The sequence below is a fragment of the Rouxiella sp. S1S-2 genome, from assembly GCF_009208105.1.
Taxonomy (GTDB): Bacteria; Pseudomonadota; Gammaproteobacteria; order Enterobacterales; family Enterobacteriaceae; genus Rouxiella.
This window is the reverse complement of record NZ_WFKL01000001.1, coordinates 1,612,927-1,670,390: the sequence shown is the minus strand read 5'-3', so window position 1 is coordinate 1,670,390 and position 57,464 is coordinate 1,612,927. Positions and strand designations below refer to the sequence as shown.

The window sequence follows — 57,464 nt, the reverse complement described above, 5'->3', positions numbered from 1 at the left end:
ATAACAATCCGATCCAATCCACCCCGGTAGTTATTGGCGTTGACGTCGGCTCGGGGAGCGTTAGGGCCGGTGTGTTTGACCCCTCAGGGACAATGCTGGCTCGCGCTATGCAGCCAATTACTCTTTATAAAGGCCCTGAACACTACGTTGAGCAATCAAGTAGCGAGATATGGGACGCCGTTTGTCAAACTGTCAGGCAGGCCGTAACCGCGTCAAAGGTCTCCCCAGACCGCGTTGCCGGTATCGGTTTCGATGCCACCTGCTCTCTTGTCGTGGTCGGCGACGGCGGTGTACCCCTTGCTGTGGGGCCGTCAGAAGATCCGCAGAGAAACGTTATCGTCTGGATGGATCATCGCGCCACCGCACAGGCCGAAATGATCAATGCTACCGGACATTCCGTTCTTCAGTATGTCGGCGGGAAAATATCGCCGGAAATGGAGACGCCCAAGCTGCTCTGGCTTAAGGAGAACCGGCCGGACGTATACCATAACGCCTGGCAGTTCTTTGACCTGGCCGATTTCCTGACCTGGAAGGCAACCGGAGACCTGTCCCGGTCGGTGTGCACCGTTACCTGTAAGTGGACCTATTTGGCCCACGAGAAACGCTGGGATCCCGACTACTTTCACCAAATTGGGCTGGAAGAGTTGGCGGATGAGGACTTTCGTCGTATCGGCGTCAACATCGTTGAACCCGGCATGCCCTGCGGGCAAGGGCTAACGGCAGAGGCGGCCGATCGGATGGGGTTGCCGCAGGGTACGCCGGTGGCCGCGGGTATGATTGATGCACACGCCGGTGGCATCGGTACCGTGGGTGCCGGTAGCGGTGGCGCAGCTCGTAATCTGGCCTACGTTTTTGGCACCTCATCCTGCACCATGACCACCACGCAGGAGCCAGCATTTATTCCGGGTGTCTGGGGGCCTTATTATTCAGCAATGGTTCCTGGTTTCTGGCTGAACGAAGGGGGACAGAGCGCCGCCGGCGCTGCTATTGCTCAGCTTGTGTCCTTACATCCGGCCGCGCCAGAGGCCACTATCAAGGCTAAAGATGCAGGTGTTTCTCTTCCCACCTATCTCGCCAGTCTGGCCCAGAAAAAGGGGTTCTCTGCCACTGATGCGGTTCAGTTAGCCCGTGATATTCATGTAGTGCCTGAATTTTTGGGAAACCGCTCACCGCATGCAGATCCCCACGCCCGGGCGGTGATCGTGGGACTGGGTATGGAAAGCGATATCAACAGCCTGCTCTGCCTGTACATCGCTGGCCTCTGCGGCATTGGCTACGGGCTGCGGCAGATTATTGACGCGCAGGCCCGTAGGGGGGTTACCGTTGATAATGTGGTGATCAGCGGGGGGGCAGGACGGCACCCGTTGGTACGCCAACTGATAGCCGACGCCTGCGGGTATCCAGTCATGACGACAAAAGCTGACGAGCCGGTACTGCTGGGAGCAGCCATCCTCGGCGCCGTAGCTGGCGGGCTCTCACCGTCGGTTAGTTATGCAATGGATCAATTTTGTGTTCCAGACGATCAGTATTTACCGGAGGCTAGCGTGAGCGAGCTGCATACCCTTCGTTATCAGGCCTATGCGCGCCTCCAGAATGAAGCAAGGCTTATCCGCGAAACACTGCAGTAACATAGGAATAGGCCCTGGGAAGGGCCTTACAGCGCAGTTGTGGTGCTAATGACGACGGGTTATTTTAAGGCACCTGAGAGGAATTGCTGCAAACGCGTACTCTTCGGGCTACCAAATACGTCAACTGGATTACCCTGCTCTTCAATCACGCCCTGATGCAGAAAAATCACGTGATTAGAAACGTGACGAGCGAATTCCATCTCGTGGGTCACGACGACCATGGTTTTTCCCTCCTCGGCCAGCTTTTGCATGATGCGCAATACTTCGCCGACCAGCTCAGGGTCCAAGGCTGAGGTCGGTTCATCAAACAGCAGCACCTCGGGCTCCATTGCCAGTGCGCGCGCAATTGACACACGCTGCTGCTGACCACCGGAAAGGTTTACCGGATATTTACTGCGTGCACGCTCGTCAATACCCACCTTCTCGAGATAGCGAACGGCGCGCTCTTTGGCTTCCGCTTTGCTAAGGCCTAACACCTGAATCGGCGCCTCCATAACGTTCTCCAGAACGGTCATGTGGCTCCACAGGTTGAAGTGCTGAAAAACCATAGTTAGCTTAGTACGCAGCAGCTGAAGCTGTTTTTTATCAAACACTTTCAGCTGCCCATCGGTGTCACGCACCATGCGAATATCTTGATTGTTTACGCTAATAGAACCCTCACTCGGCTTTTCGAGGAAGTTGATGCAGCGCAAAAAGGTACTTTTCCCCGATCCGGAAGATCCAATAATACTGATAACGTCACCTGCATTCGCCGACATCGACACGCCTTTCAACACCTCGTGTTCGCCATAACGTTTATGCAAGTCTATTACGGCTAATTTATTTTCTGGCATGATTTTTCCCGCACAGGTTTAACGTTTTCACTGTTAATACATTTGTTATTAGTGAGAAGACTGGGGCTTAACGTGCGCCAGCCAGCGTTTTTCCGCCTTGCGGAACAAACTAATCAACACAAATGAGACGCAAAGATAAATAACCGCTGCAATACCAAAGGCATAGAATGGTTGATAGGTCGCGGAGTTGATATCTCGGGCAACTTTCAACACGTCTGGCACCGTGGCGGTAAACGCCAGCGCGGTGGAGTGCAGCATTAAAATTACTTCGTTACTGTAAGCGGGCAAGGCCGTACGCAGCGCGGAAGGTAAAATGATGCAGGTATAAAGTTTAAAGCGAGAGAAGCCGTAGGCATTGGCCGCCTCGATTTCTCCGTGCGGAACCGCGCGAATAGCACCGGCAAAAATCTCGGTGGTATAAGCACAGGTGTTTAGCGTCAGCGCAAGAATAGTACAGTTCAGCCCGCTGCGGAAAAACGCATTTAAGAAGTCAGTACCGCGCACGATCTCCAGGCTGTACATCCCTGAATAAAATACCAGCAGCTGCACATACAGCGGAGTACCGCGGAAGATGTATGTATAAACCCAGATAGGCGTACTTACCCAGCGGTTTGGTGAGACGCGTCCTACGGCCATCAACACGGCCAGCAGGCCGCCCATCACCACAGAGCTAATTAACAGCCACAACGTAACCGCAAGGCCTGTAAAACGGTAGCCGTCGCTGTACAGCAGGGACAGACCATATTGATGTAAAATATCTATCATAGCTCAGCCCTCTTCACACCCAGTGAATAGCGGCGGTCGAGCCACACCAGAACACCATTGGATAAAGTGGTAAATACCAGGTAAATAATACCGGCAACGATGGCGAAGTAGAACGGTTGATAAGTTCCCTTGCCTGCCAGTTGGGTCGCTTTAACCACGTCGTTAAGGCCGAGCAGAGAAACCAGCGCCGTCGCCTTGAGAATAACCTGCCAGTTGTTGGCAATTCCCGGCAGCGCAAAGCGCATCATGGCTGGAAACAGAATACGACGGAAAATTTGTGACCCGCTGAAGCCATAAGCCACCGCGGCTTCGATTTGTCCGCGAGGGACGGCCATAAAAGCGCCGCGAAACGTCTCGGTAAAATAGGCACCGTAGATGAATCCCAGGGTGATGATGCCGGCGCTTAGGGGATCAATATCAATCTGGTCCATGCCAACAGCTTCAGTCAGATTGTTTAGCGCAATCTGCAAACCATAAAAAATTAACAACATTAATACCAGGTCGGGAACACCGCGAATCAACGTGGTGTAAGCGCCAAAAATACCAGAAATAACCCGGCTTTTTGACAGTTTACCGCCTGCACCAATCAAACCAATAACCACCGCCAGCAGCACCGAGGAAAGTGCCAATTCCAGCGTAACCAGCGTGCCCTGGATTATTACGTGGGAATACCCATATAGCATGAACATATCCTGTCTTTGACGAGAATCAGACTGCGTTTCGCAGGTTTATTAGGGCTTTTTAAAACGGCTTACCCCTAAGGGCAAGCCGCCACTACGGAAACGACAACTATTTTCCTGACGTCGTCAGTTAATGCTTAACCACCGTACACATCGAACGTGAAGTATTTTTTCGCCAATTTGTCGTAAGTGCCGTCTTTACGCATAGAGTCGAATGCCTTGTTCAAGGCTGCTTTCAAGTCGTCTTCATTTTTACGCAGACCCATACCGGTGCCCACGCCAAAGAATTTATCATCTTTAACCGAAGGACCCGCGAACGCATAGCCTTTACCCGCAGCCTGTTTCAGGAAGCCTTCGCTACCTGCAACTTCGTCCTGGAATGCCGCGTCCAGACGACCTGACGCCAAGTCGGCATAAATCAGGTCTTGGTTTTGGTAAGCAACGACGTTGATGCCTTTAGGCTGCCACGTGCCGTTGGCATAGGCTTCCTGAGTGGAACCCTGCAAAACGCCCACATTTTTGCCTTTCAGTGCGTCAATCGTTGGCAGAATTTTGGAGCCTACCGGCGCAATCAGGCGCGCATTCGCGGCATAAAGTTTTTCGGTAAAATCAATTTCCTGCTGACGTTTTTCAGTGATCGACAGAGAAGAAATAATGGCGTCAATTTTTCTCGCTTTCAGTGATGGGATCAGGGCATCAAAGTCACTTTCAACGTAGGTACATTTAATCTGCGCACGCTTACACATCTCGTTAGCCAAGTCGATATCGAAACCTACCAGCTTACCGCTAGAATCCTTGGACTCGAATGGCGCATAAGTGGGATCCGTACCGATTTTAATTGCTTTTGGCACGGCAGCAAAAGCGCTGCTTGCGCTGGCCAGTACTAACACCAGAGGAAGAACCTTGAACAACTTTTTCATACATTACCCTCAGCCATTAATCGTGCGTTGTTGTTTGTTGTACCCGGTTGCCTAAACAACCCTTTTATTGTTTTGTTACCGGTCTGTGTCGGTAACATTTTCACCACTTTTATTGCTATGCAGTAATTATGCATAAGTTATGCAGTAATCGTGCCGACTTTTCTTTTCTGCTGTTTTAATGAACGACAGGCCCGTAATTACATTCAGATTAGTCTGTAAAACAACCCACTGACCTCGCCGCATCGGATGATTGAAACAGAAATGCACCAAAATAAAACATAAAGAGTTCAATTTTGGTGCATCGTTATCATTCTGTGCAAAATTAGGGCATAAAGGGTTGCAAAAACTCAGTGGCTGCCCTGCCAACGAACAAACAGGTCTTCCGGTAGCTCGATATCAAACTGATCAATGACGCGATTAACGGTCTGATCAACAATATCTTCAACGCTGGTCGGACGATGATAAAACGCAGGCACCGGCGGCATGATAATCGCGCCCAGCTCGGCGGCCTGCGTCATTAAGCGCAGATGACCAAGGTGCAGCGGGGTTTCACGCACGCACAGTACCAGCCGACGGCTCTCTTTTAAAACCACGTCTGCCGCACGGGTCAGTAAACCGTCGGTATAGCTGTTGACGATGCCGGAGAGCGTTTTGATTGAGCACGGCAGAATCGCCATGCCCGCGGTTTTGAAAGAACCGGAAGAAATGCTGGCGGCAATATCACGAGAATCATGAACCACGTCGGCCAAAGCCTGCACGTCGCGTAAATTCAAATCGGTTTCCAGTGCGAGGGTTTGTCGCGCGGCATTACTCATCACCAGATGGGTTTCAACGTCAGCGACTTCGCGTAAAACCTGTAAAAGGCGTACGCCATAAATTGCGCCGCTGGCGCCAGAGATGCCGACAATGAGTCGTTTCATGAAAACTGCCTCAGAAATGACGAACTAAAACGTCAGAAGGTATGAATAATCAGAAGACTTTGCCGGATTGAAAAGCGATTGGCAAGTAACAGAGGAGGGAGTCGCGATATAACGCGAATACCGCCCATTATCCTCCACAACACGAGGAATAATGGGCGGCTTAAAAGGCTGGATTAGCCTTCGTTATGCATTTCGAGATTTTCGGCTTCCTGCTGGCCGCGCAATGCCTGAGCATCGTCGTTACGCAGGGCGTCAAGGTACTCAAGATAGTTTTGATCAACATCTTTAGTGACGTAGATACCGTCAAATACCGAGCATTCAAACTGCTCGATATCCGGGTTTTCTTCTCTTACCGCATCAATAAGGTCGCTCAAGTCCTGGAAGATAAGCGCATCTGCACCAATCATCTGGTTAATTTCGCTGACTTCACGACCGTGAGCGATCAGCTCATTAGCGGTCGGCATATCAATACCGTAAACGTTCGGGAACCGCACTTCCGGCGCGGCCGAAGCGAGGTAGACATTTCTGGCGCCTGCGTCACGGGCCATCTCGACTATCTGCTGCGAGGTCGTACCGCGAACGATAGAGTCATCGATCAGCAGAACGTTTTTATCACGGAACTCGGCGCGGTTGGCGTTAAGTTTACGGCGAACCGACTTAACGCGCTCCTGCTGACCCGGCATGATAAAGGTACGGCCGACGTAGCGGTTTTTAACAAATCCCTGACGATAAGGCTTGTTAAGGATACGAGCGATTTCCAGAGCAATATCGTTAGACGTTTCTGGGATCGGGATAACCGCATCAATTTCCAGGTCTTCCCACTCGCGGGCAATTTTGGCACCCAGCTTCTGGCCCATACGGCGGCGTGCGCTGTAGACCGAAATCTTGTCGATAAACGAGTCCGGGCGAGCAAAATAGACATACTCGAACAGGCATGGATTGTACTGAGGATTCTCGGCACACATGCGCGTAAAGAGTTGGCCTTTCTCGGTGACATAAACGGCTTCACCTGGCGCAACGTCACGCAGGAACTCAAAGCCCAGCGTATCGAGAGCCACGCTCTCAGACGCAACCATGTATTCACAGCGGCCGTCTTCAAGCTCGCGCTTGCCGATAACCAGTGGACGAATACCGTGCGGGTCACGGAACGCCAGCATGCCGTGGCCGATAATCATCGCCACACAGGCATAAGCGCCGCGGATTTTGAGATTCATTGCGGAGACAGCAGCAAAAATGTTATCTGCTTCAAGCGGGTAGTGTTGGAATCTATCCAGCTCGCTCGCAAGGATGTTCAGCAAAATTTCGGAGTCAGACGTGGTGTTTACGTGGCGACGTGCGCCCTCAAACAGTGTACTTCTCAGTTCGTGTGCATTGGTCAGGTTACCGTTGTGGGCAAGCGTAATGCCGAACGGAGAGTTGACGTAAAAAGGTTGAGCCTCTGAAGCGCTGGAACTGCCAGCCGTAGGGTAACGAACGTGACCAAGGCCCATGTTGCCTTGCAGACGTTGCATATGCCGTGCTTCGAATACATCCTTCACCAGGCCATTAGCCTTCCGCAGACGGAAGTTATTGTTGCCATCAATGGTGACGATGCCTGCGGCATCCTGCCCACGGTGTTGTAACACCGTTAACGCGTCATAAATCGACTGGTTTACCGGCATGAAACCGGCGATACCGACAATACCGCACATGTTGTCTTTTCCTCATCAGCGCTGCCAAAGTTAAATATGCTTTGGCAAGAAACTCGACGTGCTCTGCAGGTAGTCAAAGAACCACCTGATGATAGAACTAAAATATGGGATCAACTGAGACTGCTTCCAGTCATCGCCGTGTGAAAAGCTGGTAAACGTATCCAGAAAGAACAGCCCTGCGGAGACGATAAGTACGCCGCGCAGTGCGCCAAAACAGACACCAAGTACCCGGTCGGTTCCCGAAAGTCCGGTACGCTCGACCAATGAGCTAATCACATAGTTTACAATGGCACCTACGATCAACGTCGCGATGAACAAGATACCGATTGCGATCCCGTTTCGAACGACTTCGTCTCCGAAACGTGTGAAATAGACGGCGAGGTAAGGATAATAGTGGCTGGCAACGAAGAAGGCGCACCCCCAGGTTACCAATGATAAGGCCTCGCGAACAAAACCTCGAATCAGGCTGACTAAAGCAGAAAACCCGATAACCGCAATAATGACGTAATCAATCCAAACCATCACTTTATCAATCTCATCCAGGATAAGACCCTTCGTCTCTGCCGCTTAAGCGACAGTTACTCTGGGAAAAACTTGCCCGGCATCCAAATCGCTGCGAATTCTAACAGAAAAAGAAAACGTTTGCGTAGGGGAAATCTGCCGGTCAGCCAAATTATTCATTGCGGTGAAAAAAACATCAATCATCGCAAAAAGATAACAAAATCTTTTAAATAAAAGTTAAATGAAAAGGGCACAGGATGCTTATACCCACGGCAACCTGCAGACAGGTGCCTCTAATCAGAAACACCCCGGCGACCTGGATAACCAAGTGACCGGGGTGATTAAATGCAGCCAACCGCCCTGCACGTTAAAATATAGCGGGTATTTATTTAGCCGAGTACGAACGCACGACGCCACTCAATCCACTGGCATTTTTCAACGCCGGCAGCGACGACTCAAGATTTTGCCTGTTGGCCTCGGGTCCGACGAAGACGCGGGTTATCTGCCCCTGAACCGGCGTGGCCGGAACCGTATAGGCGCGATAGCCTGAAAGACGCAGCTTCGCGACAATCTCGTTCACCTTGTCGGCATTTTTCAATGCACCCAGCTGCACCACGTAAGATTGTCCCACCGGCGCTTTTTCAGCCGCTGCTGGCTTCTCGGGCGCCTGCGGTGTTTCAACCGACTTAGGCTCTACGGGCTTAGACTCTACGCGCTTTGGTTCAACTTTCTTCGGCTCGACGGGCTTGGCCGCTACCGGTTTCGTCTGCGTAGGCCGGGTTGGCTGAACAGTACGCGATTCGACATGGCTCGGTGGCGTCAGGGTCTTGGGCTGAGCTTTCGGCGGCGGCGCGCTTACCGTAGCATCGCCGTCTTCCTCGTCAGCGCCGTCAGCCTGCGCGGCAGCGTGAGCCGCCTCTGCAGCACCGGCATTAACGGCGTCACCCGCCCCTTCAGGAGGTTGAGCCGGTAAAGACTGCGTCACCTGCCCTGTGCTGTCCTGCTCCTGTGCGTCCCCCGGTTTAGGAACCAACGGTATCGAGGCGAACTCATCCTCGTAGTGCTTCTTTTTTCCATCAAGCAGCCCCGGGAGAATGATAACCCCCAGCGCGACCAAAATTACGGTGCCAACCAGACGATTTTGAAACTTACTTGCCACTGGTATTCCCCGTATCCAACGCAGCCATCACATGCGCTACGGTATGAAATGATCCACAGACTATAACAATATCCTGAGTTTCAGCATCCTGCATCGCTTGTCTCCATGCACTCACCACATCGGTGAAAGAAAACGCCTGCGGAAGATGTTCTGTCAACGCTGAGACATCAGCACCGCGAGGCCCTTCAAGTGGCGCGCAGTACCAAACATCAACCTGCGGTTTAAGACAGTCCAACGTTCCGGCTATGTCTTTATCCAATAACATGCCGATAACTGCACGTACTTTTCCGCCCTGCCTTGGCAAATCAGAAAGTTTACCGGCCAAATAGCCCGCGGCGTGCGGATTGTGTGCAACGTCGAGGATAAGCCGTGGCGACGTACTTACCCTCTGAAAACGGCCTGGCAAAGAGGCCTGCTGCAGGCCGGTGCGAATTGCATCTTCGGGAACGTTCAGGTCAGAATAGTGCAGCGCCGCAAGCGCCGTAGCCGCATTGGCCAGCGGAATGTTAGGCAACGGTAAATTTTCGTAATGGGCAGCATCTTCGCCCTCACAGCGCCAGGTCCAATCCGCACTACCGACCTGATAATGCCAGTCGTGGCCTACGCGATGCAGCTGAGCACCCTTTTCGTTAGCCACGTCGGCAATGGTCTGGGGCATGTCAATTTCACCGACGATGGCAGGACGACTCTGGCGGAAGACACCGGCTTTTTCGCGGCCAATGCTTTCGCGGTCGGGACCTAACCAGTCGGTGTGATCGAGGGCAATGCTGGTGACCACAGAAACGTTAGCATCCACAATGTTGGTGGCGTCTAACCTTCCGCCAAGCCCGACTTCAAGAATTACCACGTCCAGCGCGGCCTGCTTAAAGAGCTGCAGTGCAGAAAGCGTACCGTACTCAAAATAGGTCAGCGAGATATCTCCCCGCCCTGCCTCAAGCTGCGCAAACGACCGGCAGTGCTCGGCTTCGCTAAGTTCTTGCCCCTGAATGCGCACGCGTTCGGTGTAGCGAACCAGATGAGGAGAACTGTAAACCCCAACCCGATAGCCGGCGGCCATCAGCACAGCTTCGAGCGTACGGCAGGTGGTGCCTTTGCCATTGGTACCGGCAACGGTGAATACTTTAGGGGCGGGAGTCAGAAGATTCATGCGTGATGCAACGGCACTAACCCGATCGAGACCGAGTTCAATCGCCTGAAAATGGAGATTTTCAAGATAATGAAGCCACGTGACCAAAGGCGACGTGGCTTCAGGAATAAGAGTGTTTTGCATAAGTCCCGCCTAACTTAATCTGTTCAGAATCATTATGAGTCTGAAGGACATGCATTACCGGACTTTACGACAGGCAATGCCCCTTTGTCAGCACTTGCGCACGACGCTGGATACCAGCCTATTTTACTTATTACCCGCACTCATTACCCGAAAAGTGCGGGTAGAGGCGGCAAACAATATTGCCGCCCTTTTCACGCGTACAGGCGATGACTGCAGCCTATCAGGCATCCTGATGATTATCAGCTGAAGCGTCATCTGCTTTAACAACAGGCACTTCGGTGACTTTTGGCTCAGGACGACCGGTCAATTTGGCTAATACGCTGCCCAGTTTGTTACGCAAATCAGGACGACGAACAATCATGTCGATCGCCCCTTTCTCGATAAGGAACTCACTGCGCTGGAAACCCGGCGGCAGTTTTTCACGAACGGTTTGCTCGATAACGCGAGGTCCCGCAAAGCCGATCAACGCTTTAGGTTCTGCAACGTTGATATCGCCAAGCATCGCCAGGCTGGCCGAAACGCCGCCCATCGTCGGGTCTGTCATCACGGAGATGTAAGGCAAACCGCGCTCTTGCAGTTTTGCCAGAGCAGCACTGGTTTTCGCCATCTGCATCAGTGACATCAGCGCTTCCTGCATACGGGCGCCGCCGCTTGCAGAGAAACAAACCAGCGGACAGTTATCTTCCATCGCCTGCTCTACGGCACGAACAAAACGCGCACCGACAACCGAGGCCATAGAACCGCCCATAAAGGCAAATTCAAACGCAGCAACAACGATTGGCATGCCGTACAAAGTGCCTTTCATTACCACCATCGCGTCTTTTTCATCTGTCTCTTTCTGAGCTGCTACCAGACGATCTTTATATTTTTTGGAGTCTTTAAACTTAAGCAAATCTTTAGGCTCAAGCTCACTACCCAATTCGACCTCGCTACCTTCGTCCATAAAGGTGAACAGACGCATACGTGCAGACATACGCATGTGGTGATCACACTTAGGACAAACCATCAGATTGCGCTCGAGTTCAGCGCGGTATAACACCTGACCACAGCTATCGCACTTGGTCCAGACACCTTCTGGAATGCTTGCTTTACGGGTTTGCGAGATGTTGCTTTTATTAAGAATTCGTTCAATCCAGCTCATCGATGACCTTTCTGTTTGAACCTGGCACGCGCCAGTTCGCTGTTCATGCTGTAACAAGTCCCCTGCTTTTACTCAAAAAACCGCCCCCATTAAACCTGATTTTTAATACGGCTATTGCCGTTAGAATCATCAGGCAGGAGGGGTCGCTCGCAGGAACAGACCACAAATGTCGCTCATTAAACCATAAGAGGGCAAGACTGTAGATAAAAAACTGGTCTTACCCTTTGGTTTAATAACTTTAATTTTAAGAAAACACGCTAACGTCAGTACCTGACCTGCGCGTTAGTTTGGCCGCTCGCCTGTTTTACTCGCGGCTTTACGGTGACGGACAACCTCGATAATCGCTGGCAAAACAGAGACAACGATAATGGCGACGATCACAAATTTCAAATTGTTCTGCACAAAGGGTACGTTGCCAAAAAGATAGCCAGCATAGGTTAATAGCAGTACCCAAATCAGGGCACCGATCACGTTATAGGTGGCAAACTGGCGATAAGACATACGTCCCATGCCGGCAACAAAAGGCGCAAAAGTGCGAACAATTGGCACAAAGCGCGCAAGAATAATCGTTTTGCCGCCGTGTTTCTCGTAAAACTTGTGCGTTTGGTCCAAATAACTTTGACGGAAAATTTTTGAATTTGGATTAGCGAACAGTTTCGCACCAAACAAACGTCCGATCGTGTAGTTAACCGCATCACCGATTACTGCCGCAACTACCATCAAAAATACCATCACGTGCACGTCGAGACTGTTGGTTGGCAGTGCGGCAAGCGCGCCAGCCACGAACAGCAGCGAGTCACCCGGCAAGAATGGGGTCACCACCAATCCGGTTTCGCAGAACAGTATCAGGAACAAAATGGCATACACCCATGCGCCATAGTTCGCGACGAGTTCTGTAAGATGCACATCAATATGCAGGATAAAATCAACGATATAGTGGATGAATTCCATGGTATTACCTCAAATGTCCTTTAATCGGCAAGAAACAGCGGGCCCAGTGTAACCTTTGGTAAAGCAAACTTTTCAGGATAATCAACGGCAACAAGATACAACCCTTCAGCTTTGCCGGTCGCAGCGGCGAGATTTCTGTTTTTCGCCGCCAGCAGCTCTGCCATCCAGCTTTCTGGCTGATTGCCAGCGCCTATCTCAACCAGGCTGCCCACAATATTGCGCACCATATGGTGCACAAACGCGTTGGCCTTAATATCCACCACAACATAATTTCCAAAGCGACTGACGTTCAAATGCATCATAAAGCGCCAAGGCGTTCTTGACTGGCACTGCACGGCACGAAATGAGGTAAAGTCATTTTCGCCAAGCAAACATTGCCCTGCCCGCTGCATTTTTTCAACATCAAGCGGCATATGAACGTGCGTTATTCCGTGATTTAAAATTCCGGGACGGTAGCGATGATTGTAAATCACGTAGCGATAACGGCGAGCCGTGGCGCTAAAACGTGCATGAAAATCCTCACTAACGTGACTGACCCAACGTACGGCGATATCTTTTGGCAGATGGGTATTGACCCCCATTGTCCACGCCGCATCTTTGCGAATTATCGGCGTATCAAAATGCACCACCTGACCGGTTGCGCTCACGCCAGCGTCGGTTCTCCCGGCGCACTGCACGGTAATGGGCGCATCGGCAACACGACTGAGCGCCTTTTCCAGACAGGCCTGAATACTGTCAACTTCCTGCTGTCGCTGCCAGCCATAATAACGGCTGCCGTCGTACTCAATCCCCAAGGCAATACGTTCAGCGATAACGGCTGACGGCTGCGCGTCGGAGTTTTGCTCTACAGACATTAGTACCAATACTCCTGGATCAGCTTCTCTGCAGTTTCAACCGCCATCAGGGCGCCGCCAAAGCGAACGTTGTCTGCCACCGACCAAAACTGAATCAGTTCGGGAATACCATAATCATTGCGGATACAGCCAATGCTAAGCGACGAATTACCTGATGCATCGCTGACTTGAGTCGGGAAGTCGTCTTCTTCGCTGAGGTTGATATCGTCGGCGTTTTCCAACTCGCTGCGCGCTTCGTCGGCAGTAATCGGACGCAGCCCTTCCAGATGAACCACCTGCGCATGGCCATAAAACACCGGCGACTGTACGCAGCTTACCGAGATATGCAGACCGTCATCCTGAACCACTTTACGCACTTGATCCACCAGACGACGCTCTTCTAACACGCTGCCTTCGTTATCGTTGAGCAGAGGCAACAGGTTAAACGCCAGCTGTTTGCTGAAAATACCCTCTTCAGCCGGAATGCCGTTAAGCAAACGCGCACTTTGTCCGGCCAGGTCGTCAACCGCGGCCTTGCCCAAGGCTGAAACGGACAGCAGAGAGGTCACGTGAAGACGAGACAGTCCTGCCAGCTCAGTCAGCGGCTTGATGGCGGTCAGCAGTTGGCTGGTGAGGCTATCGGCAACGGCAACAATATTGCGATTACGATAGTGCATCAGCACGTCAGGGTTTACGGAAGGCACCACCAGCGGAATGTCATTTTCCATCGCGAAAAGACCGCTGCTGTCGATAACAAGACACCCCTGATTCGCTGCTTCTTCAGCATACTTTGCCGAGGCGTCTTTACCGGCAACAAAAAAGGCCAATTGCACCTGCGACCAGTCGAACTCGGCGGCGTCACGCACCAGCATACTTTTGCCGTTGTAACGAATGGTTTGTCCGGCGGTGCGTTCGCTCGCCAGTGGGAAAAGCTCACCAACCGGGAACTGACGTTCAGACAGCAGCTCCAGTAACGCATCACCTACCGCGCCAGTGGCGCCAAGCAGCGCGATATTCCAGCCATCAGACATGTTGGTTTTCTCCAAAAATTTCAGACTACAAACTAAAAGGGGCGGGATTGACTCCGCCCTGATAAATAATAATGACAGAAGGATACGGCAGGAACCTTATCGGGACCTTAAGCAACGTCACTGTTAAAGCCGAGCTTTTTCAACAGGCTGGCGGTCTCTTGATTATCACAGTGCACTAGCAGTGAGGACCACTCGCGACGCTCTTCATAAAACTTGCGTAAACGGTCAAACTCGCCGCTCTTGCCGGCTACTCTACGCAGCGGGGCATCATCGCGCCGCACATCATACACTAAGTGCGCCAGACGCAGCAGCTTAGCTTCGGTGAGCTCACCGCGCAGCAGGACTTCACCGAATTCGGGCGCTGGCAGCAGGCTTTCAAGCGGAACCTGCTGCGGCTGGCCGATAAACTGGCTGTAAGCCTCAAAAACTTGCGTAGTGCCGCGCGCTTTGCCCTCAAGGCTGTAGCCCGCGATGTGTGCCGTACCGATGGCAACCTTCTCAAGCAATGCCAAAGACAGTTCTGGCTCGGGTTCCCAAACGTCTAAAACCGCCGTGAGTTCCTTCTCGCCATTCAGCGCGTTCAACAGCGCAGCGTTATCCACCACTTCGCCCCGACAGGCGTTGACAAGAATCGCACCCGGCTTCAGTGCGGCCAGCAGCGACTCGTCAACCAGATGATACGTTTTGTCAGGGCCTGACTGATTCAGCGGAGTATGGAAAGTAAGAATATCAGCCTCGGCCACCAGCTTTTCAAGCGGCCAGAAAGTTTCGCTGCTGTCGTGCTGGGCACGCGGTGGGTCGCAAAGCAGTGTGCGGATGCCGAGCGCAGTCAGGCGGGCATTGAGGCGAGAACCTACATTGCCGACGCCGATAATTCCCACTGTTTTATTACGCAGGGAGAAACCGTCGCGCTGGGCGAGGATCAGCAGTGAAGAAAAGACGTATTCAACCACGGCGATAGCGTTACAACCGGGCGCGGCAGAAAACCCGACGCCGGCCTGCTGCAGCCAGGCATCGTCTACGTGGTCAGTACCGGCAGTGGCGGTACCGACAAATTTTACCGGCGTGCCGCTTAACAGGCTCTCATTGACCTTGGTAACCGAACGCACCATCAGAGCACCCGCCGAAGCCAGCGCGTCTTGAGGTATCGGACGACCCGCAACGGCCTGCACTTCACCCAGGCGGCTAAACAATTCGACCGCATAAGGCATATTTTCATCAACCAGAATTTTCACGCTTTTCTCCGCTTGCCGTGCTAAAAAATGACAGCCATTTTGCCATAGCTGTTCAGCTATCTATATATAGACAGTCAATTAATATTAGCCAGTCAATTATTGTTCCGTGCGAAAACGCTGCGGCGTAGTACCTGAGATTTGAACGAACATAGTAATGAATGCTGACGATGAGCTATAACCGACGTCCAGCGCGACTTCACGCACGCTTTTACCCTGCTCAAGCAGTGAAATAGCGTGCAAAAAACGCAGTCGTTGCCGCCATTCACTGAACGCCATCCCCAGCTCGTCCTGGCAGCGCCGTGAAAGGGTCCGCTCAGAGGTATAGACTCGTTTCGCCCACTCGGCCAGCGAAAGATTATTGGCTGGATCTTTCTCCAGTGCCGATAAAATGGGGGCCAGCAGCTTGTCGTCAGAGCTGGGCAGATAAGTACTCAGACGCGGGCAGACGGCAATTTGGTCCAGCAGCACCTGACTCATGCGTACATCCGATTCGGTGAGGGGCACAGAAAGACCTCGGGAAAAACAGTCTTCGGCGATGGCATTAAAAACCGGCGTAAGATTAAGCAGACAGGGTGTTTTTGGCAGGTCTTTATCAAGATGGGTAGCGATGTCGATGGCATAAAAACGTGTTGTTTTACGGTTGTAGCTTGAGTGAACGGTTCCTGCCGGGATCCACAAGGCAAACTCAGGCGGTGCAAGATAGCGCTGACCCGCGACCTGCATCGCCAACACGCCAGACTTCACACAGATGATCTGGCTCCAACGGTGCGAATGAGAAGCGTATTCGGTATTGGCGCTTACCGTTTCTCCACGAAACAGTAGCGTCTCGGGTGCCAGCGTTGACAAGGGAAAGCTTCGGGCTTCAGATCGCTTACGCCCGGAGGTTGCCCAGTTTTTATTACTATTGCTGTCGCTTTTAGTCGCCATACTTTTGATTGTCACCGCGCCAATGCCGAAATATCAGATTGTCTGATTAACGAAAAAAGATGTCTGGTTATCAGTATATATAAAAAACCAGACAGTATTACACTAGCGGGATAATTCATTGTGGACATTACTTATGAACCTGCTTTTTCCTCTCGTTGCGGTGCTTATCTGGTCGTTAAACGCCGTAGTAAGCAAAGCCGCCGCTGGGGCAATCGACCCTGCCGCCATCTCTTTTTATCGCTGGCTGTTAGCGTTAGTGACGTTAACGCCGTTTATCCTGCCCGGCGTCTGGCGTAACCGCGCGGAGATTAAAAAGTACTGGTGGAAATTTATGATTCTCGGCCTGCTGGGCATGGTGCTGTACCAAAGCCTGGCCTATTACGCCGCTCACACCGTAAGCGCGCTGTTTATGGGCATTATTGCTTCGCTGATACCGCTGCTGACTGTATTAATCAGCCTGGTGGTATTAAGCGTGGTGCCCACGGTAGGAATCGCGCTCGGCAGTATCGTTTCACTGGGCGGCCTGATTTGGCTGGTCAGTTCAGGGCATCCCCAAATGCTGATGCAGCAAGGCATTGGCATGGGTGAACTGATGATGTTTGCCGCTTCGGCGTCCTACGCGTTGTACGGTGTGTTAACCAAGCGCTGGGCCATTCCAGTCCCAAACTGGCAGTCGCTATATGTGCAGATTATTTTCGGCGTTTTGATGCTACTTCCCAATTTCCTTATGGCGAACAACGTAGAATTAAACTCACACAATATACCGCTGGTGCTTTTTGCCGGTATTCCGGCATCGATCATTGCCCCTTTCCTGTGGATTAAAGGCGTACACTATCTCGGTGCCAATTTGGCCACCATTTTTATGAACCTGACGCCGATTTTCACCGCAGTTATTGCCGTGATATTTTTGCATGAACAGTTACATAGTTATCACTTGATCGGCGGCGGTGTCACGCTGGTTGGCGTGATACTGGCGCAGAGATTGCGCACTCCCCTATTTGGTGCACGTAAAGGGACGCAACGGGTGGACCATAAACAGGAAAGTTAACGCAAAGAATCTCTGCTATGGCGGTATTCACGGTGTCGAACGAGGGTAATTATCTGTATGATGTCGCTCTTGTGCGCTCGACGCCGTGTTTAACACCTCTATTGCCCCTGAATTCAACCTGTCGGGGCGGTAAAAACTCTTAGCAAGGACTGGTAATATGCAACCTTTGAGTGGCGAAAGCTCCCCCGATGGCAAGAAGCGGGAACAGCGTAATGCCCAAACAGTCCCTGCCGGAGCAGGTGAAAACCAGCCTCTTACCCCGGCACAGCGCACGAGCCTTGAAAAACTGATCGTCAAGCTGATGGCATTAACTGCCATGAAGTCGCCTGAAATCTGGGCCAATCTGCGTCATGAGCTTGCCCTTCCCCACGACGGCGAACTCACCACCAGTCAGTTTGCTCAGGCCGAATTGCTGTTAAATAATAAGCTGCATCAGGCGCAGGACGGCCACGCATCCCGCCAGCTTCTGCAGCAGCTCACCGAACTGTTGCCGCTGGGTAATAACCGTCAGGCGGTCAGCGATTTTATTCGTCAAAATTTCGGTCACACCGTGCTCAGCCAACTGAGCCACGAGCAGCTTGAAAAAGTGCTGTTATTGATTCAGTCACGTGAAATGACCATCCCACAGCCGCAGTTGACCACCATCATGGACCGTCCCTTACTGCCGGCAGAACACAACAGCCTGCAGCAGTCGGTGACCAAGCTCAGTGCGGCAACCGGTGAGGCGCCTGCCAAAATCTGGCAAGAGCTGTTTATGATGATTGGTGTGAAGGTGGGTGACCCTATTCCGGCCAAACATTTCCCACTACTGGCGCAGTTTGCGCAGGTTAAAATCACCGTCAGTCAGCAAACATCGCCGACGCTAACCAGCCTGCTCAGCGTACTAAAACAACCGGCTACCGAGCAGGAACAGCAGCGTCTGAATGACTACGTTGTCAGCAATTACCATGCAGATACTAATACGCCGCTGCTCACCGCGCAGGTGAATACTTTGATCCGTGTACTTTTCAATCAGCGCGTCAGCAACACCTCACGTCATGAGACGCCAGAAACTCAGGGCGCGAAAAACGTGCGCCCTGAGCCATCAGCCCCCGCGAACGCGCTTATTGTCCTGCTGCCGAAATCGATGCAGCCTAACGGCGGTATGTGGTTAACCCTTATTCTACTGGTCGTACTCGCCTTGCTATTCTGGATTACCCTCTAAGTCTCAATCGCACCCGCAGTCTTCTGCCTGCCAGTTGGCCGGATAAACTCCGGCCTCAGTGCCTTTTGCCTGTGGGTGGCCATCGCGTAGCCAAAAATCCAGCCCGCCTATCAGCTCCTTAACGTGAAACCCTAGCCTGGCAAGTTTGTAGGCGCCTTGCGTCGAGCCGTTACAGCCAATACCGTCGCAGTAGGTGACATACACTTTATCTCTGTCCAAACGGGCCGTGGACTGTTCGTTCATCAACCGATGGGGAAAGCTGACCGCACCGGGAATATGCCCTGCCTGATAATGCTGTTCTGAGCGGGTATCAATCACCACCACCTCGGCGATTTGATGACGTAAATCTTCAGCTACGTCCCACGCATCGGTATAAAAACTCAATTTCGCCTGCAAATACTGCTCGCTGAGGTGAGGTGACGGCGGTGGAAAGGCTAAAACTTTAGATTCTTGCGGCATGCATTTTTCCTTAAAGAAAGTTTTTTGCTGAAAATAGCTTATGAGCTTGTTGTTAGCACTTTATTTTGCCGCATTTTGGTCTTATTTTTAATACCAATATTCCGCTTATGATAAGACCCATTTTGACATCTAAAAATCAAAAATTTGTTAGAAATCAGCGTGGCGCGGTAATCCAACTGTTTGAACAGACCGATGCAGCCTCTGCTCCACTGCGCGAACGGCTTTGCACCGTGCTGAGATTGGCGATTAGTCAGGGAATTCTGCTGCCCTTCCAGCGGCTACCGTCTTCACGGCTGCTGGCCAGCGATTTAAAAATATCGCGGATTACCGCCGAGGCGGCCTATGGGCAGATTGAGGCAGAAGGCTATATTACACGGCAGGTCGGCAAAGGGACGTTTGTCAGTGACGCTTTCCCACACTCTCCCGTCAGGCTCCGCTCGTCCTCCCACACATCAACAGGCGCAACTCAGCAGCTAGCGCAAACGCCGGCCATCTCTTCGCGTGGTGCTGTAATTATCGCCACCGGTGGCTGTCAGGATCCGCGCCTCCCCCTCCCTTTTGCTGCGGGTTCTCCCGACTTACGCGCTTTTCCCGTTAAAACCTGGCGGCAGTTAACTAATAAAGCGCTGAGATTCAAAAGTGATGCCCTGTTTGGCTATGGCGACCCACAGGGTTATCTGCCTCTGCGCGAGGCAGTCGCTGGCTATTTGCAGCAGTCACGCGGGGTCAAGTGCTGTGCTGAACACATCGTCATTACTACCAGTTCACAGCAGGCACTTCAGCTACTCGCTACCCTACTCATCGACGACGGTGAACCGGTATGGACTGAGCAACCGGGCTACCTCGGGGCGCGCAACGCCTTTACCAGCGCAGGCGCACGGCTTTACGGCATACCTGTTGATGAACAAGGCATGCGTTTTGACGACAGCGCATCTGCCCCAAAGCTCATTTATCTCACGCCGTCTCATCATTACCCGAGCGGCATAAGTCTGAGCCTGTCGCGCAGGCTGTCGCTGCTTGACTACGCCAAACGGCACCAGAGCTGGATTGTCGAGGACGATTACGACAGCGAATTACACTACGACGGCCGACCCTTCCCCGCTATGCAGGGGCTAGATAACCATCATCAGGTTATTTATCTGGGGACTTTCTCCAAAGTGCTGTTCCCTTCTCTGCGCGTCGCTTACATGGTGTTGCCACCGGGGCTGGTAAAACCAATGACTCAGCTGCGCACAGTTTATGATGGGCACACTTCTCAGCTGATGCAGGCGGTTACCGCAGAGTTTATCCAGCAGGGGCACTTCGCGGCTCATTTGCGCTATATGCGCCAGCTGTATCAGAGTCGTCGCGATCATTTACTGGCGCAAATTAACCAGAAACTCTCGCACTGGATGCAGCCTCAACCCGCCGCCGGAGGCCTTCAGCTTTCGGTTCGCCTGCCTCACGGACAAGAGGAACCCTTGACTCAACAGGCGCTTAAATTAGGGGTAATAACCCCGGGTCTTTCTGCGCTCTACTTACCGCAAACACCGATCGAATCCGCTACGCGTGACGGCTGGTTGCTGGGTTTTTCAGCGCTGACACCCGCCGAAATCACCGCCGCGATCGACCGTTTGACCCGTATCAAGATAAGGTAAAGGTGCAAAATTTAGTTAATCCAGGCCAATAAAATCCAACCGACCACGCCACTCAGCAGCAAAAAGGGAAAAGAGTAACAGTGAAACAGTAGCCAAATCTTTTTCTCACCCGACATGCGCATGGCAATCAGATTCGCCAGCGAGCCTATCGCCAAACCAAAGCCACCGGCATTGACGGCGTAGGCCAGCAGCGCATTGGCAGGGATGTAGTTCACCAGCAAAATAGTCGCGGGCACGTTGCTAATAATCTGCGAAAGCCCCATCCCCAGCAGATAATGCCCATACTCCGGCAGCCCAGCGATGCTGCCTAATGCCTGCTGCAACGGCCCAATACTCACGATAAGCCGCACGTCGATAAACATAATGATAAATACCAGGATCAGCGGCCAGTCGATGCGCAGTAAAACCTGTCTCGACATCAGCATGAAGCCGATGAACACCGCGGCCAGACCATACATTGCCTGGCCAAAATCGACACAGACAATAAACAGCAAATAAAGCACGACGCACGCCGTCAGCAACGTCTTCCTGAATGCACTGTTCTGCTGACTCTCTTTTTTCTTTAACGCGTGGGATGGGAAGCTAACCCAGGTCACCATCAGCAGTGCCGCCATAGATGCCAGCGCCAGCGGGGCCATTTGCCCAATGAAATGCAAAAATGACAGGCCCGAGCGGCCCCACAGCAGAATATTTTGCGGATTACCGACCGGCGTCAGCAAAGAACCGGCGTTTACCGCCAGCGCCTCAAAAATAATCAGCTTTGTCACCGGCAAAGAGGTTAATTTTTTTAGCGTGATGGTGAGGGGCACCACAATGAACAGCGCCACGTCGTTGGTCATAAACGTAGACAGCACGGCAGCGGCGGTCACTAAAAACAGCGCTAGCCAGCGTTCATTGTCGAGCGTGTTAATCATTTTTCTACCGACCACATCGAAATAGCCGCTGATTTCGACACCTTTGGTCAGAATCAGTAAACCCAGCAACGTGACGATAGTGTTCCAATCTACAAAATCGGCAAACTGAGTGATTTTATCGGTCTGAAAGAGTGTTAACACTGCGCCCAGCACAAACAGAATGTGCAGAAATCGATCACGTAAAAAGGGCCGAAAAAGCAAAGCCAATGTCTGAGACAGCATAGAAATATCACAAATTCCAGGAGCTAAAGGGAGTTTGCTGACGTTACCTCAGGCAATAAGATTACGCCATAGCGAATGCGTGACTCTCCGCGACGTATTCCAAAAAATGATAAAAAAAAGAGGCGCTAGAAAGCGCCTCAGATTTGTTTGTTACAATAATGACAGCTAACGCATCGAAGTGACCGACTGCAGGCGTTCTTCCCTGCTTTGACGCAGCCAGCGCAGCAGATCAATCACTAGAAACAGCAGCAGGCTGACGCCCATCACTGGCAGACTGAATGCCAGCGCCAACGCCAATGCCAGCAAAATCCAGCGAGGCACAACCGGCACCGCGCGCCAGGTATGAATAAGCGTGGTTGTCGGACTGCGTTGCCCCGACATTTTTGGCCGGCGCTGCCACCATAGTACGTAACCCCAGCCTATTAATAGGCAGGTTCCTAGCCCGAAAAAGACCAACAATAGCTGGTTCCACAGGCCAAACAGCACGCCCATGTGGGCATCAACGCCCCAGCGTGTAAGTTTTGCCAGCAGCGGGAAGTTTTTGAAATACACATGATCGACGATGCGCAGGTCATTCGCATCAACGGATACCGCATCAACCTGTGTAGGCCAACCGCGGTCAACTTCGCTTACTGTCCAGGCTTTAGCGTAATTGTAAGAGGGGCGAACTTCGATTTTCGTCGCGTCAATACCTGCCGCGCGCGCCGCCGCCACCACGCCGTCAAAAGTTGAGGCTTTTACCTGCACCGCAGCCGCAGGCGGCGCACTGCTCATGTCCATATCAGGCATGTCTGCCATCTTCATCGTACCCATTGATGACAGATGATGCTCGGCGTGTTCATCGGCGGGTGGTACGGGTTTACCCTGCCCAAGCTGTGTTGAAACAGACGGCGTCAACCACCCCATATCTGCACGTAAAATGCCAATATTATTGCCCGCCCACTGCGACCAGGTTAGGCCCGTGGCCGAGAAAAACAGCAAACCCGCCAGCAGAATCAGTCCGAGCGTGGTGTGCCACAGTCGGCTACGACGCTGGCGTGCCCCCTGCTTGCTCATTCTCCGTGCCCCTTTTTGTCCACGGCGGGTAAACGCCCACAGCAGCAGACCACCGAACGCAGCCACCCACAGCCACGACGCCGCGAGTTCGCTGTAGTTACGCCCGATATCGCCCAGCAGCAGGCCACGGTGTAAATCATCCAGCCAGGTACGGAACGGCAATATGCCGCTGGTGCCGTAAACCACCACGTCGCCTTTTACGTCGAGCGTCACGGGATCGATAAAGATGGCTCTGCTTTTAGAGGCGCCCAGCCCAGCCTCTGAAAACTGTACTCGAGTCGTTTCACCTTTTACCGGGGCGGGACGCACGGCGTAGATTTCCGCCCGATCGCCAACCACCGTTCGCGCGGCATCAATTTGTCGGGACAGCGGCTGTATCTCTCCCCGTGAAGAGGTAAACAACTGTTCGGCATACAAATGACTTTCAATTTGTGGTGTGACGACGTACAGCACGCCGGTGAACGCGGCAATGAAAATAAACGGGCCGACGAAGAGACCAATATAAAAGTGGAGGCGTTTAAGCAGCGCCAGTGCGGCGGCTTTACCGCTCGCCTCGCCCGTCGCGCTGAGGCGACCAACATGTTGACTCATGAATAACATCCTGAATATGTTCAGTACAAAATCAAACAACGACACTGCTGCGCCGGATTGAAAACGGTAGCAGTGGGTCATTTTACAGGTGAATGATTTTTAATACGGTCAGGCCATTGACGCCACAGGGCATCAGGCGACCAGAACAGTAACAGGAGGGGCGCGTGGCTGAGAATTGCTAAATAAAGGCGCGGAGATCGGACACTGAATAGCACAAGGCAGCGGCGGACGAACCACCTCGGCCATCGACCACAACAGCGGAATCGCCAGCAAAACCAGCAGAGGCAGGTGCATCAGCAGCACGCAATAACCGCAGGCCGCGTCCATCATCTCCATAGGCGACATAGCCGGTAACGGCGATGATGGGAGAGCTTCGTGCGACATTTGATCGGCGTTGTGCATGTCGTGCGTCGCAGACAGGCTCATTTCGTGCATCGGCGCGGCAGACATTTCCATCGATGACATATCCATACCCGCCATCATCGGAACAGGTATTCCTTGTGCAACCAAGGCTTTGGACACCACTGGCGCGATAAATAGCATCAAAATCGCGCAAATTCCCTGCCATGCGGGGAAGCGACGTCGTGAGTGAGCTATCTGGCCTATGGAAATCATCATCAATGAAAGTTTTATAACTTTTAATTTAACAAGACGGGCGAGATTGTATCTGAAATGTTTATAAAATGCAGGCAAAAGAAAGCCCGCAACAAGGCGGGCTTAGAGAAAATTTTATAGGCTTAACAACGATTAACGATTGTTAGTCATCTTACGCATCACCAGTGTGGCGTTAGTACCGCCGAAGCCGAAGCTGTTTGACATCACTGTGGTCAGCTGACGCTCGGTCGGTTCGGTCACGATATTCAGACCGAGTGCCGCCTCGTCGAGATTTTCAACGTTGATGCTTGGCGCAATGAAGTTGTTCTCGGCCATCAGCAAGGTATAAATCGCTTCCTGCACGCCCGCAGCACCCAGCGAGTGGCCGGTCATGGCTTTGGTCGAAGAGATTGCCGGTGAGTTATCACCAAACACTTCGCGAACTGCACCCAGCTCTTTCACGTCGCCAATTGGCGTAGAGGTGCCGTGCACGTTGAGGTAGTCAATCGGAGTATCAACGCCCTGCATTGCCATCTTCATGCAACGAACCGCGCCTTCACCTGATGGAGCAACCATATCCGCGCCGTCTGACGTTGCACCATAGCCGATGATTTCGGCATAGATGTGCGCGCCACGAGCCAGTGCGTGCTCAAGTTCCTCAACCACCACCATGCCGCCGCCGCCGGCAATAACAAAGCCGTCGCGTTCGGTGTCATAGGTGCGGGATGCTTTATCTGGCGTCTCGTTATAACCGCGAGACATCGCACCCATTGCGTCGAATTCGCAGGCCATTTCCCAACACAGCTCTTCGCCGCCGCCAGCAAAAACAATATCTTGCTTGCCGAGTTGGATCATTTCTACCGCGTTACCGATGCAGTGAGCAGAGGTTGCGCAGGCAGAGCTGATGGAATAGTTAACGCCGCGGATCTTGAACGGTGTTGCCAGGCAGGCAGAAACGCCGGATGCCATCGCTTTGGTCACCATGTAAGGACCCACGCCTTTCAAGCCGCGCGGTGAACGCATTGCGTCAGAACCTGCAACCTGGTTACGTGGAGAACCGCCGCCAGAGCCTGCAATCAGGCCAGTGCGTTCGTTCGAGACCATTTCTGGCGTCAGGCCAGAGTCGGCAATCGCCTGTTCCATTGAAAGATAAGCATAAACGGAGGCGTCACTCATGAAACGCAGGACTTTACGGTCGATAAGACCAGTAGTGTCCAACTTTACATTGCCCCAGACTTGGCTTCTCATACCGGCATCTTTAAATTCTTGCGAGAAGGTGATCCCTGATGTGCCTTTTTTAAGCGACTCCAGAACTTCCTGCTTGTTGTTACCGATGCTCGAGATAATGCCCAGACCAGTAATGACAGCACGTTTCATTTAATACCTCTTTTTACTATTAACTTTTCGGGATTTCGTCACGCACTTTAGCGTACAGTTGTACGCCGAACAAGTCCGATCAGCAATTCGTTGTGTAAAGAATTGAAATTTGCGCGCAGCATAACAGACAGTTAAACTTCGCGCACAGCCTAGAACCAAGAGAGTTTTACGTGGATCACAACCCCATACAACCGGCCGATTTAAGCTGGAACGAACAGGGTACACCTGTTTCCCGACAGTTTGATGACATCTACTTTTCGGATCAGGGCGGCCTGCATGAAACGCGTCACGTCTTTCTTAACGGCAACCATTTCCCCGCGCGATTTGCCACTCACCCTCGCCCACTTTTGGTGGTTGCAGAAACGGGTTTTGGCACCGGTTTAAACTTTCTGACGCTCTGGCAGGCCTTTACAGAATTCAGTCAATCTTCAGACGTATTCAAGCAACAGCCTCTTCAGACAACGCTCCAGCGATTACATTTCATCAGCTATGAAAAATTTCCGCTTTCGGTAGAAGATTTGGAGATGGCGCACCGTAACTGGCCCGAATTAGCTCCTTATGCTGAAAAACTGCGCCAACAGTGGCCGCTGCCTTTTGCCGGTTGCCATCGTCTACTGCTCGACGATGGCCGCGTCACGCTGGACCTGTGGTTCGGTGACGTCACGCATCTGCTGCCCAACAGTGACCCGAGCCTCTATCAACAGGTGGATGCCTGGTTCCTTGACGGCTTTGCCCCGTCTAAAAACCCCGACATGTGGAGCGACGAATTGTTTGCTTCGATGGCAAAGCTGAGTCGGGTCGAGGGTACTTTCGCCACCTTTACGGCGGCAGGTTTTGTGCGCCGCGGGCTACAGCAGGCCGGTTACAACGTCAGTAAAGTAAAAGGACACGGCAAGAAGCGCGAGATGCTCAGCGGATGGCGGGCTGATAACCCGATTGCTGCACATCCTGCCCCGTGGTATGCCCGCCCGGCGGCAAAAAATCCGCAAGATGTAGCTATTATTGGCGGCGGCGTGGCAAGCGCGCTGCTCTCACTGGCGTTGCTGCGTCGCGGCTATGAAGTAACGCTTTACTGCGCCGATGAATCACCCGCACAGGGCGCCTCGGGAAATCGTCAGGGGGCAATTTATCCGCTGCTGAATGGTCGGCATGATGCTATTGAACAATTTTTTGCTCACGCCTTTACCTTTGCCCACCGCCAATACATGCAGTTTTCGAACATTGGTCTGCAATTCGATGGCCAATGGTGTGGCGTAGCACAGTTGGGGTTCGATGAAAAAAGTCAGCTCAAGATAGATAAGCTGCTCGAGGGTGGATGGCCGCGGGCCTTGGCGAGCGGCCTTACCGCGGAGCAAATGGCCGAAGAAGTGGGGTTAACCTGTGATGTCGGCGGGGTACATTACCCGCTGGGTGGGTGGCTGTGCCCTGCCGAGTTAACGGCGCAGGCCATAGGCTACGCGCAGTCGCTGGGTCTGCGGGTGCATTATCAGCATCAGGCTAGCGCACTTGCGGCGACAGACTCTCAAGGTTGGCGGGTAGAATTTGCCGAGCAACCGGCAAAAGAACACGCTACGCTGGTGATGGCCAACGGTGCGGCCATTGCGGCGTTTGAGCAAAGCGCAAGGCTCCCAGTTTACGCGGTAAGTGGGCAGGTTTCTCATATTCCCACTACGCCGTCGCTGAGCAAACTTAGACAGGTGCTGTGCTATGACGGCTATCTAACGCCGGTGAATCCCAATAACCGCCAGCACTGCATCGGTGCCAGCTATCATCGCGCCGAGCAGTTAGCCGTTTACCGCGATGAGGATCAGTTGCAAAATCGCCAGCGGCTGATTGACTGCCTGCCCGAACAGCCGTGGCCGCAGGAGATTGACGTCAGTGCCGGATTGGCCCGCAACGGCGTGCGCTGCGCCACGCGCGACCACTTGCCGATGGTCGGCAACGTGCCAGACTATGAAAGCCTGCTAAGCACCTATGAAGATTTGCCAACGCGGCTGCAGCAGCAACAGCTTATTGAACCATCACCGGTGCACGCCAACCTATTTATGCTCGGCGCACTCGGGTCGCGGGGATTAAGTTCCGCCCCTTTGGCCGCCGAGATTCTGGCAGCGCAGATTGCCGGTGAACCCCAGCCACTCGACGCTTCAACGCTGGCGGCGCTTAATCCTAACCGCATGTGGGTTAGAAAGCTGATTAAAGGCCGTCCGGTTACTCATCTCGACTGAGGTCTGCCCGATGTAAAAAGGGCCCGTAAAGGGCCCTTAAGATTTGGCTGGAACGCGGGTGTGCTCTTTATTCACGCTCAGTTTCAGGCAAGGCTTTCTGGTAGAGGTTTTCCCACATACCCAGCACCAGCACCTGATCGCGCGGTGAAAGCTCACCTGCCAGGATTGCTTTGTCCAGACTGCTCTGCACGCGGGCTTTTAACTGCTGCGAGGTATTCTCACCGTTGGCTTCGGCTTCTGCGACTGAAACAGTCAGATGACCCTGCAGATAGCCGCTTGCAAACAGCTCATCGTCAGTGGCGCTTTCAACCATGTCTTCAATCAGCGCGAAAATACGCCCTTCAAATTCTGCGATCATCCTGTTCCTTACTGTATCTCTGCCCGCAAAAAAACACGATGACGGGCAAGGTTCTTATTATTAAAGCTCTTGAGGAGCGGGAAAAGAGTCGGCACTCAATGGTGCGGTATTGTAAAACGACTGCAGCGCCTTGATAAAGCGCGCCGGGCGCTCAGGCAGCCCTTTCTGCAGCGTCTTCAATACTTCTGCACGGACCTTGTGCTGAAAACCAATCCGATCCGGTTCACAGTCGCCGCTCAGATTGTCACAGCTGACATTAAAATTAAAGCCTGCGGCAGCGCAGAACATCCATTCGTATGACTGGGGCTTTATTTCAACTGACTCAAACTCACTTTGCGTCTGTGCATCCCGTCCGTCGGGGCAGTACCAATAGCCGAAATCCACCAGCTTGCGTCTTTCTGCGCCCGCCACGCACCAGTGAGAAATCTCGTGCAGCGCGCTGGCATAATAGCCGTGAGCGAAAACGATGCGGTTAAAGTCCTCCTGTTCGTCGGCAGGCAGATAAATCGGCTCGTCGTCGCCCCTTACCAGGCGAGTGTTGAAGTCCTGACTGAAACAGCCATCAAAAATATCAATGAGCTGCTGATAATGATGTTTTTCCGTTGAATCTGACATAGTGACTGACTAACTCAATTTAAAGCGAAACGGCAAAAGGAACGGCGGTTAAAGCTGGCCCACGTGTTTATCAAGCAATGCCTGACAAACGGCTGGCAGCGGAGGCGGCTCGCGCTTTTCAGGTACGCCACTGCCCGGTTTTGGCGGCAGGAACCAGCTTTGCAGCTCGGCGCCACAGCCGTCACCCGCAGGAGGCGGTGCCTGACTTTCACAGTTGTGGTCACCCACAGGACAACGCAGGCGAACATGCATGTGCGCACGGTGCCCAAACCACGGTCTGACTTTATGCAACCATTCGCGGTCGCTGCCCGCATCGGCACAGAGCTGCTGTTTAATCGCCGGATTAACAAAAATGCGCACCACGTCGGTGTCTTCAGCCGCAAGCTTAATTAGCTTTTCGATCTGCGGCTGCCATTGGCTTTTAACAATGTTTTTACCGTCACGACTAACCAAATCAATCGGTTGCGGTTTTAGCAGCTGTTGCTCCGTCCAGCGCTTGCGCGGCAGTTGCAGCCAGATATCGACGTCGAGACCCGACTGATGACTGGCATGTCCGCTGCTAAAACGCCCTCCAGCAGGCATTGCCATATCGCCAATCAGTACAGTGCCCAAACTCTGACGATTGGCCTCCGACGACAAGCGCTTGATAAAGGTCAGCAGGTCCGGTTGACCATAAAAGCGGCGCTGATCCGTTCTCATTACCTGATAGTCAGGCGAGTCGAGCGGCAGAGATTTAGCCCCTATCTGGCAGCCGTTAGCATAGCTGCCCACTGCCTGCGGAACGCCGGCAATAGGCTGAGTGATACGCTGCCACGGCGTAATCGCCAGTGCGGGGAACGCCACCGCGGCGGCCAACAGGCCGATCAATCCGATTTTCATGCGCATTCTGTCAAAGGATCCTCTGCCAAAAGTCAGTCTTTTCAGTTCACTACCAGCGCGGAACGCTAGAGTTAACATCGCCACACTGCGCGCGCTGGCGCAGCAGGTGGTCCATCAACACAATGGCCATCATGGCTTCGGCAATGGGCACGGCGCGAATGCCAACACAAGGGTCGTGGCGACCTTTGGTGATCATTTCGACCTGCTCGCCTTCGCGATTGATAGTGCGGCCCGGCACGGTAATGCTCGACGTTGGTTTCAAAGCAATATGCGCAACCACCGCCTGACCGCTGCTGATGCCGCCGAGAATGCCGCCCGCGTGATTGCTTTCAAAGCCCTGCGGCGTAATTTCGTCACGGTTTTCGCTGCCGCGCTTGTTCACCACGGCAAAACCGTCGCCGATTTCAACGCCTTTCACCGCGTTAATGCTCATCAGCGCATGGGCAATGTCGGCGTCCAGACGGTCGAACACCGGCTCGCCTAATCCGGTTGGCACGTTTTCTGCCACCACGGTAATTTTGGCCCCGATAGAATCACCGGCTTTTTTAAGCTCGCGCATCAGTTCGTCCAGTGCTTCAAGCTTGGACTCGTCCGGGCAGAAGAACGGGTTGGTTTCGACCAAATCCCAGTCTTTCAGCTCGCAGCTGACGTCGCCCATCTGTGCCAGATAGCCGCGAACCTTCACGCCAAACTTCTGCGCCAGGTATTTTTTGGCGACAGCACCGGCGGCAACGCGCATCGCGGTTTCACGCGCAGAGGAACGACCGCCGCCGCGATAGTCGCGAGTGCCATACTTTTGCTCGTAGGTGTAATCAGCGTGTCCCGGACGAAATACGTCTTTGATGGCGCTGTAATCCTGCGAACGCTGATCGGTATTTTCGATAATCAGACCAATGCTGGTGCCGGTCGTCACGCCCTCAAACACGCCTGATAAAATTTTCACTTCATCGGCTTCACGACGCTGCGTGGTATAGCGAGACGTACCCGGGCGACGGCGGTCGAGATCGTGCTGCAGGTCAGCCTCGGTCAGAGGAATACCCGGAGGAACGCCGTCAATAATACATCCCAACGCGATACCGTGGGATTCACCAAAAGTAGTGACGCGGAAAAATTGCCCAATACTGTTCCCAGCCATCACGGCTCCTTAAGCTGTGTGTTAACTGTTAAAATTCAATTAGCTGCGGTAAATGCTGAAGTGCGCCGCGCAGTCCTGCAACTGTTGTTTGGTCAGCATAAATACGCCGTCACCGCCGTTCTCAAACTCCAGCCAGGTAAAGGGAATATCCGGATATTGTTCCATCAGATGTACCATGCTGTTGCCCACTTCACAAACCAGCACGCCGTTGTCAGTGAGGTAATCAGGTGCACAGGCCAGAATACGACGTGTCAGTTTCAAACCATCGCTGCCGGAAGCCAGGCCTAACTCAGGCTCGTGGCGATATTCGTCCGGCAGGTCTGCCATGTCGTCTTCGTCAACGTAGGGCGGGTTGGTCACAATCAGGTCGTACTGCAACACAGGCAGTTCGCGGAACAGGTCAGAACGAATTGGCGTAACCCATTGCTCAATGCAGTGGGTGTCGATGTTACGTTCAGCAACCGCCAGCGCGTCGGCGGAGATATCAACCGCATCCACTTCCGTCTCGGGGAAGGCGTAGGCGCAGGCAATTGCGATACAGCCGCTGCCGGTACACATATCAAGAATATGCTCAGGCTGGTGCTGCAAAATGCCGGCAAAGCGGTTGTTGATCAGTTCAGCAATCGGCGAGCGCGGGACCAGCACGCGTTCATCAACGTAAAACTCCATGCCGCAGAACCAGGCTTTATTGGTCAGGTAAGCAACAGGTACGCGCTCATTGACGCGGCGGATCACGCGCTCAACAATACGATGACGCTCGCTGGAGGTCAGGCGCGCGGTGTGCATATCTTCAGGAATGTCGAGCGGCAGAAACACGCTTGGCAACACCAGTTGTACGGCCTCGTCCCAAGGATTATCCGTTCCATGCCCGTAATAAACATTAGCGGCATTCAGGCGGCTGACGGTCCAGCGCAGCATATCCTGAATGGTATGCAGCTCACTGACGGCTTCGTCGACGAATATTTTATCCAATTTTCTCTCCTGGGTACGGCGGGTGGCTTTATTTACGGCCATAAAATTTCCGCATAGTTTGCCACGAAGACAACAACAAATCAGCAGGTATCCCCTTTTGTTGCGAGATACCGCGAAACAGTTTTATTTAGAAAGGAAGCACTGAGCAGGTACACTGTAAAAATGTGCGAAGAATGATGAAATTGCGATGAAGAAAAAATTCTCCCTGAATAAGGAAGACCTCACCTTATTTCGTGAGGCGGTACCGGGCACCAAGCGTTTGAAAAACGATACTATTTTGCATAAACCTACGCGAAAGCCACAGGTTATTGCCTCGCCGAAACGGCTATTGCAAGAGCAGGTTGACGCAACGTACTATTTTTCCGATGAGTTCCAGCCGATGCTGGACAATGAAGGGCCGGTGCGTCACGTCAGGCCTGATGTCAGCCATTTTGAGCTGAAAAAACTGCGCCGCGGCGATTATTCACCTGAGCTTTTTCTGGACTTGCATGGTCTTACCCAGCGAGAAGCGAAGCAGGAGCTGGGTGCGCTGATTGCGGCCTGTCGCCGTGAACACGTGCACTGTGCCTGCGTGATGCACGGCCACGGCAAACACATTCTAAAGCAACAGACGCCGCTTTGGCTGGCTCAGCACCCGGACGTAGAGGCTTTTCATCAGGCGCCGCGTGAGCTTGGGGGAAATGCTGCGCTGCTGGTTCTGGTCGAGCTGGACGATAAAACGCGGGAAGACTAGGCATCAGCCCAGAAATGCAAAAAGGCACAGCGCGCTGTGCCTTTTATACGTCTGACCGCTGCGTTTCAAATCAACCGCAGGCTTTTGCAATCACCTGTGAAGGACTAAATTGCCAGTCAAAACTGCCCTGCCCCGTGTCGGCGTTAATTTCAACACTGGCCATGGCAGAGGTTGCAAACATTGGCGGACATTTCCCGGGGCATAATTCAGCCACCAGATAGCCCACCAGCGGCAAGTGAGACACCACCAGTACTGAGCTAACCCCCTCTTTTGCCAGGGCCTGCAGCTCCTCGGCGACTAAAGCAGGATCGCCGCCGGGCGTCAATTCTGGCAACACGTCGACCTTTTCAGGAAGCGCTATCGCCTGACGCACTTTTTCCAGCGTTTGCTGCGCCCGCAGATAAGGGCTCACCAGAACACGCTGAATCTTGACGGAGCGGCCGTTTAACCAGGACGCCATACATACTGTTTCGTCACATCCACAATCGGTTAGAGGTCTTACCGAATCGCTGGCCGCATCGAGAGCAGCCTCACCGTGACGCATAATCACAACTTGCATATTGCACCGCTTTTGTTAACAAAAATAGCGCTATACAGGTACGCTTCGCGTGCTGTATTACCCTTCTGCCCACATCCTAGCAGGGCACTACATCATCAGAACATCATCAAAACGTACCGTCGGAATGCCTGCGTCCTTATTAACGCTAAGGGCATCTGTATCGCGGTCGGGCATTTTGCCTGAAAGTTATCGTAAAGAAAACGCTGTTTTTTACACCAACTGAAAATGGATGTAAATAGTCTGCTTATTTAACGACCATGTCTAACGGTCAGGGTAGCTAATTAACGTTTACCAGAAACCCCGAATTAAGCCGTGATCTCTATCACACCTAGACGCGAAATTTAGGGGCGACGCGCGGCGTGTAAGATCAACAAGATTGAACATTTTACGCTCAATTTATCAGCTATACAATTTTTGCCCCTCGGCGGCACGCGTGAGCAGCGCGTCACAGGGTGCAAAACGCTCGCCGTACTGACGCTGCAGCACCTGCAGTTTCTTCACCACCGCATCGGCACCCAAACTGTCGATATAACGCATCGGCCCGCCGAGGAAAGGCGGGAAGCCAATGCCAAAAACGGCGCCAATATCGGCATCACGGGCATTACGCACCGTGCCGTCGGCGAGGCAGCGAACGGCCTCATTGAGCATCAGTGCGACACAGCGCTCAGCAATGTCATCCTCGGCTTGCTTATTTTTTGGTGTCAGGTTTAACAGCTTGTAAATGGAAGAGTCTGCCTGCTTTTTCTTGGCCTTTTGCCCTTTATCGGCATAAAGATAAAAGCCCTTGCCATTTTTACGGCCTTTCCTGTCATCTTTAAGCACCGCGTCCAGCCCCGGCGGTGGCGCAAAACGTTCACCGTAGGCCGTTTCAAGAATGGGAATGATTTTAGTGCCGACGTCTATACCTACTTCATCCAGGAGCTGGAGCGGACCGACGGGAAAACCAAAGTTGACCAACGCATTATCGATATGCTCAATACTCTCCCCTTCCAGCAGGCAGCGCGCCGCTTCATTTATGTAAGGAGCCAGAATGCGGTTAACGTAAAATCCGGCGCTATCGCCAACAACAATCGCCGTCTTGCCCTGCTTTCTGGCAAACGCGACGGTGGTGGCAATCGTCTCTGCGCTGGTATGCGCATGGGGTATAACCTCCACCAGCGGCATTTTATCGACTGGACTGAAATAGTGCAGGCCAATAACCTGCTCAGGCCTTGCTGCACCGCGAGCAATTTCGTGAATCGGTAGAGAAGAAGTATTTGAGGCAAAAATAGTCTGCTGGGCAGCATTTTCCTCAACTTCACGGATCATCTTTTGTTTGAGTTCGAGATCTTCAAACACGGCTTCAACCACTAAATCAACTTGCCTGAAACCGCTGTAATCAATAGTCCCGGAAATCAGCATCATCTGGCGCTGCTGCTCGGCGCGCTTAAGGTGGCCGCGTTTTACTTTGCCTTGCAGCAGGTCCCAACTGGTTTTAAACGCGTGGCTTATTCCCTGCTGATTAATGTCTTTAATCCTGACCGGCACACCCGCTTTTGTGGCCGTGACGCTGGCAATGCCGCCGCCCATCAGTCCGCCGCCGAGTACGGCAACGTTATGGATCTCACGCGGTGAGGCCTCGGCACCTAAATCTTTTTTCAGCGCAGTTGAGGCAAAAAACAGCCCGCGTAGCGCCTCCGACTGCGGCGTCATCACCAGTTCGCCAAAGGCGCTCGCTTCGGCCTGATACCCACTGCCGCTGCCGTGAGTTAACCCGGTTTGCACTACATCAATAATTTTTTCGGTCGCGGGATAATGCCCCTTCGATTTAGCGCGCGTTTGCTTGCGCACAAAGTGAAACAGCAGCGTTTTTCCCAACGGGCCCTGAGCAAGTCGTGCCTGACAGGGCAACACTCTTTTACTAATACGGCCCTTGTTCACTCGCTCAATAGCAGTTTGCAGTAAAATAGACAGAGGAACGGCATCGTCAACCAGTCCCATGCGCAGCGCCTGTTTAGCGCGAATGCTGCGGCCAGTCAGCATCATATCCAGCGCTTTGGGTGCGCCAATCAGCCGCGGCAGGCGCTGCGTGCCGCCTGAGCCGGGCAATAAACCCAGCTGCACCTCCGGCAGGCCGAGCTGCGTTTTATCGTCCAGCGAACAAATACGGCTGTTGCAGGCCAGCGCCAACTCCAGGCCGCCTCCCAAACAGGCGCCGTGAATAGCCGCGACGACCGGCACCTTCAGGCCAGCAATCTGCGCCATCACTGTTTGGCCTTTTTTTGCCAGCTCCTCAGCCTCACTTGCCTGCGTGCAGCGGGCAATCATGCTGATGTCAGCCCCGGCAATAAAAGAATCCTTCTTGCCAGACACAAAAATAAGTCCCTTAAGTTTGGGATGCTGCTGTGCTTGCTGGAGTATTTGGCTCACCTGATGGGCAAATTCGGCCTTGAGGGTGTTCACTTTCTCATCCGGCACGTCGATAGTAATAATGCCGATGTCGTCTTCGGTAAAGTGCAGCGTGAAAGCCGAAGGTGTGGCGGTTTCCAACTTTTCAACGGGGAAGATCAGCGGTTTCTGGCTCATTCGGCCACCTCCAGAATCATTGCGGCACCCAGTCCACCGGCGGCACAGGCGGTGGTTAAGCCCAATTTACCGCCGCGGCGGCGCAGCTCATGCAGGGTTTGAGTTATCATTCGCGCACCGGTTGCCGCAAAAGGATGGCCATAGGCCAGCGATCCACCCAATACGTTAAATCTATTCCAATCTATTTCGCCTATCGCCTGCTCTCGGCCAAGCTTTTCCTTAGCAAACTGTTGGCTGGAAAACATTTTTATATTGGCCAGCGTTTGCGCGGCAAAAGCTTCATGCATGTCAATTAAATCAATATCTTGGAGGGTTAACCCCGCACGATCTAACGCCAACGGCGTCGCATAGGCCGGCCCGAGCAGCATATCTTCCCAAACATCGATAGCCGCGAAGGCAAAACTGCGTAAATACCCCAGCGGACGCAGCCCCAATGCCTGCGCCCTCGACTCACTCATCATCAGCACCGCCGCCGCGCCGTCGGTGAGCGGCGTACTGGTCGCTGCCGTCACCGTGCCATGTTTGCGGTCAAATGCCGGACGTAATTTTGCATACTGTTCAATGCTGGAATTAAACCGGATGTTGTTGTCTTTTTGCAGCACGTCTTTGTACGGCGGAACGTGTGCGGCCATCACCTGGCTGTCCAGTAGCCCGTCTTCCCAGGCTTTCGCCGCCAACTGATGCGAGCGATGTGCCAGCTCATCCTGCTGTAAGCGAGTGATGCCGTGTGATTTTGCCATTTGCTCTGCGGTGTCACCCATGCGCAGCCCGGTGGAATATTCAGCCACTGCGGGCGGCACCGGCAACAGGTCACGTAGTTTTAGTTTGCTAAACAACGACAGCCGCTGGGAGAGGGTTCTGGCTTTATTAACGTCAACCAGCGTACGAGCCAGCGCCTTGCTGACCCCAATCGGCAGCACCGAGGAGGAGTCTGCCCCACCGGCAATGCCGATGCTAATGGTGCCCGCCATAATACTTTCGGCCACATTGGCGACGGCCTGAAAGCTGGTGGCGCAGGCCCGAGAAACGCTGTAGGCATCGGTCGAGACGCTCATGCCGGTCCCCAACACAATTTCACGTGCAATATTCGGCGCTTCAGGCATTTGAACTACCTGACCAAACACCAGTTGATCGATGATTGCCGAGTCAATCCCACTTTTCGCCAGCAGCTCGCTGACCACCATTTTCCCCAAATCAACAGCGGGTACGCCATGAAAGGCCGTCGCCTGTTTGGCAAATGGGGTACGCAAACCGTCAACAATGGCGATACGGCTGCCCTCACGCGTAACCAGTGGAATTGCCTTATTCATAGGAGCTCCTGAGTAATCCAAACGGCCAATGTTTTAAAGAGTATTTTAAAGTCTTATCAATGCAACAGGTCCGACCTGATAACTTAGTGTTAACCAGATGATTACAGTTGGCAAAGTCCATGATGACGAATTGCGAGCAACAGCAAATTTTGAATGCAACAGATGACTACCGCTCAACGACGTGGGGACGCCAAAGAGCGGTTAAGGCAGATATTAACGAAGAGAGAGTTGGAAATTAATGGATTCAATTTGGCAGCAGAAGGTGAAATCAGCGGTTAATTCAACACCGTTTTCAACATCTTTAAACTCGCCGCGAATGACGCAAGGATCAGATTCTGCCTTGCGCGCGCGCGCGGTCAGATTTTCGAGCATTGCCTGAGCGTCTTCACGGGTCGCGAAAACGTTCTGGTAAGACGCCGTGCAGTCGGTGTTATCAATAATTGTTCCCACATCGACACAGCAGCAGGCGGCCGTTTCTTGGGCACTGCAGGCCTTGATTGCGTGACCTTTTTTCTGAGACTCAGTTGATAGAGCTGACATATTTTCTCCTTGCAACGCACTCATGCGCCTGGCCTTTGGCCGTAATGAATCATTAAAAGTTATCGATTCTCTGCGATTTATTTTACTCCTGCCTCTTCAATGAAACTAGTCCCTACTTTTATCATGGTTTTTAAGTGACTAAAATCACAAGAATAACTCGCGCCAAAAAGTCTGAATTATTTATTTGCCGATTAGTTCAACCTGAGTTGTTAGTTTAGTGAATCTTAATCGTATCTTTTTTGTTAAGCGGATCTGATTTTTAAAATCTAATTGCCTAAAAGTGTGAAACAACATTGCAACATGTGTACAGGTCGGACCTATACTTCGCCTACTGGTCTGATTAGTCGGCCCACTCCGGACTCTACAATCCGCCGCTCATCGTTACCCATGAGTAACTTTGTTCTATAAAACATAAAATGAGGTTTTGGTCATGAACCAGAAAAACCTGTTTAAAAGATCGGCTGTGGCAGCTGCAATGGTACTTGTTTCAACCCAAGTTTACGCGGCAGGATTTCAGCTAAACGAATACACCGCAGCCGGACTGGGCCGCTCCTTCTCAGGTGAGGGCGCCATCGCCGACTCTGCCGCATCCGGCAGTCGTAACCCTGCAACCATGACCATGTTTGACCGCCCTTCCTTCTCCGGCGGATTTGTTTACGTCGATCCTGATGTCAGCCTAAGCGGCAAATCGCCGGTCACAGGACGCAGCACCGACGACGATAACATCGCACCGAATGCGTGGGTGCCTAACCTGCACTTCATCCTACCGATTAACGACCAGTGGGCATTGGGCGCATCGGCCACGTCGAACTATGGATTATCGACCGAATTCGAAAGCGGCTATCCCGCCGGACCGCTGGCGGGCAAAACCGACCTGATTACCGAAAACCTTAACCTCAGCGCCGCCTATCGCCTTAACCGGCACTTCAGCTTCGGCGTTGGTTTTGATGCGGTGTATGCCAAGGCAAAAATCGAGCGTAATGCCGGTGAACTGGTGGCGCTGCAAAGCCGTGGCACCATTCCTGCCGACACCACCGCCGCGCATCTGAACGGCAACGCGTGGGGATACGGCTGGAACGCCGGTATTTTGTATGAAGTGGATGACAACAACCGCTACGGCTTCACTTATCGTTCCAAAGTGGATATTGATTTCGACGGCAACTACCGCAGTGACCTGCCGGTTGCAGCGGGCGGAACCGGCGGCAACACGGTGCCGGGTTCATTGACGCTAAACCTGCCAGAAATGTGGGAAGTCTCAGGCTATAACCGCGTAGCGCCAAAATGGGCAGTTCACTACAGCCTGACTTATACCAGCTGGAGTCAGTTCCAGGAGCTGAAAGCCACCGGCTCCAACGGCAACACGCTGTTTGAGAAAAAAGAGGGATATCACGACGTTTACCGTCTGGCGCTGGGTACAACCTACTACTACAGCGATGAGTGGACCTTCCGTACCGGTATCGCCTATGACGACAGCCCGGTTCCGGCCGATAACCGCACCATTTCGATTCCCGATCAGGATCGCCTGTGGTTGAGCGTAGGTACTACCTATGCGTTTAACAAAGACGCCTCGGTTGACCTCGGTGTCTCCTATATGCACGGCAAATCAGTACACATCAGTGAAAAAGTGGCAGACGGCGTGCCTAACTACGAGTTCGATGCCAAAGGCACCGCGATGCTGTACGGCCTGAACTTTAACTACGCGTTCTGATGCAACGTTAGAGATAAAAAAAGCGCCCAAGGGCGCTTTTTTGTTTGGCTGCGAAACTCAGTTCGCCGAGTCGATACTGTCCAAATCACCCTGAATCGCCGCGGCGTTCGGGTTAACCACTGGGGTCAGCTTGCCGCCGTTGGCCAGGAAGTCGTGGTGCTGGAAGTAAGCCGCACGGATAAACTCGTAAGGATCGGAAGAGTTTTTCAGCAGGCCGTCGGAATCGAGCAACTGTGCACGGGTTTCGATACCCTGCAGCGCCCATTTACCGGCCGACATCCACCAGGTCAAGTAGTTAAGCGGGAAGTAAAGGTCGTCAACCAGACCGCCGACGTCCTCACGCGGCGTAGCACTGCCGTAACCCGGCAATACCACATAGGTACCGTAACCCACGCCGTAATGGCCCAACGTGCTACCGAAACGATGAGGTTCTTCTTTCGCCAACTGTGGGTTAGCCATTGACGCAACGTCGATAAGGCCGCCCATCCCCAAAATGGTGTTGAGGAAAAAGCGCGTAAAGTGTTTAGCACCTTCATTTATGTTGCCTTCAACAAAATAGTTAACCATGGTTGATGGCTCACTGAGGTTGTCAAAGAAATTACTCAGACCGTTACGCGCAGGCTGTGGCAAATAGTCACGCCACGCCACGGCAACTGGACGCAAAACATAAGGATCAAGCACGTTCAAGTTGAAGTTGAACATTGAGCGGTTAAAGCCCTGCAGGGGATCTGAACGTCCACCTAACTGCGGGTCAACCGCTTCGGGAGCCGGTGGATTTGACGCATCGGCAACCGTTGGCACTACGCCCGTTGCAGACGCCGTTTTTGGCGCCGTAGCGGATGGCGTAACCAACGATTTGGGCTTATCCCCACTCCCGGCACAACCAACTAATAATAACGTGGCAAACGCCAGCCCAGTCAGGCGAAAGTCCATCTTAGTCTCCCTGTTTATGCTTCGGCCCCGGTTCTACGGAACCTGCTGATTAATCTCAATATTGACCTGTCCGCTCCCCGAAAAATTGGTTAACGGGCTGTCGCCGTACCAGTCACCCGATGCCGGAGTCGCCAAGCCATTTTGTGAAATACGTACACGTACTTTTAATTGATGCAACGAAGAAAGCAAGCGTTCAGGCATCATGGCATTAGTATCATCCACAGTGACAGAGAGCGGGAAGCGGCTGAGTGGCAGTTTTTTAACTGCGACCGGAACTGGGCTGCTGCCGTCTGTAACTGAAATAAATACTGTACCCTGCTGAGGAAGCTGCTGCTGCGCTTTAGGCGACAGCGTGACGGCAACGCCCAGTTTTACCTTGTCCATGCCTGACTTGGCTTTGGCCTGCTCAATGCTGGCTTTGACCATTTCGGCACGCTTGTCGTCGGCAGGAAGAATCTTCAGCATCACCTGCCATGCACCTATCGCCTGCGGATAATGACCCTGTTCATATTCATTATATGCCAGCAGGCTCAATACTTGCAGATTACCCTGATTATGTTCGAGCATATCACGTAGCATGTTGCCACCGTTGATATTATCCTGAGGATCGCTCGAACGGGTCAGCACGTCAGCATACCCCAGTTTGATTTCCATATCATTTGGAGAAAGTGCGTAAGCGCGGGCAAAAGCCTGCGTTGCCGTGCTGGCATTGTTGAGCGCCATACCAACGCGGCCCAGCATCAACCAGTCTTTGGCATTATCAGGATCGTTCTGCAGGTCGGAGCGCAGGCCCAATCCCAAGTCCTGAATATCAGCCATATTGAGTGGTTTGGCATTGGCATCTGCCACGCGTTCGCGCAGTTCAGGCATTTTGTTCATGACCTGATCCCACGCGCTGACCTGCCCTAGCCCTCCGGCGTACAGATAAAAACCAAAGGTCACCACCAACAGCACAATAACGCCTGGGATCAGCGTCCAGCGGGCAATCGGTTTACCGACTTTACTCGCCTGGCCGGGAATATCGCTCAGCAGATTTTCCTGCAGTTCCTGAACAAAAAGAGGACGTTCTGGGGAGGACAGCACGCCCTGATCTTCGTCTTCCTGAAGTTCGGTAAGGCGATGATGATAAAATGCCTTGTTCAAATCGTCGCGGGTGTTTGCCAGGTCGGCGCGATCGCCACGAACAACCGGCACAACAAACAGCGCGGTGCCAATAAGCATCAGCACAACAATAACCAGCCAAAAAACAATCATGATTCTTTCCTGTCACTTTCACCGAGCAACTGCGCCAGACGCTGCTGTTCCTGCGAAGAGAACTTCTCACCCGTTTGACGACGACGGGCGCGTAAAATAATGACCAGTGCACCGACCAATACAAACAGCGCGGGTCCGACCCACAGAATTAACGTCGAAGGCGTAACCGGCGGCTCATAGGTCACGAAGTTGCCATAGCGGGCGACCATATATTCGACGATCTGCTTGCTTGACTGGCCTTCGTTCAACAATTGATAAACCTTGGTACGCATGTCAGCGGCAATGATCGAATCAGACGCCGCAATATTGGTGTTCTGACATTTCGGGCAGCGCAGTTGCTCAGTAAGCTGGCGATACTGCTGCTCCTGCTGCACCGACTTGAACTGATAAGTGTCGATGGCGGCAAACACGCTAAAGCTCAGCGCCAATCCGAGAAAAATCGACAACAGCCTCATGCGTTACCTCCGTATTTGATATACAGCGGACGGACTTCTTTCTGCCACACCTGCTCGTTGAGGTCACCGGCGTGGCGATAGCGGACAATGCCGTCGCCGTCGATAAGGAAGGTTTCAGGTGCGCCATAAACGCCGAGGTCAAGCCCCAGCATGCCGTCGCCGTCGTACAAGCTCAGCGCATAAGGATTACCCAGCGTATTCAGCCAGTTAATTGCCTTGCCGCGGTCATCTTTATAATTAAGGCCAATCACGTGCACACCTTTGGCCGCCAGCGTATTAAGATAATCATGCTCGGCGCGGCAGGTTGGGCACCAGGTCGCCCACACGTTGAGTAAAATCGGTTTACCTGTGTGGAGCACGGCTTGATCATAGGTTTTTCCCGGCTCAAACAGGGATTCGAGCTTAAACACCGGCACCGGTTTGCCCACCAGCGCCGACTCCAGCAGAGTGGGATCATCGCCGTGCGCATTGCGGGTCAGCTGCACCAGAAAAGCCGCCGCCAGCGCTAAAAACAGAAACAGCGGGATAAAGAGAATTTTACGACTCATGCTTCCTCCGCCGCGTCTTTGCCCTGACGTTTCAGCTTTTTGGTCATTCTGTAGCGTGGGTCGAGAATACACAGAATGCCGCCGACCGCCATAAAGATGCCGCCCAGCCAAATCCAGCGTACGAAAGGTTTGTAGTAAAGACGCACAGCCCACGAGCCGTCGTCAAGCTCTTCACCCAGCGCGGCGTAAAGATCGCGTGCCAAATTACCGTCGATCGCCGCTTCGGTCATCATGCTGTGTGCCACGCTGTAATAACGTTTTTCGGCGTGAAGCACGGTGACAAATTTGCCGTTGCGCGTGACGTCAATATTGGCTTCGCCGCCGGTATAGTTCGGCCCGGTGATATCGCTGAGGTTGCGGAACTCAAAATGATACCCTTGGATATCCACGGTATCGCCCGCTTTCATGCGCACATCACGCTCAACGCTGTAATTCTGACTAAAGGCAATGCCGATAACGGTTACCGCAACGCCCAAGTGCCCCAACACCATGCCCCAGTGGCTGCGTGACAGATGTGTCAGCCCGCGCCAGAAGGTGTGACGATGGGTCGCACGCTCGTGCAGCTCCATCAGTGTCAGGATAATGACCCACACCGACATCATCATGCCGACCACGGTCATGCCCACAATTTTGTCCTGCAGCAGCCAAGGCAGCAGAATCGACAGCAGCAGTGTCACCACCAGCGCCACGCCCAGACGACGCCACAGTTTGCTTGGCTCATCACGACGCCAGCGCACTAACGGGCCGATGCCCAGCAGCAGCGCTAACGGTGCCATCAGCCAGGTAAACATCGTGTTAAAGAACGGCTCGCCGATAGAAATACTGCCGAGGCCGAGCTGTTTATGCACCAGCGGCAACAGCGTTCCGAGCAGAACCACCAGCATCGCCGCCACCAACAGGACATTGTTGCCGAGCAGGAAACTTTCTCGCGAATAGGGTTCGTGGCGGCTTGGCGCACGCACCGAGTTGCCTTTAATCGCGTACAGCAGCAAAGAACTGCCGATAACAATCACCAGATAGGCGAGGATAAACATACCGCGCGCCGGGTCAGAGGCGAAGGAGTGCACGGAAACCAGCACGCCGGAACGTACCAGGAAAGTGCCCAGCAGGCAGAGCGAGAAGCAGGTAATTGCCAGCAATACGGTCCACGCTTTGAAAGTCCCGCGTTTTTCAGTCACCGCCAGTGAATGGATAAGCGCCGTACCGGCCAACCAAGGCATGAACGAGGCGTTTTCTACCGGATCCCAGAACCACCAGCCGCCCCAGCCCAGCTCGTAATAGGCCCAGGCAGAACCCAACACGATACCGATGGTGAGAAACACCCAGGCTGCCTGAGTCCACGGGCGAGACCAGCGCGCCCAGGCGGTATCCAGACGACCGGCCATCAGAGACGCAATCGCAAAGGCAAAGGCCACCGAGAAACCGACATAGCCCATATAAAGGATAGGCGGGTGGAAAATAAGGCCGATGTCCTGAAGCACAGGATTGAGGTCGCTGCCGTCAATCGGGAAATTTGGCAACGTCCGAAGGAACGGGTTAGAAGTCAGCAGAATAAACAGCAGGAAGCCGGTGGTGATAAGCCCCATGACTGCCAGCACGCGGGCCACGGCGTCGTTCGGCATACGGCGACTGAACAGCGCCACCGCGGTGGTCCAGCAGCCGAGCAACAGCACCCAAAGTAGCAGAGAACCTTCGTGCGCCCCCCATGTCGCCGCCATGCGGTAGTAAACCGGTAAATGAGTGTTGGAGTTATTGGCCACGTAGGCGACCGAGAAGTCATTCACCACAAAGGCGTGAACCAGAATAATGAAGGCCAGCAAAATACAGCCAAACATACCGTATGACAGAGGACGGGCCATCGCCATCATCCGCTCGTCCTGCCGTGCTGCTCCCCACTGGGGATAAATGCTCAATAACGTTGACAAGCCTAACGCCAGGCAAAGAGCAAAAGTACCAATTTCAGGGATCATGACTGGCTGTTTCCTTTAGCAGGAGGAACATAAGCCGAGGCAGGTCCCGTATGATTATCTTTCATTGCGTCTTCTACTTCCGGTGGAACATATTTTTCATCATGCTTGGCCAACACTTGCTTCGCCATGACAACGTTATCGGCCTGCATCACGCCCTGAGCGACTACGCCCTGCCCTTCGCGGAACAGGTCGGGCAAAATGCCGTAATAAGTCACGGCGATAGCACCGCGTGCATCGTAAATTTTAAAGTGCACTTCAAGGGTTTTATCATCACGTTTTACCGAGCCAGGCATCACCATGCCGCCAATGCGCAGCCGCTGACCGACAAACGGCAGTTCATGGTCTTTACCTTTACCCTGAAGAATTTCACTAGGCGTGTAAAACAGGTCAATGTTGGAGCGCAGCGCATACATGACCAGCGTGGTGGCCAAACCTAATCCCACTAATACAATCAGTGCAAGATAGAGGCGGTTTTTACGACGAGTGTTCACAATAACGTCTCCCGGGAAGATTCCGGTGGCTTCGGTGCCGCAGACTTCTGGGCAGCACCGGCCTGTTTTCTGGATTGGCGAATACGCTGTTCGCGAGATTGACGCTGGCGAATATCAGCCAACAGTTTACGACGGTGCCAGACGGTATGAATAACCAGGCCCAATAATGAAATCAGCGTGACGATAACGGAAAGCCAAACATAAAAGGCATAGCCGCCCATCGCAAAGAATGCCTGCCAGGTTGGGAATGCAGCGTTCATTACCTGCGCTCCTTATTCACCAGTGATGCCACCCAGGGCCGTGAACGCTCCTGATGGATAATCAGGTTGCGCAGCCGCATCAGCGTCAGCGTAATAAAGAAGAACAGATAGCCGAACACTGACCAGAACAGCGGATAACGCATGCTGGGATCAATCGTTTTTCCAAAATCGCTTGAGCCCTGATGCAACGTATTCCACCACTGCACCGAGTAATGAATAATCGGGATATTCACCACCCCGACCAGCACCAGAATACCGGCCGCGCGGCCCGCTGTTCGTTTATCTTCAAAGGCGTTGTATAAGGCAATCACGCCCAGATAAAGGAACAGCAACACCAGCTCAGAAGTCAGACGCGCGTCCCACACCCACCAGGTGCCCCACATCGGTTTACCCCAGGCAGAGCCGGTCACCAGCGCGATAAAGGTAAATACCGCGCCGACCGGCGCCATGGCGGCCATTGCCAGCTCGGACATTTTCATCTGCCAGATTAAACCGATAAAGGCGGCGATGGCCATCGAGCTGTAAATACCCATTGACCAAATAGCGGCAGGCACGTGGATATACATAATCCGATAGCTGTTACCCTGCTGATAATCGGGAGGCGCATAGCCGAACCCCCACACCCAGCCTATAAGGAGGCAAACAATACCCGCGATGGCCAGCCAAGGAATAAAACGGCCGCAGACGTGGTAAAGCCGCTCAGGCCTTGCGAGTTGATGTAACCATTTCCACATTATTTGTCATTGCTCACGTTAAAATTACACTGTTTCAAATGCCGTAAACCTTTTTTGGGTTACGCAGGGCAGTCAGGGCCGCTTGGGTCACCTTCCGCTCTTTTGGGCATAGCGCTTATTGTTCACTAACCAGAAGTGTGATGTTAGTCAAAGGTTGCGTTTTTTCTAGCGTATTGTAACCGCAAGTAAACTCATTACTCTATTTATGGTTAATTTGAAATATTATGACCATCAAGTTCCGCAGAGTAATCATCACACTGATTGATTAATGCACGCTGATGCGCAGCGCCGCCGAGGTGGCAAAGGGCGCCAAAGTAAAACTTCCGGCCAGCATCGCACCTAAAATAGCCAGATATCCACCAATCGGCATCGCCATTGATGCCGCATCAATCGCACCGGTTGAAAAGATAAGCACTGGAATATAAAGCGGCAACACCAGCAAACTCAGCAACACCCCGCCCTTTCGCAGCCCAACGGTCAGCGCAACGCCGATAGCACCGATAAAACTCAGCGTGGGCGTGCCCAGCAGCAAGGTTAACGCCACCGCCTCCCAGGTTTTAAAATCCAGTGACAGCAGCAGCGCAATCAGCGGAGAAATAATTATCAGCGGCAACCCGGTGACCATCCAGTGCGCGCAGACTTTGGCAATGACCGTCAGAGTCAACGGCGCGGGCAACAGCAACAACTGTTCGAGCGAACCGTCGAGATAATCATCGCGAAAAAGCCGTTCAAGGGAGAGCAGCGAAGACAGCAGCGCCGCCACCCAGACGATGCCCGGCGCAATGCGCGCCAGCAGCGTAGGCTCAGGGCCGATGCCTAATGGAAATAAGGTTATTACGATCAAAAAAAACCACAGCGGGTTAATAATCTCGGCGCTTTTTCGAAAAGCAATTTTCAGTTCGCGGCGTAAAACTTTAATAAACATTAGGCTAGCTCTGCACTGGTGAGACGAATTTTACGCACTGCGCGACTCACGCCGGGTAAATCCTGATGGGTGGTTAATAACACCATGCCGCCGTGTTGGGCGTGATGTTCAAACAGTTCAATGAGCGCAGAGACGCCCTGCTTGTCGATGGCGGTCAGAGGTTCATCCAAAATCCACAGCGGCGCGCGGCTAATCCACAGCCTGGCCAGCGCGACGCGGCGCTGTTGGCCCGCAGAAAGCTGCGCCACTACCACGTCTTCATAACCTAGCAGGCCGACCTGCTCTAACGCATCGAAAATGGCATCCTGCGCCACTTGCCCTTTCTCCGACTGATAAAAAGCCAGATTCTCATAGGCCGTTAATACAGATTTAATGCCGGCATGATGACCCAGAAACAGTAAATTCTGATGAAAAATCTCTCGCTGACGGCGCGTGTTTTGACCTTGCCAAAGCACTTCGCCCTCATCAGCGGCGGAAAGCCCGGCTAAAATACGCAGCAGGCTGGTTTTACCGGCACCGTTCTGGCCTTCAATCTGGACTATCTCGCCCGGCTGGATGGTGAAACTTAAGCTGCTAAACAGGGTTCGCTCGTCACGAACACAACTGAGGTTAAGCGCTTCGAACATGGGCGAGTCTCTTATCTTACGGGGTGGCAATCATAACATAGGCCTTACAAACGCTGTAGGCTTTGGCTGCGGAGTTTGCATGCCATAAAAGGTTAAAAAAATAACCTATGCTTATTGAGTGATACAAAATGTAAACGCTGCGCTTTATCAGTAGTCAAAATTTTCCAAACGCTGGATTTACACTAAGGAGTCAGTGATGAGTCTCAATACCCACCGTGCAGATAAAAATAATGATAAAAACGGCCCCGACGTCGACAGCGAAGAAGATGATGACGGTAGCGAGATTGAGGTCGATGAAGAAAATCTGCCCTCGCGCGCCGCTGCCGTGCATGAGCAGATACGTATGGAAGGAGAGAAAGAGCTTGAGCGCGACGGCTTGGCGCTGATGTGGTCTGCGATCGCCGCAGGCTTGTCGATAAGCGCCTCGCTGGTTACCAAAGGCATTCTCCACGAACAGTTAGAAGACACCCCCGCCCGCTTCTTCCTCGAGAACCTCGGCTATACCGTCGGGTTTATTATTGTGATCATGGCCCGCCAACAGCTGTTTACTGAAAATACCGTCACCGCCGTTTTACCGGTAATGCACAAACCGACGCTGAAAAACTTCGGTATCCTGTTCCGCTTATGGGGCGTGGTGCTGGGTGGTAACCTGATTGGCGCCGCCTGCGCGTCGTTGGCATTTATCTATTTACCGCTGTTTGAACCTTCGATACTGCAGGCGTTTCACAGCATCAGCATGGAGGTGATGGAGAAAGATCCAAGTCAGATGTTTGTTGGCGGCGTGGTGTCCGGCTGGTTAATTGCAACCATGGTGTGGATGCTGCCCAGTGCGGGCGCGGCAAAAATTTGGGTAATACTGTTGATGACCTATCTGGTCGCCATCGGTAATCTGACCCACATCGTCGTAGGCTCGGTAGAAGTGTTGTATCTGGTGCTTTCCGGTGCAATACCTTTGCAGCATTTTCTGTGGCCTTTTGCACTGCCAACTCTCGCGGGCAACATCATCGGCGGCACATTTATATTCGCCCTGATCAGCCACGCTCAAATTAGAAATGATTTAAGTAACGAGCGTAAAAAAGCCCAAAAGGCACCTAAAGAGGGTCCAAAGTCAGTAAAGTGACGAAGTATTGAGCAAACAAACCCGCAATGCCTTATTTTTCAGATGAAAATGGGTATACTGTGCCGGCGCTGCCCCCGTGGCAGCGATGTCTCCTTAGTTAAACGGATATAACAAGCCCCTCCTAAGGGCTAGTTACAGGTTCGATTCCTGTAGGGGACACCATTTCAACCTTTCCATACCCTCCCTGAAGTAACAAAGTCCCTTTTTCAAGATACCCCCAATGACGTTGCCTCGCAGACAAGTCGATGCAGCAAAACCTAAGCATAAATCTTACAAGCTCGCTGAAAGTTGGGAAATCTCATAAGTGCCTGGAACTAAAACCGGTGTACTTACGGTATCACTTTGTATCTATAAAGTTATCCAGAAAAGTGACTCAAACACCCACACTGTCCGTTCTGTTGCTCCCCCACCCTTTGAAACAAAATCGAACAATTTTACCCACAAATTAGCCTGACCTATAGAGTATAGCCAATGCTATATTGAGTTTATAGAATAAAAACCACTCAACATTTACGGGCAAGTATTACAGGGGCGGGAACGACTATGCACGAGATGAAGCACTCTTCCTCACTGACCGAGAGGACGAATACGGCCATTGGGCAAGCCTTAGACGGACGTAAGCGCGGCATGATGACGCCGCTGCTGTTTGCCGGCCCAGCGGTTATTGCGTCGATTGCCTATATGGATCCGGGTAATTTTGCGACCAATATTCAGGCGGGTTCGCGTTATGGCTACTCCCTCCTGTGGGTGGTGGTGATGGCGAACCTGATTGCGATGCTTTTTCAGGCGTTGTCGGCCAAGCTGGGGATTGTCACCAATAAGAATCTGGCCGAGATGTGCCGTGAACAATTTCCGAAACCGGTGGTTTGGGGCATGTGGATCGTAAGTGAGATTGCCGCAATGGCCACCGATCTTGCAGAGTTCTTGGGCGGTGCCATCGCGCTTTCATTACTGTTTGGTATGCCTTTATTGGTGGGGATGGGTATTACTGCCGTTATTACCTATGTATTACTCATGGTTGAGAGACGTGGATTCCGCCCGCTTGAGTTAATGATCGGCGGCTTGGTTGCCATTATTGCCCTGTGTTATCTGGTCGAGATGTTTATTGTTCCGGTGAACTGGGCCGAGGCGGGAATGGGTATGATCATGCCCCAGCTACCCGATGCGCAGGCGCTGACTATTTCGGTAGGAATAATTGGTGCGACGGTAATGCCGCATGCTATTTTTCTGCATTCTGGGCTTACTCAGAATCGTACTGAAGTTAAGAATCAGAAGGAACGAAGAAAGCTGCTGCGATTTTCTAATATCGAGGTCATTATTGCCCTCAGCGTGGCCGGTCTGGTGAATATAGCAATGGTCATTATGGCATCGAGTGCGTTTCACAGCGGCCACAGCGATGTCGCGGAAATAGAAACTGCCTACCACACGTTGACGCCACTGCTTGGTATTGGCGCGGCGGGGGTATTTCTGCTTTCTCTTATCGCCTCCGGGATATCAAGCTCAGTAGTCGGCACGATGGCCGGTCAAATGATCATGCAAGGGTTTGTTGGCTTCCGAATTCCGGTGTGGGTGCGTCGTCTGGTGACTATGATCCCCGCCTTTATTGTGGTGGCGATGGATGTGAATGCCACCGACGCGCTGGTTTATAGTCAGGTCGTGCTGAGTCTTGCCCTGCCCGCGCCAATGATAGCCTTAGTCATGTTTACCCGCCGCCGCGATATAATGGGTGAGTTTGTAAACAGCAGAACAACAGTCGTTATCTCTATCATCGGCACCGTTATTATCTTGGCGCTTAATATTGTGCTGCTATTACAAACCTTTGGTGTGAACATTATGGCTTGATGGAGTTTCTGCGGTGCCATCAGTGCGGCCACAGTGCGAGAATATCCTTGCCAGAGGCATCAAAAATATTATATTAGGAATAATCCTAAGCAGTTTCAACCCGTGGAACTGCTTAACAGGATAACTAATTATAATTGCCTCCATAAGGATAATTGATGCAACTTCCATTAGTTCTAAATTCCTTCTATCGCCTAATGGCGCAAAACACCCCCGAAATTATCAAGCCTAAACTGCGCGGTCTTTACAACGGCATTAACAAAATCGCCACTTATGGTTTCAAAAATAGAGATATTTTTACCGCGATTGATTTTGAGATTAATTCTCAATGCAATCTCAAATGCAGCTATTGCCCAACTTCATTTGATGGCGGTCGCGGCGTTAACTACATGCCAGAGGCGATTTTTCGTAAAGCGGTAGACGATTTATCTGCCATTAAATATTCAGGCCGATTGTCTCCCCACTTTTTTGGTGAGCCGCTGATGGATAAACGGCTGCCAGAGCTTATGGCTTACGCCCACGCTAAGCTGCCTCATGCGCAAATCGTCATACATACCAATGGCATACTGCTTAATTATGAGATGTATAAGAAGCTGGTAGACTCAGGCGTTACCGGATTTCTGGTGACTCAGCACACCAAAAATTTCCCCAAGTCATTCACCTCAATTATGAAAGATAATCCGGAAACGCTGAATGTCATTAAGGTGCGCAATCTCGAGGGCCTGGCGCTTTTCAATCGTGCAGGAACGGTTAAGCCGCCTATAGCGCGTAAAATGAAATCGTGCCACTACGTCTCGGATGAAATTTCAATTACTTATACCGGGGAGGTAGTGTGTACCAATGATTTCCACGTTAAACACAGCTTTGGCAATGTGCTTAATAACAATTTGTTAGATATTTGGGGCAGCGAGTGGTTTAAACAAATCCGCAAAGAGGTGAGAAAAGGTAAATTCACTTTAGATATGTGTAGAAAATGTGCCCTTCACGAAGAGTAAAAACACACAGTTAACGCAGAAGTCTTGCGGCAGTTGATTAATAAAAGGTTAGTATAATAAGAATAGGCCATAGTCAACGAAGCCTATTCTTAAAATTAGTAGCCAATATTTTAGGACATATTAGGACTTTAATAAATAGCCACCAGGCAATGCTTAGCTATCGTTAATACATTACCTAATATTTAAAGAGGAAGATTAAAACAGCGTGATTTATTGCAGCATTATATTTGCTTGCCAATTTCCGCAGCGGCACGAACCAGTACGCGGCGAACAACGGGTCTAATATCTGCAGTTACATCACCGTTGATTTTTTCATGAACCCAACCCGAATAACCCTCGTTAACCCTGTAATGCGCACTTGCGTACTGATGGGGATCGAGACCGTTTTCATAGGTACGGAGTTCCAGCCCAAGCGTCTTTTTAAGCTCAAACGCTTCAACGTCACTCTCTAGCGGATTCCATTCACTTTCAACTTCCTTCCCTAGGCTGCTGCAATATGCCAATTTGGCAAGTCTCATTAACTCTCTATTAGCCATAATATTAACTCTTAACTTTGTTTTATTGAGAACCCTGTTTTCGAGGGTGAGACGATCCTATCATTTAAAGCGCCAGATTTCAGCTCAGCGGACTAGGACTCGGCTGAAAGTTATAGATAACTTGATTAGCAATCACATCCCGGGGTCATAAAAACACAAAATAACTCAATGAAAAATAATAATTTTTTATAAAAAAACGATCGAATTGATACCCGCACAAAAATTGTAACTATTCATCACCTTGTATGCTAACAGGATTGCTAACAATTACGGTAGAGAGATTAGTTTTTTTAAAATGAGAAATTTTACGCTTTTTAAATCCAGAGAGCCTGCATTTTACGAGGCTTAGAGGGGATAAACATCTACGTATTTATAGAGTTACGTTATATTTTAGTATGGAATATTTTTAAAAAATGGTTATGATAGCGTGCTCAGGCACTGATTATAAAATGCACATTGTTTGTTCGCAGGCAAGATTTAATAATATTCCTATGTCATAAAAAATTCCTCATACCGCATCTTTTTTAATTTATCTTAGCTTGCATACTATTTTTACTACTTACTATATCACACAACTGTTTGGTAACATTATATGGACAAAGAGTTAACTCCAGACCTCGAGACCTGTCCTTTTTGCGATAACGAATTAAGCGAAGAAGACCCCTGCCATTGCATGAAATGTGGCGCAGAGATGATGAAGGCGCATATTAATAGAGCACATAAGAAACGAATTCTGTTTCTACGTACTATTTTGTTGATCGTTTCCTCGCTGGCTTTTGCTTATTTCTACCCGCTTTGGGATGGGAGTGCACTATTAATTGCCTCATTTTGTTTGGCAATTACATTTTCTTTACTATTTCCTTACGCGTATTTTAAAGTCAGGAGTCGAAATAATAACGTATGGATAAGAAGACCACTGAACTGGTAAGTTATCCATAACGTGAAAAGCCCGGTTTTAGACCGGGCTTTTCTATGCGCCATGGGTTGTTTTAAGCCAATTAGCGCCAACCGAGGGCGGGCGCAATATGAGTAAGAATAGACTCGATGACGTGCGCGTTATAATCAACGCCTAGCTGGTTAGGTACGGTAAGCAATAGCGTATCCGCTTCGGCAATCGCCTGATCCTCTTTCAGCTGCTCAATCAATTTTTCAGGCTCTGCGGCATAGCTGCGACCGAAAATAGACCGATTATTCTCTTCAAGAAAGCCGATTTTATCACCTTCCTGACCGCTTCTTCCAAAATAGGCCCGATCCAGGTCATTAACCAAGGCAAAAATGCTGCGGCTTACCGATACGCGCGGAGCACGGGCATGACCGCTTTCCTTCCACGCGGCACGATAGGCGCGGATCTGACGGGCCTGTTGAACGTGGAAAGGTTCGCCGGTTTCGTCATCTTTTAGCGTAGAACATTGCAGGTTCATGCCGAGCTTGGCGGCCCAGGCGGCGGTAGAATTGGAGCCTGCGCCCCACCAGATACGTTCGCGCAATCCTTCAGAATGCGGCTCAAGTCGCAGCAATCCAGGAGGATTCTGGAACATCGGCTGCGGGTTTGGTTCGGCAAAGCCTTCACCTTTGAGTACCTCGAGGAATGCCGTTGTGTGGCGACGCGCCATGTCGGCCTCCGTTTCCCCTTCGGCTGGCTGATAGCCGAAATAGCGCCACCCGTCGATAACCTGTTCAGGCGAACCCCGGCTAATACCAAGCTGCAAACGACCGCCGGAGATAAGGTCAGCGGCGCTGGCATCTTCCGCCATATACAGCGGATTTTCATAGCGCATGTCGATAACGCCCGTACCGATTTCGATGCTTTTCGTTCTCGCACCCACTGCGGCAAGCAGCGGAAAAGGTGAGCTTAGCTGACGTGCGAAATGGTGTACTCGAAAATAAGCGCCGTCGGCACCCAGCTCTTCTGCCGCAACGGCCAGATCGATAGATTGCAACAGAACGTCAGCAGCAGAACGCGTCCCCGACTGCGGTGAGGGTGTCCAGTGGCCAAAAGACAAAAATCCAATCTTTTTCATAATACGTGTGTCCCGTTATTTCGAATAAATAATATGCTGTTCACATCATATAACATCGGTCACACACGAACAGTGGCAGGACATGGCATGATTATTGAATATTTTTGATGGAATAATTCCAATAACTTGAACGATGAAAATAAAAAAAGAGCGCAAAAGCGCTCTTTCGGAAACTCATATAAAGCAAAACCGAGTATTATCGATTCAGTAATTCGCGCTCAATACGTTCACGCGTGGCGACGGCCTGTAACGGCATTTTTTCAGGATAGCCGAATAAAGAGGTAGTAATAATTGACTCACCGCCGACTTTAAATTTGCGGTTGGCAAAGTCCATTTGGCGCAAACTCTCAAACAGCGCGTCAAAATTTACCTCCCCCTCTCCAATGCCGACGTGCTGATGAACCACCGCATCCACGCCCGGCGGGTTGACGATATAGCGGCAGTGTTTCGTGTGATTCATGGTGTCAGCGATTAACACGTGCGACAGGTCATCACCGGCATAATCAAGCATGCTCGCCACGTCGCCTTTCCCTTTGTCATAAAAGAAAGTGTGCGGGACACTGTAAAGATATTTAACGTGATCGCTGCGCAGGGATTTCACCAGATCCGCCGTTTCATTGTTTTCTTCGCAGAAATCCCAAGGATGAGACTGAATCTCCAGGCGGATCCCTTCACGCTCAATGATAGGCAGCAGTTCTTCCATCGACTGATACCAGCGCTCCTCGCAGATTTCCGGTTGATTAGGATCACCAGAAAGTTCGGTGTTGATCACCTCAACACCCATATCCACTGCTATCTCGATCATTCTTTTCCAATTACGCACTGCGGCAATCCGGCGATCGTTATCCGGACCCGACCAGCGATAGACCACAATAAACGACGAGATTTCAACGCCATACTGTTTCAATGCGCGCTTGTACTCATTCATTACATCCAGTCCGGCTTTAGGATGTTTATAAAACGGATTGATACGCGGATGAGGCGACTGTTCGATATATTTATAACCCCATTCAGAAACCTGCCTTACCATTTCGGTAATGCTTCTATCTCTGATAACGTCCACATCAAAGGCAATTTTCATTTCCAGCTCCGAACTTATTTCCAGTGTAATCAGCAACCTGTCTTACAGCAGGCGAAATTAATATTCACGGGCCTTATCGATATTGTCTCGCAGCATCTGCGCGACTTTGTCAACGGACTCGCTCTCGGAAACCATCGCGCCGCCGACTCGCCACCAGCTGAAATACTTGTGGATCATCGTTTTTGGCAACACTTTGATGTCGATAAGCGTGGATACGGTCTGACGTTTAGCCTCGGCCAGAGCCTCATGCAGCTGTTCCAGAGTGGTGACTGAATAGGTTTTGCAGCCGTAACCCTCGGCAATTTTGGCAAAATTGACGGGAACAAAACCGCCGTCGAGCTTGGCGCTCGCCTCTTTACGGAAACGGAATTCGGTAAAGAAGCTGTCCATACCATGTTCCATCTGCAGGTTATTGATGCAGCCATTGGTCATGTTATCGAGCAGTATCACGTTGATTTTGCAGTGTTCCTGAATCGAGGTCACCAATTCTGAGTGCAGCATCATAAATGAGCCGTCCCCTACCAATGCATAAACTTCGCGCTCGGGTTCGGCCATTTTAACGCCGAGGGCCGCATTCACTTCGTAGCCCATGCAGGAGTAGCCGTACTCAACGTGATAACCATTAGTGTCGGTAGTGCGCCAGACTCTTTGCAGGTCGCCCGGCAAACTGCCGGCCGCCGCGACTATCACGGCGTTCTTTGGAATTGAGCTATTTAAGGTGCCCAGTACGCGGCTTTGGGTCAGCAAAGAACCGGTCAGTTTTTCAAATTCGGCATAGACCGCTTTTCTGTCGAGGTGGTCGTCGATTTCTGGAATAAAATCTTCACCGCTGTACTCAACCTGATAAACACGCTGGGTTTCGGCAATCAGCTGTTCGCGTACATCGGCAATTTTATGACCCCAGCTCGCGCGGAACTCACTGCCCTGTAGCGCGTTATCAAGAGCTTCCAGGCCGGCTCGCGCATCCGCAATCACCTGCACGGCGTCGAGTTTGAAGGCATCGAAGCGGTTAACGTTGATATTTAGAAATGACACCTCAGGATTTTGGAATATCCATTTCGACGAGCTGGTGAAATCAGTATATCGCGTGCCGATGCCTATAATGAGGTCGGCCTCTTTGGCCAACTGATTAGCAGCCAAGGTTCCCGTTTCACCAATACCCCCCAGGTTCAGCGCATGCTCGGAGGTCAACGTTCCTTTTCCTGCCTGAGTTTCAGCAAAAGGGATACCGTAAGCTTCGGCAAATTTTTGCAGTGCAGCACCGGCCTGGGAATACTTCGCCCCACCGCCGCAGACGATCAGTGGTTTGCGTTTACCCTTAATTAGGGCCAAAGCATCGGCCAATGCGCCCGCAGTGACCGGTTGTCGTTCAATGCGGTGGACGCGTTTTTGGAAGAAATAGTCTGGATAATCATAAGCCTCTCCCTGTACGTCCTGTGGTAAACAGAGCGTAACTGCGCCGGTTTCAGCAGGGTCGGTCAGTACACGCATTGCGCTGATACAGGCAGTCATCAGTTGTTCAGGACGCACGATGCGGTCCCAATATTTACTGACAGTGCGGAAGGCGTCGTTGGTGCTGATGCTCAAGTCATAACTTTGTTCTATCTGTTGTAAAACAGGATCGGGCTGGCGTGAGGCAAAAACGTCGCCTGGCAGCAGTAATAATGGAATACGGTTGGCGGTTGCGGTTGCCGCAGCGGTTAACATATTGGCCGCGCCTGGTCCTACTGAAGAAGAGCAGGCATAGATTTGCTGACGCAGTTTTTGTTTTGCATAGCCGGTGGCGGCATGTGCCATCCCCTGCTCATTACGTCCTTGATGAACAATGAGTTTTCCACTGTCTTGTTCCAGAGCCTGTCCCAGCCCCAGGACATTGCCATGCCCGAAAATGGCAAAAATCCCGGTAACAAACTTAATTTCTTCACCGTCTACATTAACAAACTGTTGGTCCAGAAAACGGACCAGAGCCTGAGCCATGGTTAATCTGATCTTCTTCATCTTCCATTCCTTGCGGTTAACGTCGTCACCGTGGTGATGTTTTCATTAAAAATGATATGAAAAGATTATAAAGATTTTAGTGAGCAGTGAAATGAAAAAACCGAATAGGTTTTTCAATTTGGGAGCGGCATCAAATAAATAAAACAAATAGACCGAAAATTGCAACGAGCAGAACTGAAGGGATTTTACTGATAAAGTAGACTTTCATTAAATAACTTTATGTATTTAAAGGATTTAACAGAAAAACACCTAACAAAAACAGAAACAGAAAATATAATTATAATTTTCATAAAGCATTTAAATGAAATTAATTATCCATTGGCTAGGGTTATGCCCGATTTATCATTCTGCCCTTCTGGTTTTAGTCAGAAGGGCACAAATAAAATTTAATATTATTCAATAATTTAGCGTCACCCGTGAGCAATTTGCTGTTTGCTTTTAAAGCCCACCATGAACAGCATGATTGCCCCCACCAGCAGTACCATATCTGCA

Annotated in this window: 54 protein-coding genes and 1 tRNA gene (2 of these 55 only partly in view); 11 read left to right on the top strand and 44 right to left on the bottom strand. The window is 51.8% G+C overall.

Going from position 1 to position 57,464, the window contains the following annotated elements:
- Window positions 1–1,628, top strand: the 3' portion of a protein-coding gene (locus GA565_RS07755; protein ID WP_152198000.1) for an FGGY-family carbohydrate kinase. 7 nt of this gene lie to the left of the window's left edge; only the last 1,628 of its 1,635 coding nucleotides appear in the window; its start codon lies off the left edge, out of view; it ends in the stop codon at window positions 1,626–1,628.
- Window positions 1,629–1,687: 59 nt separating this feature from the next.
- On the opposite strand, the gene hisP is transcribed toward GA565_RS07755, so the two are convergent.
- From hisP to GA565_RS07680, 15 genes are all read right to left on the bottom strand, one after another.
- Window positions 1,688–2,461, bottom strand: a complete 774-nt coding sequence (gene hisP / locus GA565_RS07750) for a histidine ABC transporter ATP-binding protein HisP (RefSeq protein WP_152197999.1) — start codon at window positions 2,459–2,461, stop codon at window positions 1,688–1,690.
- Between the two features lie 48 nt (window positions 2,462–2,509).
- Entirely contained in the window at window positions 2,510–3,226 is a 717-nt protein-coding gene (locus tag GA565_RS07745; RefSeq protein ID WP_152197998.1) for an ABC transporter permease, read from the bottom strand.
- Complete coding sequence (locus tag GA565_RS07740; protein WP_152201360.1) at window positions 3,223–3,909, bottom strand: histidine ABC transporter permease HisQ; 687 nt, start codon at window positions 3,907–3,909, stop codon at window positions 3,223–3,225. Before GA565_RS07740 ends, GA565_RS07745 begins: the two co-directional genes overlap by 4 nt.
- Before the next feature lie 134 nt (window positions 3,910–4,043).
- Window positions 4,044–4,826 (bottom strand): lysine/arginine/ornithine ABC transporter substrate-binding protein, encoded by a 783-nt coding sequence (locus GA565_RS07735; RefSeq protein WP_152197997.1) that lies wholly within the window; start codon window positions 4,824–4,826, stop codon window positions 4,044–4,046.
- Window positions 4,827–5,173: 347 nt separating this feature from the next.
- Window positions 5,174–5,746, bottom strand: coding sequence for a UbiX family flavin prenyltransferase (locus GA565_RS07730; protein ID WP_055779255.1), 573 nt, complete (start codon window positions 5,744–5,746; stop codon window positions 5,174–5,176).
- A 173-nt stretch (window positions 5,747–5,919) separates the two neighbouring features.
- A complete protein-coding gene (purF, locus tag GA565_RS07725) occupies window positions 5,920–7,437 on the bottom strand; it encodes an amidophosphoribosyltransferase (RefSeq protein ID WP_055779259.1) in 1,518 nt (505 codons plus the stop codon).
- 30 nt (window positions 7,438–7,467) lie between these two features.
- Window positions 7,468–7,959, bottom strand: coding sequence for a colicin V production protein (gene cvpA / locus GA565_RS07720; RefSeq protein ID WP_152197996.1), 492 nt, complete (start codon window positions 7,957–7,959; stop codon window positions 7,468–7,470).
- A gap of 364 nt (window positions 7,960–8,323) precedes the next feature.
- A complete protein-coding gene (gene dedD / locus GA565_RS07715; protein ID WP_152197995.1) occupies window positions 8,324–9,097 on the bottom strand; it encodes a cell division protein DedD in 774 nt (257 codons plus the stop codon).
- A complete protein-coding gene (folC, locus tag GA565_RS07710) occupies window positions 9,087–10,367 on the bottom strand; it encodes a bifunctional tetrahydrofolate synthase/dihydrofolate synthase (RefSeq protein ID WP_152197994.1) in 1,281 nt (426 codons plus the stop codon). The genes dedD and folC overlap by 11 nt, the downstream gene beginning before the upstream one ends.
- Before the next feature lie 220 nt (window positions 10,368–10,587).
- Window positions 10,588–11,508, bottom strand: a complete 921-nt coding sequence (gene accD / locus GA565_RS07705) for an acetyl-CoA carboxylase, carboxyltransferase subunit beta (protein WP_152197993.1) — start codon at window positions 11,506–11,508, stop codon at window positions 10,588–10,590.
- Between the two features lie 282 nt (window positions 11,509–11,790).
- Window positions 11,791–12,459: a DedA family protein gene (locus GA565_RS07700; protein ID WP_152197992.1), complete on the bottom strand. Its 669-nt coding sequence runs from the start codon at window positions 12,457–12,459 to the stop codon at window positions 11,791–11,793.
- Window positions 12,460–12,479: 20 nt separating this feature from the next.
- Window positions 12,480–13,313, bottom strand: coding sequence for a tRNA pseudouridine(38-40) synthase TruA (truA, locus tag GA565_RS07695; protein ID WP_152197991.1), 834 nt, complete (start codon window positions 13,311–13,313; stop codon window positions 12,480–12,482).
- On the bottom strand, window positions 13,313–14,323 hold the full coding sequence (locus tag GA565_RS07690) for an aspartate-semialdehyde dehydrogenase (RefSeq protein ID WP_152197990.1): 1,011 nt from the start codon (window positions 14,321–14,323) through the stop codon (window positions 13,313–13,315). The genes truA and GA565_RS07690 overlap by 1 nt, the downstream gene beginning before the upstream one ends.
- 107 nt (window positions 14,324–14,430) lie before the next feature.
- Complete coding sequence (pdxB, locus tag GA565_RS07685; protein ID WP_152197989.1) at window positions 14,431–15,558, bottom strand: 4-phosphoerythronate dehydrogenase PdxB; 1,128 nt, start codon at window positions 15,556–15,558, stop codon at window positions 14,431–14,433.
- 96 nt (window positions 15,559–15,654) lie between these two features.
- Window positions 15,655–16,485 carry a helix-turn-helix domain-containing protein gene (locus GA565_RS07680; RefSeq protein WP_152197988.1) on the bottom strand — a complete coding sequence of 277 codons (831 nt, stop codon included), beginning with the start codon at window positions 16,483–16,485 and terminating at the stop codon, window positions 15,655–15,657.
- Between the two features lie 133 nt (window positions 16,486–16,618).
- On the opposite strand from GA565_RS07680, the gene GA565_RS07675 reads away from it, so the two are divergent.
- The gene (locus tag GA565_RS07675) at window positions 16,619–17,533 is read left to right on the top strand and encodes a DMT family transporter (RefSeq protein WP_152197987.1); all 915 of its coding nucleotides are present in this window, start codon (window positions 16,619–16,621) and stop codon (window positions 17,531–17,533) included.
- Between the two features lie 157 nt (window positions 17,534–17,690).
- Window positions 17,691–18,737, top strand: coding sequence for a flagella biosynthesis regulator Flk (gene flk, locus GA565_RS07670; RefSeq protein ID WP_152197986.1), 1,047 nt, complete (start codon window positions 17,691–17,693; stop codon window positions 18,735–18,737).
- A gap of 3 nt (window positions 18,738–18,740) precedes the next feature.
- Here the strand turns inward: flk and GA565_RS07665 are convergent, their stop codons facing one another.
- Window positions 18,741–19,196, bottom strand: a complete 456-nt coding sequence (locus GA565_RS07665) for a rhodanese-like domain-containing protein (protein WP_152197985.1) — start codon at window positions 19,194–19,196, stop codon at window positions 18,741–18,743.
- A 107-nt stretch (window positions 19,197–19,303) separates the two neighbouring features.
- Between GA565_RS07665 and GA565_RS07660 the strand changes: the two genes are divergently transcribed.
- Window positions 19,304–20,833, top strand: coding sequence for a PLP-dependent aminotransferase family protein (locus GA565_RS07660; protein ID WP_152197984.1), 1,530 nt, complete (start codon window positions 19,304–19,306; stop codon window positions 20,831–20,833).
- Window positions 20,834–20,844: 11 nt separating this feature from the next.
- On the opposite strand, the gene GA565_RS07655 is transcribed toward GA565_RS07660, so the two are convergent.
- From GA565_RS07655 to fabB, 4 genes are all read right to left on the bottom strand, one after another.
- Window positions 20,845–21,969, bottom strand: coding sequence for an SLC13 family permease (locus GA565_RS07655; RefSeq protein WP_152197983.1), 1,125 nt, complete (start codon window positions 21,967–21,969; stop codon window positions 20,845–20,847).
- Window positions 21,970–22,134: 165 nt separating this feature from the next.
- Window positions 22,135–23,616, bottom strand: coding sequence for a PepSY domain-containing protein (locus GA565_RS07650; RefSeq protein WP_152197982.1), 1,482 nt, complete (start codon window positions 23,614–23,616; stop codon window positions 22,135–22,137).
- Between the two features lie 132 nt (window positions 23,617–23,748).
- Window positions 23,749–24,234 (bottom strand): DUF2946 domain-containing protein, encoded by a 486-nt coding sequence (locus GA565_RS07645; RefSeq protein WP_152197981.1) that lies wholly within the window; start codon window positions 24,232–24,234, stop codon window positions 23,749–23,751.
- Between the two features lie 129 nt (window positions 24,235–24,363).
- Window positions 24,364–25,587, bottom strand: a complete 1,224-nt coding sequence (fabB, locus tag GA565_RS07640) for a beta-ketoacyl-ACP synthase I (protein WP_152197980.1) — start codon at window positions 25,585–25,587, stop codon at window positions 24,364–24,366.
- A gap of 170 nt (window positions 25,588–25,757) precedes the next feature.
- On the opposite strand from fabB, the gene mnmC reads away from it, so the two are divergent.
- A complete protein-coding gene (gene mnmC, locus GA565_RS07635; protein WP_152197979.1) occupies window positions 25,758–27,812 on the top strand; it encodes a bifunctional tRNA (5-methylaminomethyl-2-thiouridine)(34)-methyltransferase MnmD/FAD-dependent 5-carboxymethylaminomethyl-2-thiouridine(34) oxidoreductase MnmC in 2,055 nt (684 codons plus the stop codon).
- A 67-nt stretch (window positions 27,813–27,879) separates the two neighbouring features.
- On the opposite strand, the gene GA565_RS07630 is transcribed toward mnmC, so the two are convergent.
- From GA565_RS07630 to prmB, 5 genes are read right to left on the bottom strand one after another with little or no spacing between them, the layout of a single operon-like run.
- Window positions 27,880–28,170, bottom strand: coding sequence for a YfcL family protein (locus GA565_RS07630; RefSeq protein ID WP_055779303.1), 291 nt, complete (start codon window positions 28,168–28,170; stop codon window positions 27,880–27,882).
- A gap of 60 nt (window positions 28,171–28,230) precedes the next feature.
- Complete coding sequence (locus GA565_RS07625; RefSeq protein WP_152197978.1) at window positions 28,231–28,785, bottom strand: elongation factor P hydroxylase; 555 nt, start codon at window positions 28,783–28,785, stop codon at window positions 28,231–28,233.
- A gap of 48 nt (window positions 28,786–28,833) precedes the next feature.
- The gene (mepA, locus tag GA565_RS07620) at window positions 28,834–29,664 is read right to left on the bottom strand and encodes a penicillin-insensitive murein endopeptidase (protein WP_193311883.1); all 831 of its coding nucleotides are present in this window, start codon (window positions 29,662–29,664) and stop codon (window positions 28,834–28,836) included.
- A gap of 49 nt (window positions 29,665–29,713) precedes the next feature.
- Window positions 29,714–30,799, bottom strand: a complete 1,086-nt coding sequence (gene aroC, locus GA565_RS07615) for a chorismate synthase (protein ID WP_055779312.1) — start codon at window positions 30,797–30,799, stop codon at window positions 29,714–29,716.
- Window positions 30,800–30,838: 39 nt separating this feature from the next.
- On the bottom strand, window positions 30,839–31,771 hold the full coding sequence (prmB, locus tag GA565_RS07610; RefSeq protein WP_055779519.1) for a 50S ribosomal protein L3 N(5)-glutamine methyltransferase: 933 nt from the start codon (window positions 31,769–31,771) through the stop codon (window positions 30,839–30,841).
- A gap of 187 nt (window positions 31,772–31,958) precedes the next feature.
- On the opposite strand from prmB, the gene smrB reads away from it, so the two are divergent.
- Window positions 31,959–32,504: an endonuclease SmrB gene (gene smrB / locus GA565_RS07605; RefSeq protein WP_055779315.1), complete on the top strand. Its 546-nt coding sequence runs from the start codon at window positions 31,959–31,961 to the stop codon at window positions 32,502–32,504.
- 70 nt (window positions 32,505–32,574) lie between these two features.
- Here the strand turns inward: smrB and sixA are convergent, their stop codons facing one another.
- From sixA to GA565_RS07585, 4 genes are all read right to left on the bottom strand, one after another.
- Window positions 32,575–33,063, bottom strand: a complete 489-nt coding sequence (sixA, locus tag GA565_RS07600; protein WP_152197976.1) for a phosphohistidine phosphatase SixA — start codon at window positions 33,061–33,063, stop codon at window positions 32,575–32,577.
- Window positions 33,064–33,462: 399 nt separating this feature from the next.
- Window positions 33,463–35,628, bottom strand: coding sequence for a fatty acid oxidation complex subunit alpha FadJ (gene fadJ, locus GA565_RS07595; RefSeq protein WP_152197975.1), 2,166 nt, complete (start codon window positions 35,626–35,628; stop codon window positions 33,463–33,465).
- Window positions 35,625–36,938 carry an acetyl-CoA C-acyltransferase FadI gene (fadI, locus tag GA565_RS07590; RefSeq protein ID WP_152197974.1) on the bottom strand — a complete coding sequence of 438 codons (1,314 nt, stop codon included), beginning with the start codon at window positions 36,936–36,938 and terminating at the stop codon, window positions 35,625–35,627. The genes fadJ and fadI overlap by 4 nt, the downstream gene beginning before the upstream one ends.
- 213 nt (window positions 36,939–37,151) lie before the next feature.
- Window positions 37,152–37,478 (bottom strand): YfcZ/YiiS family protein, encoded by a 327-nt coding sequence (locus tag GA565_RS07585; protein ID WP_152197973.1) that lies wholly within the window; start codon window positions 37,476–37,478, stop codon window positions 37,152–37,154.
- A 430-nt stretch (window positions 37,479–37,908) separates the two neighbouring features.
- On the opposite strand from GA565_RS07585, the gene fadL reads away from it, so the two are divergent.
- Window positions 37,909–39,186 carry a long-chain fatty acid transporter FadL gene (fadL, locus tag GA565_RS07580; protein WP_152197972.1) on the top strand — a complete coding sequence of 426 codons (1,278 nt, stop codon included), beginning with the start codon at window positions 37,909–37,911 and terminating at the stop codon, window positions 39,184–39,186.
- 57 nt (window positions 39,187–39,243) lie between these two features.
- Here fadL and mlaA read toward each other — a convergent pair whose 3' ends face one another.
- The 10 genes from mlaA to ccmA all read right to left on the bottom strand — a co-directional run bounded on the left by mlaA (window position 39,244) and on the right by ccmA (window position 47,382).
- The gene (gene mlaA / locus GA565_RS07575; protein ID WP_152197971.1) at window positions 39,244–40,119 is read right to left on the bottom strand and encodes a phospholipid-binding lipoprotein MlaA; all 876 of its coding nucleotides are present in this window, start codon (window positions 40,117–40,119) and stop codon (window positions 39,244–39,246) included.
- Window positions 40,120–40,152: 33 nt separating this feature from the next.
- Complete coding sequence (ccmI, locus tag GA565_RS07570; protein ID WP_152197970.1) at window positions 40,153–41,373, bottom strand: c-type cytochrome biogenesis protein CcmI; 1,221 nt, start codon at window positions 41,371–41,373, stop codon at window positions 40,153–40,155.
- Complete coding sequence (locus tag GA565_RS07565) at window positions 41,370–41,828, bottom strand: cytochrome c-type biogenesis protein (RefSeq protein ID WP_152197969.1); 459 nt, start codon at window positions 41,826–41,828, stop codon at window positions 41,370–41,372. Before GA565_RS07565 ends, ccmI begins: the two co-directional genes overlap by 4 nt.
- Window positions 41,825–42,376: a DsbE family thiol:disulfide interchange protein gene (locus GA565_RS07560; RefSeq protein WP_152197968.1), complete on the bottom strand. Its 552-nt coding sequence runs from the start codon at window positions 42,374–42,376 to the stop codon at window positions 41,825–41,827. The genes GA565_RS07565 and GA565_RS07560 overlap by 4 nt, the downstream gene beginning before the upstream one ends.
- Entirely contained in the window at window positions 42,373–44,346 is a 1,974-nt protein-coding gene (locus tag GA565_RS07555) for a heme lyase CcmF/NrfE family subunit (RefSeq protein ID WP_084983110.1), read from the bottom strand. The genes GA565_RS07560 and GA565_RS07555 overlap by 4 nt, the downstream gene beginning before the upstream one ends.
- A complete protein-coding gene (gene ccmE, locus GA565_RS07550) occupies window positions 44,343–44,837 on the bottom strand; it encodes a cytochrome c maturation protein CcmE (protein ID WP_152197967.1) in 495 nt (164 codons plus the stop codon). The genes GA565_RS07555 and ccmE overlap by 4 nt, the downstream gene beginning before the upstream one ends.
- Complete coding sequence (gene ccmD, locus GA565_RS07545) at window positions 44,834–45,097, bottom strand: heme exporter protein CcmD (RefSeq protein WP_152197966.1); 264 nt, start codon at window positions 45,095–45,097, stop codon at window positions 44,834–44,836. Before ccmD ends, ccmE begins: the two co-directional genes overlap by 4 nt.
- On the bottom strand, window positions 45,097–45,831 hold the full coding sequence (locus GA565_RS07540; RefSeq protein WP_152197965.1) for a heme ABC transporter permease: 735 nt from the start codon (window positions 45,829–45,831) through the stop codon (window positions 45,097–45,099). Before GA565_RS07540 ends, ccmD begins: the two co-directional genes overlap by 1 nt.
- A gap of 265 nt (window positions 45,832–46,096) precedes the next feature.
- Window positions 46,097–46,756, bottom strand: coding sequence for a heme exporter protein CcmB (gene ccmB / locus GA565_RS07535; RefSeq protein WP_152197964.1), 660 nt, complete (start codon window positions 46,754–46,756; stop codon window positions 46,097–46,099).
- On the bottom strand, window positions 46,756–47,382 hold the full coding sequence (ccmA, locus tag GA565_RS07530; RefSeq protein ID WP_152197963.1) for a cytochrome c biogenesis heme-transporting ATPase CcmA: 627 nt from the start codon (window positions 47,380–47,382) through the stop codon (window positions 46,756–46,758). The genes ccmB and ccmA overlap by 1 nt, the downstream gene beginning before the upstream one ends.
- 196 nt (window positions 47,383–47,578) lie before the next feature.
- Between ccmA and GA565_RS07525 the strand changes: the two genes are divergently transcribed.
- The 4 genes from GA565_RS07525 to GA565_RS07510 all read left to right on the top strand — a co-directional run bounded on the left by GA565_RS07525 (window position 47,579) and on the right by GA565_RS07510 (window position 51,336).
- Window positions 47,579–48,502, top strand: coding sequence for a formate/nitrite transporter family protein (locus GA565_RS07525; protein WP_152197962.1), 924 nt, complete (start codon window positions 47,579–47,581; stop codon window positions 48,500–48,502).
- Window positions 48,503–48,589: 87 nt separating this feature from the next.
- Window positions 48,590–48,664 (top strand) — tRNA-Arg (locus tag GA565_RS07520).
- A gap of 381 nt (window positions 48,665–49,045) precedes the next feature.
- Window positions 49,046–50,344 (top strand): Nramp family divalent metal transporter, encoded by a 1,299-nt coding sequence (locus GA565_RS07515; protein WP_152197961.1) that lies wholly within the window; start codon window positions 49,046–49,048, stop codon window positions 50,342–50,344.
- A 155-nt stretch (window positions 50,345–50,499) separates the two neighbouring features.
- Window positions 50,500–51,336: a radical SAM/SPASM domain-containing protein gene (locus tag GA565_RS07510; protein ID WP_152197960.1), complete on the top strand. Its 837-nt coding sequence runs from the start codon at window positions 50,500–50,502 to the stop codon at window positions 51,334–51,336.
- A 221-nt stretch (window positions 51,337–51,557) separates the two neighbouring features.
- Here GA565_RS07510 and GA565_RS07505 read toward each other — a convergent pair whose 3' ends face one another.
- The 5 genes from GA565_RS07505 to lspA form a co-directional block, all read right to left on the bottom strand.
- Window positions 51,558–51,854 carry a hypothetical protein gene (locus GA565_RS07505; RefSeq protein ID WP_152197959.1) on the bottom strand — a complete coding sequence of 99 codons (297 nt, stop codon included), beginning with the start codon at window positions 51,852–51,854 and terminating at the stop codon, window positions 51,558–51,560.
- Between the two features lie 1,016 nt (window positions 51,855–52,870).
- The gene (locus tag GA565_RS07500) at window positions 52,871–53,893 is read right to left on the bottom strand and encodes an LLM class flavin-dependent oxidoreductase (RefSeq protein WP_152197958.1); all 1,023 of its coding nucleotides are present in this window, start codon (window positions 53,891–53,893) and stop codon (window positions 52,871–52,873) included.
- A gap of 196 nt (window positions 53,894–54,089) precedes the next feature.
- Complete coding sequence (locus tag GA565_RS07495) at window positions 54,090–54,974, bottom strand: sugar phosphate isomerase/epimerase family protein (RefSeq protein ID WP_152197957.1); 885 nt, start codon at window positions 54,972–54,974, stop codon at window positions 54,090–54,092.
- 57 nt (window positions 54,975–55,031) lie between these two features.
- The gene (gene iolD / locus GA565_RS07490; RefSeq protein WP_152197956.1) at window positions 55,032–56,972 is read right to left on the bottom strand and encodes a 3D-(3,5/4)-trihydroxycyclohexane-1,2-dione acylhydrolase (decyclizing); all 1,941 of its coding nucleotides are present in this window, start codon (window positions 56,970–56,972) and stop codon (window positions 55,032–55,034) included.
- A 410-nt stretch (window positions 56,973–57,382) separates the two neighbouring features.
- On the bottom strand, window positions 57,383–57,464 hold the end of the coding sequence (gene lspA, locus GA565_RS07485) for a signal peptidase II (RefSeq protein ID WP_152197955.1). It continues 419 nt past the right edge of the window; 82 of the gene's 501 nt are visible here — the last part of the coding sequence; the start codon falls outside the window, past its right edge; the stop codon is at window positions 57,383–57,385.

What these genes read in the sequence shown, in the direction of transcription:
- mlaA (WP_152197971.1), bottom strand. Translation starts at nt 40,119, where the DNA reads ATGGACTTTCGCCTGACTGGGCTGGCGTTTGCCACGTTATTATTAGTT.
- fadJ (WP_152197975.1), bottom strand. Translation starts at nt 35,628, where the DNA reads ATGAGCCAGAAACCGCTGATCTTCCCCGTTGAAAAGTTGGAAACCGCC.
- cvpA (WP_152197996.1), bottom strand. Translation starts at nt 7,959, where the DNA reads ATGGTTTGGATTGATTACGTCATTATTGCGGTTATCGGGTTTTCTGCT.
- GA565_RS07510 (WP_152197960.1), top strand. Translation starts at nt 50,500, where the DNA reads ATGCAACTTCCATTAGTTCTAAATTCCTTCTATCGCCTAATGGCGCAA.
- GA565_RS07625 (WP_152197978.1), bottom strand. Translation starts at nt 28,785, where the DNA reads ATGTCAGATTCAACGGAAAAACATCATTATCAGCAGCTCATTGATATT.
- accD (WP_152197993.1), bottom strand. Translation starts at nt 11,508, where the DNA reads ATGAGCTGGATTGAACGAATTCTTAATAAAAGCAACATCTCGCAAACC.
- fadL (WP_152197972.1), top strand. Translation starts at nt 37,909, where the DNA reads ATGAACCAGAAAAACCTGTTTAAAAGATCGGCTGTGGCAGCTGCAATG.
- GA565_RS07540 (WP_152197965.1), bottom strand. Translation starts at nt 45,831, where the DNA reads ATGTGGAAATGGTTACATCAACTCGCAAGGCCTGAGCGGCTTTACCAC.
- sixA (WP_152197976.1), bottom strand. Translation starts at nt 33,063, where the DNA reads ATGCAAGTTGTGATTATGCGTCACGGTGAGGCTGCTCTCGATGCGGCC.
- iolD (WP_152197956.1), bottom strand. Translation starts at nt 56,972, where the DNA reads ATGAAGAAGATCAGATTAACCATGGCTCAGGCTCTGGTCCGTTTTCTG.
- GA565_RS07700 (WP_152197992.1), bottom strand. Translation starts at nt 12,459, where the DNA reads ATGGAATTCATCCACTATATCGTTGATTTTATCCTGCATATTGATGTG.
- fadI (WP_152197974.1), bottom strand. Translation starts at nt 36,938, where the DNA reads ATGAATAAGGCAATTCCACTGGTTACGCGTGAGGGCAGCCGTATCGCC.
- GA565_RS07650 (WP_152197982.1), bottom strand. Translation starts at nt 23,616, where the DNA reads ATGAGTCAACATGTTGGTCGCCTCAGCGCGACGGGCGAGGCGAGCGGT.
- GA565_RS07740 (WP_152201360.1), bottom strand. Translation starts at nt 3,909, where the DNA reads ATGCTATATGGGTATTCCCACGTAATAATCCAGGGCACGCTGGTTACG.
- GA565_RS07585 (WP_152197973.1), bottom strand. Translation starts at nt 37,478, where the DNA reads ATGTCAGCTCTATCAACTGAGTCTCAGAAAAAAGGTCACGCAATCAAG.
- GA565_RS07565 (WP_152197969.1), bottom strand. Translation starts at nt 41,828, where the DNA reads ATGAGGCTGTTGTCGATTTTTCTCGGATTGGCGCTGAGCTTTAGCGTG.
- GA565_RS07735 (WP_152197997.1), bottom strand. Translation starts at nt 4,826, where the DNA reads ATGAAAAAGTTGTTCAAGGTTCTTCCTCTGGTGTTAGTACTGGCCAGC.
- GA565_RS07645 (WP_152197981.1), bottom strand. Translation starts at nt 24,234, where the DNA reads ATGATGATTTCCATAGGCCAGATAGCTCACTCACGACGTCGCTTCCCC.
- GA565_RS07630 (WP_055779303.1), bottom strand. Translation starts at nt 28,170, where the DNA reads ATGATCGCAGAATTTGAAGGGCGTATTTTCGCGCTGATTGAAGACATG.
- GA565_RS07660 (WP_152197984.1), top strand. Translation starts at nt 19,304, where the DNA reads ATGATAAGACCCATTTTGACATCTAAAAATCAAAAATTTGTTAGAAAT.
- GA565_RS07555 (WP_084983110.1), bottom strand. Translation starts at nt 44,346, where the DNA reads ATGATCCCTGAAATTGGTACTTTTGCTCTTTGCCTGGCGTTAGGCTTG.
- aroC (WP_055779312.1), bottom strand. Translation starts at nt 30,799, where the DNA reads ATGGCTGGGAACAGTATTGGGCAATTTTTCCGCGTCACTACTTTTGGT.
- mepA (WP_193311883.1), bottom strand. Translation starts at nt 29,664, where the DNA reads ATGAAAATCGGATTGATCGGCCTGTTGGCCGCCGCGGTGGCGTTCCCC.
- GA565_RS07515 (WP_152197961.1), top strand. Translation starts at nt 49,046, where the DNA reads ATGCACGAGATGAAGCACTCTTCCTCACTGACCGAGAGGACGAATACG.
- GA565_RS07675 (WP_152197987.1), top strand. Translation starts at nt 16,619, where the DNA reads ATGAACCTGCTTTTTCCTCTCGTTGCGGTGCTTATCTGGTCGTTAAAC.
- fabB (WP_152197980.1), bottom strand. Translation starts at nt 25,587, where the DNA reads ATGAAACGTGCTGTCATTACTGGTCTGGGCATTATCTCGAGCATCGGT.
- truA (WP_152197991.1), bottom strand. Translation starts at nt 13,313, where the DNA reads ATGTCTGTAGAGCAAAACTCCGACGCGCAGCCGTCAGCCGTTATCGCT.
- flk (WP_152197986.1), top strand. Translation starts at nt 17,691, where the DNA reads ATGCAACCTTTGAGTGGCGAAAGCTCCCCCGATGGCAAGAAGCGGGAA.
- GA565_RS07745 (WP_152197998.1), bottom strand. Translation starts at nt 3,226, where the DNA reads ATGATAGATATTTTACATCAATATGGTCTGTCCCTGCTGTACAGCGAC.
- GA565_RS07730 (WP_055779255.1), bottom strand. Translation starts at nt 5,746, where the DNA reads ATGAAACGACTCATTGTCGGCATCTCTGGCGCCAGCGGCGCAATTTAT.
- GA565_RS07500 (WP_152197958.1), bottom strand. Translation starts at nt 53,893, where the DNA reads ATGAAAAAGATTGGATTTTTGTCTTTTGGCCACTGGACACCCTCACCG.
- GA565_RS07690 (WP_152197990.1), bottom strand. Translation starts at nt 14,323, where the DNA reads ATGTCTGATGGCTGGAATATCGCGCTGCTTGGCGCCACTGGCGCGGTA.
- smrB (WP_055779315.1), top strand. Translation starts at nt 31,959, where the DNA reads ATGAAGAAAAAATTCTCCCTGAATAAGGAAGACCTCACCTTATTTCGT.
- folC (WP_152197994.1), bottom strand. Translation starts at nt 10,367, where the DNA reads ATGCAAAACACTCTTATTCCTGAAGCCACGTCGCCTTTGGTCACGTGG.
- GA565_RS07505 (WP_152197959.1), bottom strand. Translation starts at nt 51,854, where the DNA reads ATGAGACTTGCCAAATTGGCATATTGCAGCAGCCTAGGGAAGGAAGTT.
- ccmB (WP_152197964.1), bottom strand. Translation starts at nt 46,756, where the DNA reads ATGTTTATTAAAGTTTTACGCCGCGAACTGAAAATTGCTTTTCGAAAA.
- ccmI (WP_152197970.1), bottom strand. Translation starts at nt 41,373, where the DNA reads ATGATTGTTTTTTGGCTGGTTATTGTTGTGCTGATGCTTATTGGCACC.
- ccmD (WP_152197966.1), bottom strand. Translation starts at nt 45,097, where the DNA reads ATGAACGCTGCATTCCCAACCTGGCAGGCATTCTTTGCGATGGGCGGC.
- purF (WP_055779259.1), bottom strand. Translation starts at nt 7,437, where the DNA reads ATGTGCGGTATTGTCGGTATCGCCGGTTTCATGCCGGTAAACCAGTCG.
- hisP (WP_152197999.1), bottom strand. Translation starts at nt 2,461, where the DNA reads ATGCCAGAAAATAAATTAGCCGTAATAGACTTGCATAAACGTTATGGC.
- GA565_RS07495 (WP_152197957.1), bottom strand. Translation starts at nt 54,974, where the DNA reads ATGAAAATTGCCTTTGATGTGGACGTTATCAGAGATAGAAGCATTACC.
- GA565_RS07560 (WP_152197968.1), bottom strand. Translation starts at nt 42,376, where the DNA reads ATGAGTCGTAAAATTCTCTTTATCCCGCTGTTTCTGTTTTTAGCGCTG.
- GA565_RS07655 (WP_152197983.1), bottom strand. Translation starts at nt 21,969, where the DNA reads ATGCTGTCTCAGACATTGGCTTTGCTTTTTCGGCCCTTTTTACGTGAT.
- ccmA (WP_152197963.1), bottom strand. Translation starts at nt 47,382, where the DNA reads ATGTTCGAAGCGCTTAACCTCAGTTGTGTTCGTGACGAGCGAACCCTG.
- GA565_RS07525 (WP_152197962.1), top strand. Translation starts at nt 47,579, where the DNA reads ATGAGTCTCAATACCCACCGTGCAGATAAAAATAATGATAAAAACGGC.
- GA565_RS07680 (WP_152197988.1), bottom strand. Translation starts at nt 16,485, where the DNA reads ATGGCGACTAAAAGCGACAGCAATAGTAATAAAAACTGGGCAACCTCC.
- GA565_RS07665 (WP_152197985.1), bottom strand. Translation starts at nt 19,196, where the DNA reads ATGCCGCAAGAATCTAAAGTTTTAGCCTTTCCACCGCCGTCACCTCAC.